Source organism: Cohnella sp. (genome assembly GCF_041640265.1).
GTDB lineage: Bacteria > Bacillota > Bacilli > Paenibacillales > Paenibacillaceae > Cohnella.
The window spans coordinates 57,672-115,342 of sequence record NZ_JBEQAP010000010.1; the positions used below are offsets into that span (position 1 = coordinate 57,672).

General features: G+C 46.0%; 50 protein-coding genes and 3 pseudogenes (2 of these 53 cut by a window edge). 6 read left to right on the forward strand and 47 right to left on the reverse strand.

Annotation, left to right across the window (positions count from 1 at the left end; all coding sequences use genetic code 11):
* From ACESLK_RS10045 to ACESLK_RS10130, 18 genes and pseudogenes are all read right to left on the reverse strand, one after another.
* Window positions 1-384: the 5' portion of a heparinase II/III domain-containing protein gene (locus ACESLK_RS10045; protein ID WP_373229291.1), read on the reverse strand. The gene continues 1,740 nt to the left of window position 1, outside the view; 384 of the gene's 2,124 nt are visible here — the first part of the coding sequence; the start codon lies at window positions 382-384; its stop codon lies beyond the left edge, outside the window.
* A gap of 17 nt (window positions 385-401) precedes the next feature.
* Entirely contained in the window at window positions 402-1,289 is an 888-nt protein-coding gene (locus ACESLK_RS10050) for a carbohydrate ABC transporter permease (protein ID WP_373229292.1), read from the reverse strand.
* A gap of 13 nt (window positions 1,290-1,302) precedes the next feature.
* The gene (locus ACESLK_RS10055) at window positions 1,303-2,199 is read right to left on the reverse strand and encodes a carbohydrate ABC transporter permease (protein ID WP_373229294.1); all 897 of its coding nucleotides are present in this window, start codon (window positions 2,197-2,199) and stop codon (window positions 1,303-1,305) included.
* Window positions 2,200-2,304: 105 nt separating this feature from the next.
* A complete protein-coding gene (locus ACESLK_RS10060; RefSeq protein ID WP_373229295.1) occupies window positions 2,305-3,708 on the reverse strand; it encodes an ABC transporter substrate-binding protein in 1,404 nt (467 codons plus the stop codon).
* A 134-nt stretch (window positions 3,709-3,842) separates the two neighbouring features.
* Window positions 3,843-5,468, reverse strand: a complete 1,626-nt coding sequence (locus ACESLK_RS10065) for a response regulator transcription factor (protein ID WP_373229296.1) — start codon at window positions 5,466-5,468, stop codon at window positions 3,843-3,845.
* Complete coding sequence (locus tag ACESLK_RS10070) at window positions 5,452-7,266, reverse strand: cache domain-containing sensor histidine kinase (RefSeq protein ID WP_373229298.1); 1,815 nt, start codon at window positions 7,264-7,266, stop codon at window positions 5,452-5,454. The genes ACESLK_RS10065 and ACESLK_RS10070 overlap by 17 nt, the downstream gene beginning before the upstream one ends.
* Window positions 7,267-7,458: 192 nt before the next feature.
* Complete coding sequence (locus tag ACESLK_RS10075; RefSeq protein ID WP_373229300.1) at window positions 7,459-7,671, reverse strand: CLC_0170 family protein; 213 nt, start codon at window positions 7,669-7,671, stop codon at window positions 7,459-7,461.
* A gap of 17 nt (window positions 7,672-7,688) precedes the next feature.
* Window positions 7,689-8,924: a Ger(x)C family spore germination protein gene (locus ACESLK_RS10080; RefSeq protein ID WP_373229301.1), complete on the reverse strand. Its 1,236-nt coding sequence runs from the start codon at window positions 8,922-8,924 to the stop codon at window positions 7,689-7,691.
* On the reverse strand, window positions 8,914-10,014 hold the full coding sequence (locus ACESLK_RS10085; protein WP_373229302.1) for a GerAB/ArcD/ProY family transporter: 1,101 nt from the start codon (window positions 10,012-10,014) through the stop codon (window positions 8,914-8,916). Before ACESLK_RS10085 ends, ACESLK_RS10080 begins: the two co-directional genes overlap by 11 nt.
* 3 nt (window positions 10,015-10,017) lie before the next feature.
* Entirely contained in the window at window positions 10,018-11,646 is a 1,629-nt protein-coding gene (locus ACESLK_RS10090) for a spore germination protein (RefSeq protein ID WP_373229303.1), read from the reverse strand.
* A gap of 503 nt (window positions 11,647-12,149) precedes the next feature.
* Window positions 12,150-12,320, reverse strand: a complete 171-nt coding sequence (locus ACESLK_RS10095) for a hypothetical protein (protein ID WP_373229304.1) — start codon at window positions 12,318-12,320, stop codon at window positions 12,150-12,152.
* Window positions 12,321-12,384: 64 nt separating this feature from the next.
* Window positions 12,385-12,870, reverse strand: coding sequence for an SMI1/KNR4 family protein (locus ACESLK_RS10100; RefSeq protein ID WP_373229306.1), 486 nt, complete (start codon window positions 12,868-12,870; stop codon window positions 12,385-12,387).
* 2 nt (window positions 12,871-12,872) lie between these two features.
* Window positions 12,873-13,106: pseudogene (locus tag ACESLK_RS10105) on the reverse strand (sugar-binding protein); the annotation flags it as partial.
* 393 nt (window positions 13,107-13,499) lie between these two features.
* On the reverse strand, window positions 13,500-13,814 hold the full coding sequence (locus ACESLK_RS10110) for a hypothetical protein (protein ID WP_373229308.1): 315 nt from the start codon (window positions 13,812-13,814) through the stop codon (window positions 13,500-13,502).
* 7 nt (window positions 13,815-13,821) lie between these two features.
* Window positions 13,822-17,442, reverse strand: a complete 3,621-nt coding sequence (locus ACESLK_RS10115) for an RHS repeat domain-containing protein (RefSeq protein WP_373229309.1) — start codon at window positions 17,440-17,442, stop codon at window positions 13,822-13,824.
* 68 nt (window positions 17,443-17,510) lie between these two features.
* Window positions 17,511-19,799: a S8 family peptidase gene (locus tag ACESLK_RS10120; protein WP_373229310.1), complete on the reverse strand. Its 2,289-nt coding sequence runs from the start codon at window positions 19,797-19,799 to the stop codon at window positions 17,511-17,513.
* 482 nt (window positions 19,800-20,281) lie between these two features.
* Window positions 20,282-21,205 (reverse strand): carbohydrate binding domain-containing protein, encoded by a 924-nt coding sequence (locus ACESLK_RS10125; protein ID WP_373229311.1) that lies wholly within the window; start codon window positions 21,203-21,205, stop codon window positions 20,282-20,284.
* 360 nt (window positions 21,206-21,565) lie between these two features.
* Window positions 21,566-22,411 carry an AraC family transcriptional regulator gene (locus ACESLK_RS10130; protein WP_373229312.1) on the reverse strand — a complete coding sequence of 282 codons (846 nt, stop codon included), beginning with the start codon at window positions 22,409-22,411 and terminating at the stop codon, window positions 21,566-21,568.
* Between the two features lie 119 nt (window positions 22,412-22,530).
* Between ACESLK_RS10130 and ACESLK_RS10135 the strand changes: the two genes are divergently transcribed.
* Window positions 22,531-23,529 (forward strand): Gfo/Idh/MocA family protein, encoded by a 999-nt coding sequence (locus tag ACESLK_RS10135; protein WP_373229313.1) that lies wholly within the window; start codon window positions 22,531-22,533, stop codon window positions 23,527-23,529.
* On the forward strand, window positions 23,529-24,299 hold the full coding sequence (locus ACESLK_RS10140) for a TIM barrel protein (protein ID WP_373229314.1): 771 nt from the start codon (window positions 23,529-23,531) through the stop codon (window positions 24,297-24,299). Before ACESLK_RS10135 ends, ACESLK_RS10140 begins: the two co-directional genes overlap by 1 nt.
* Before the next feature lie 65 nt (window positions 24,300-24,364).
* On the opposite strand, the gene ACESLK_RS10145 is transcribed toward ACESLK_RS10140, so the two are convergent.
* Both ACESLK_RS10145 and ACESLK_RS10150 read right to left on the reverse strand, forming a co-directional pair.
* A complete protein-coding gene (locus ACESLK_RS10145) occupies window positions 24,365-24,886 on the reverse strand; it encodes an NUDIX domain-containing protein (protein WP_483862616.1) in 522 nt (173 codons plus the stop codon).
* Between the two features lie 438 nt (window positions 24,887-25,324).
* Window positions 25,325-25,708, reverse strand: a complete 384-nt coding sequence (locus tag ACESLK_RS10150) for a VOC family protein (RefSeq protein ID WP_373229316.1) — start codon at window positions 25,706-25,708, stop codon at window positions 25,325-25,327.
* A gap of 168 nt (window positions 25,709-25,876) precedes the next feature.
* On the opposite strand from ACESLK_RS10150, the gene ACESLK_RS10155 reads away from it, so the two are divergent.
* Window positions 25,877-26,077 (forward strand): hypothetical protein, encoded by a 201-nt coding sequence (locus ACESLK_RS10155; RefSeq protein ID WP_373229317.1) that lies wholly within the window; start codon window positions 25,877-25,879, stop codon window positions 26,075-26,077.
* Between the two features lie 226 nt (window positions 26,078-26,303).
* On the opposite strand, the gene ACESLK_RS10160 is transcribed toward ACESLK_RS10155, so the two are convergent.
* Window positions 26,304-27,113 (reverse strand): phytanoyl-CoA dioxygenase family protein, encoded by an 810-nt coding sequence (locus ACESLK_RS10160; RefSeq protein ID WP_373229318.1) that lies wholly within the window; start codon window positions 27,111-27,113, stop codon window positions 26,304-26,306.
* A 138-nt stretch (window positions 27,114-27,251) separates the two neighbouring features.
* Between ACESLK_RS10160 and ACESLK_RS10165 the strand changes: the two genes are divergently transcribed.
* Window positions 27,252-28,064 carry a helix-turn-helix domain-containing protein gene (locus ACESLK_RS10165; protein WP_373229319.1) on the forward strand — a complete coding sequence of 271 codons (813 nt, stop codon included), beginning with the start codon at window positions 27,252-27,254 and terminating at the stop codon, window positions 28,062-28,064.
* Between the two features lie 4 nt (window positions 28,065-28,068).
* Here ACESLK_RS10165 and ACESLK_RS10170 read toward each other — a convergent pair whose 3' ends face one another.
* Both ACESLK_RS10170 and ACESLK_RS10175 read right to left on the reverse strand, forming a co-directional pair.
* Entirely contained in the window at window positions 28,069-29,103 is a 1,035-nt protein-coding gene (locus ACESLK_RS10170; RefSeq protein WP_373229320.1) for a Gfo/Idh/MocA family protein, read from the reverse strand.
* A gap of 3 nt (window positions 29,104-29,106) precedes the next feature.
* A complete protein-coding gene (locus ACESLK_RS10175) occupies window positions 29,107-29,838 on the reverse strand; it encodes a ThuA domain-containing protein (protein WP_373229321.1) in 732 nt (243 codons plus the stop codon).
* 182 nt (window positions 29,839-30,020) lie between these two features.
* On the opposite strand from ACESLK_RS10175, the gene ACESLK_RS10180 reads away from it, so the two are divergent.
* Window positions 30,021-30,932, forward strand: a complete 912-nt coding sequence (locus ACESLK_RS10180; protein WP_373229322.1) for a helix-turn-helix domain-containing protein — start codon at window positions 30,021-30,023, stop codon at window positions 30,930-30,932.
* A gap of 104 nt (window positions 30,933-31,036) precedes the next feature.
* On the opposite strand, the gene ACESLK_RS10185 is transcribed toward ACESLK_RS10180, so the two are convergent.
* The 17 genes and pseudogenes from ACESLK_RS10185 to ACESLK_RS10265 form a co-directional block, all read right to left on the reverse strand.
* Window positions 31,037-32,053, reverse strand: coding sequence for an SDR family oxidoreductase (locus ACESLK_RS10185; RefSeq protein ID WP_373229323.1), 1,017 nt, complete (start codon window positions 32,051-32,053; stop codon window positions 31,037-31,039).
* A 12-nt stretch (window positions 32,054-32,065) separates the two neighbouring features.
* Window positions 32,066-32,917, reverse strand: a complete 852-nt coding sequence (locus tag ACESLK_RS10190) for an NAD-dependent epimerase/dehydratase family protein (protein WP_373229324.1) — start codon at window positions 32,915-32,917, stop codon at window positions 32,066-32,068.
* A 43-nt stretch (window positions 32,918-32,960) separates the two neighbouring features.
* On the reverse strand, window positions 32,961-33,899 hold the full coding sequence (locus tag ACESLK_RS10195; protein WP_373229325.1) for an aldo/keto reductase family protein: 939 nt from the start codon (window positions 33,897-33,899) through the stop codon (window positions 32,961-32,963).
* Window positions 33,900-34,095: 196 nt separating this feature from the next.
* Window positions 34,096-34,785 carry a response regulator transcription factor gene (locus ACESLK_RS10200; RefSeq protein ID WP_373229326.1) on the reverse strand — a complete coding sequence of 230 codons (690 nt, stop codon included), beginning with the start codon at window positions 34,783-34,785 and terminating at the stop codon, window positions 34,096-34,098.
* 2 nt (window positions 34,786-34,787) lie between these two features.
* Window positions 34,788-36,227: a sensor histidine kinase gene (locus ACESLK_RS10205; protein ID WP_373229327.1), complete on the reverse strand. Its 1,440-nt coding sequence runs from the start codon at window positions 36,225-36,227 to the stop codon at window positions 34,788-34,790.
* Between the two features lie 2 nt (window positions 36,228-36,229).
* Window positions 36,230-36,979 (reverse strand): ABC transporter permease, encoded by a 750-nt coding sequence (locus ACESLK_RS10210; protein WP_373229328.1) that lies wholly within the window; start codon window positions 36,977-36,979, stop codon window positions 36,230-36,232.
* Window positions 36,972-37,712, reverse strand: coding sequence for an ABC transporter ATP-binding protein (locus ACESLK_RS10215; RefSeq protein ID WP_373229329.1), 741 nt, complete (start codon window positions 37,710-37,712; stop codon window positions 36,972-36,974). Before ACESLK_RS10215 ends, ACESLK_RS10210 begins: the two co-directional genes overlap by 8 nt.
* Window positions 37,713-37,800: 88 nt before the next feature.
* The gene (locus ACESLK_RS10220; protein WP_373229330.1) at window positions 37,801-38,736 is read right to left on the reverse strand and encodes a hypothetical protein; all 936 of its coding nucleotides are present in this window, start codon (window positions 38,734-38,736) and stop codon (window positions 37,801-37,803) included.
* A 195-nt stretch (window positions 38,737-38,931) separates the two neighbouring features.
* On the reverse strand, window positions 38,932-40,575 hold the full coding sequence (locus ACESLK_RS10225; protein WP_373229331.1) for a glycoside hydrolase family 140 protein: 1,644 nt from the start codon (window positions 40,573-40,575) through the stop codon (window positions 38,932-38,934).
* Window positions 40,576-40,598: 23 nt separating this feature from the next.
* A complete protein-coding gene (locus ACESLK_RS10230) occupies window positions 40,599-42,323 on the reverse strand; it encodes a cache domain-containing sensor histidine kinase (protein WP_373229332.1) in 1,725 nt (574 codons plus the stop codon).
* Entirely contained in the window at window positions 42,320-43,885 is a 1,566-nt protein-coding gene (locus ACESLK_RS10235; protein ID WP_373229333.1) for a response regulator, read from the reverse strand. Before ACESLK_RS10235 ends, ACESLK_RS10230 begins: the two co-directional genes overlap by 4 nt.
* A gap of 107 nt (window positions 43,886-43,992) precedes the next feature.
* Window positions 43,993-45,651 (reverse strand): extracellular solute-binding protein, encoded by a 1,659-nt coding sequence (locus tag ACESLK_RS10240; protein WP_373229367.1) that lies wholly within the window; start codon window positions 45,649-45,651, stop codon window positions 43,993-43,995.
* Window positions 45,652-45,688: 37 nt separating this feature from the next.
* Entirely contained in the window at window positions 45,689-46,591 is a 903-nt protein-coding gene (locus ACESLK_RS10245; protein ID WP_373229334.1) for a carbohydrate ABC transporter permease, read from the reverse strand.
* A gap of 35 nt (window positions 46,592-46,626) precedes the next feature.
* Entirely contained in the window at window positions 46,627-47,577 is a 951-nt protein-coding gene (locus tag ACESLK_RS10250) for an ABC transporter permease (RefSeq protein WP_373229335.1), read from the reverse strand.
* An 85-nt stretch (window positions 47,578-47,662) separates the two neighbouring features.
* On the reverse strand, window positions 47,663-48,991 hold the full coding sequence (locus ACESLK_RS10255; protein ID WP_373229336.1) for an amidohydrolase family protein: 1,329 nt from the start codon (window positions 48,989-48,991) through the stop codon (window positions 47,663-47,665).
* 173 nt (window positions 48,992-49,164) lie between these two features.
* Window positions 49,165-49,470 (reverse strand): annotated as a pseudogene (locus ACESLK_RS10260) (Gfo/Idh/MocA family protein); the annotation flags it as partial.
* A gap of 28 nt (window positions 49,471-49,498) precedes the next feature.
* Complete coding sequence (locus ACESLK_RS10265) at window positions 49,499-50,356, reverse strand: phosphogluconate dehydrogenase C-terminal domain-containing protein (protein WP_373229337.1); 858 nt, start codon at window positions 50,354-50,356, stop codon at window positions 49,499-49,501.
* Between the two features lie 110 nt (window positions 50,357-50,466).
* Between ACESLK_RS10265 and ACESLK_RS10270 the strand changes: the two genes are divergently transcribed.
* Window positions 50,467-51,267 carry a sugar phosphate isomerase/epimerase family protein gene (locus ACESLK_RS10270; RefSeq protein ID WP_373229339.1) on the forward strand — a complete coding sequence of 267 codons (801 nt, stop codon included), beginning with the start codon at window positions 50,467-50,469 and terminating at the stop codon, window positions 51,265-51,267.
* On the opposite strand, the gene ACESLK_RS10275 is transcribed toward ACESLK_RS10270, so the two are convergent.
* From ACESLK_RS10275 to ACESLK_RS10305, 7 genes and pseudogenes are all read right to left on the reverse strand, one after another.
* Complete coding sequence (locus ACESLK_RS10275) at window positions 51,264-52,496, reverse strand: MFS transporter (RefSeq protein ID WP_373229340.1); 1,233 nt, start codon at window positions 52,494-52,496, stop codon at window positions 51,264-51,266. The two genes, ACESLK_RS10270 and ACESLK_RS10275, sit on opposite strands and share 4 nt — an antisense overlap.
* Window positions 52,489-53,823: an NAD(P)-binding domain-containing protein gene (locus tag ACESLK_RS10280; RefSeq protein WP_373229341.1), complete on the reverse strand. Its 1,335-nt coding sequence runs from the start codon at window positions 53,821-53,823 to the stop codon at window positions 52,489-52,491. The genes ACESLK_RS10275 and ACESLK_RS10280 overlap by 8 nt, the downstream gene beginning before the upstream one ends.
* Window positions 53,824-53,883: 60 nt before the next feature.
* Window positions 53,884-54,231, reverse strand: a complete 348-nt coding sequence (locus tag ACESLK_RS10285; protein WP_373229368.1) for an ArsR/SmtB family transcription factor — start codon at window positions 54,229-54,231, stop codon at window positions 53,884-53,886.
* A gap of 133 nt (window positions 54,232-54,364) precedes the next feature.
* Window positions 54,365-55,634: pseudogene (locus tag ACESLK_RS10290) on the reverse strand (flavin monoamine oxidase family protein).
* Between the two features lie 205 nt (window positions 55,635-55,839).
* Window positions 55,840-56,427, reverse strand: a complete 588-nt coding sequence (locus tag ACESLK_RS10295; protein ID WP_373229342.1) for a Uma2 family endonuclease — start codon at window positions 56,425-56,427, stop codon at window positions 55,840-55,842.
* A gap of 14 nt (window positions 56,428-56,441) precedes the next feature.
* Window positions 56,442-57,026 (reverse strand): Uma2 family endonuclease, encoded by a 585-nt coding sequence (locus ACESLK_RS10300; protein ID WP_373229343.1) that lies wholly within the window; start codon window positions 57,024-57,026, stop codon window positions 56,442-56,444.
* A gap of 126 nt (window positions 57,027-57,152) precedes the next feature.
* Window positions 57,153-57,671, reverse strand: partial view of a pyruvate, water dikinase regulatory protein gene (locus ACESLK_RS10305; protein ID WP_373229344.1) — the 3' portion only. The gene runs 300 nt beyond the window's last position; only the last 519 of its 819 coding nucleotides appear in the window; its start codon lies beyond the right edge, outside the window — the gene reads right to left on this strand; its stop codon occupies window positions 57,153-57,155.

The following is a 57,671-nucleotide window of genomic DNA, read 5'->3' on the forward strand; positions in this document are numbered from 1 at the left end:
GCTGGCGTAGGAGAGCAGAAACGACTTAGCCTGCTTCAAGAGCCTAACATCCGATTCAATCGTGTAAAGCAGGGACGAATGATATACCGCTCTACCGATCTGAACGTGTACGATCGATGTCCAAGCCGAATCGAAAGGCTCGCCTGACCAAGCTGCCGAGCACGTCGGACAGAAATGGGATTTAGGCTGGCTCCAATCGAATTGCAGCCTAGATCCGTCATCCTTGCAATAATATTGATGCATCCATTCTCCGTACTCGTTCGCGCCGATCCGGTGGACGATACGGGAAGCTTCTTCCGCTTCCCTTCTAAGCAGCACCATTGCCTCATTGAACTCTGGCTTATACGCGTTTGCTCTAAGCTGAGCTAACCTCTTTTTGTCCATATCGCAAGCCTCATTCCTTACCCTTTAAGTGACCCCGCCGTCATCTGCATGAATTGTTTGTTAGCAATCATATAGACGATGAGCAATGGAAGAATCGATAAGACGGCACCTGCGAGCATGTAGTGAGTCTGAACGGCAGCAGATGCCCCGTAACGCAGATAGGATAATCCAACCGTTAAGGTCTGAAGATCCGGAGTGTTCATGGTGAATACCAATGGCCTTAAATATTCATTCCAAGCGCCGCAGAAAGTGAATAGCGCCCCGACTCCTAGACCCGGCCGCAGCAGAGGCAAGATGATCTTAAAGAAAATACCCGAATTCGAGCAGCCGTCAATACGCGCCGCTTCATCCAATTCCCGAGAAATCCCCGATAAGAAGCTGAGTAGAATAAAGAAAATATAAGCATGACCGCTAATGAGAATTAAGATTACACCCCATAAGCTCGTGTGCAAATCCAATTTAATCATCAACTCAAATTGCGGCCGGATAACGACAGCTCCAATGGATATGAACATCGTCGAGGCCTGTATGGCCACAAAGAGCGATTTACCTGGGAAAGTCATTCTTTCACACACATAGGCAGCCATGGACGCTACTATTAGAGTACCAATTGTGGTAACACCGCTTAACATAAGGCTGTTCCATGTAAAACGTGAGAAGTTCGCCTGAACCCAGGCTTCCCTGAAATTCTCGAAGTGCCAGACTGAAGGCAGCAGCCTGCCGCCGGTCGAAAGCTCCGCATTAGACATGAACGCGCCTGCGAACGTAACAAATATAGGAAACACAATCAGGATTGCCGTGGCCAGCAAGAAGATCCAGAGCAGCACTTGTCCGCCTAATCTCCCCGTCCGAAGAGGTTTAGGTTTATTTATCGCAGCATTGTAGGGTATAACTTCCGTCTTCATAGCGGCCTCCTTATTACATTTTGTTTAGTCGTTTAGACATCATGTGGTACAGAAGTGTAATCATCCCGACGATAACAGCCGTTGTGAACCCTACCGCGCTCCCATATCCGAATTGCTGATCCACAACCAAACCAGATGAAGGCGTTGGGAAAAACAGCTTATACACATAGAGGTACATAACTTCCGTCTTGCCAATCGGACCACCCTCGGTTAGGACCATTATGCTCTCATAGCCTTTAAGGGAGTTAATGATCGCAAGCATGATAACAATCTGCAGTACCGGTCCCAGCATCGGGATGGTTAAATACCAGAATTGCTGCCTCTTATTCGCGCCGTCTAAGGCAGAGCTCTCGTATACATCGTTCGGAATATTTTGAAGACCGGCAAGGAACAGCAGCATGTAGTTACCTACGGCGCCCCACACCGCGATGAGTATAGCCGTCAGCATCGCGTTCTTGGGTCCCAGCCAATCAATTCTTTCAGAAATGATATTAAGCTTCATCAAATATTGATTAATAATTCCGTTATACGAGTTGAAAATAATGAAGAAAACAACGCCCATAACCGCAGAACTAATAATCGTAGGCATGAAATAGATCGCCCTAAGCCAATTGCGTCCTCTGAGCTTCTGATTGAGTATGACTGCAAGCAATAAGCAAAGCGGAATGGTGATGATTAGCTTCCCGCCCGCATAGATAAAGGTGTTAACAACAGAATCCCAATATAAAGTGTCGTTCATCAGTCTTTTGAAGTTGTAAAGACCCGTAAATTTCGCTTCCCCATAGCCCTTATAATCATAAAACATGAATCTGATCGCCCAGCCAAGCGGATAGATACCAAGCACTATCGTGAGCAACAAGCTGGGAAAAAGGAAAACGTAAGAAAATCCAATCTGACGTGTTTTGTTCATCGTTTCCACTCCCGTGCAATCTGTCTTTAGGCAAAATTCCTTCTGCTCGATAAGCAAAGGGCGGAGTCTTCACTCCACCCCTTGCAATCAAGATCTCGCTAATTCTTATTTCATCATCAGCTTCATTGGATCGAAGTCAGGATTCGGCGTTCCTTTGTATCCGCCGCTGGCAATCAATTTATCCAGCGCCGTGTTGTACCTTGTGTTCAGATCCTGGATAATTGCATCCAAATCTCCGCCGGTCAACATATATTTGAAGAACGCGTCGTTGTTTTTGATTCCTTCAACAGTAACCGTAGGCTGAAGCGGCCAAGTGCCGTCCATACCGACTGGCAGGAATCCGTCAATACCATTGATGTCTGGTTTCTGAGCAACAGCTGCAACCGATGGAACCATCGAGATGCCAAACCCTTTTTCATGGTACGTTTTCAACACTTGCTCGTCATACATATATTGCATGAACTTCCAAGCAGCCTCTTTGTTTTTGGTGGTGCCGCTAAGTGCCAACCATTGCCCGCCGAGGAAGGATGTTGCGCCCTTCACAGTTCCATCAATCGTAGGAACCGGAGCCGCAGCCCATTCAATCTTAGCTGGGAATTGGTTTTTGTAAACGCCAGGCTCAGATGAGAAGGACATGTACATACCGATTTTGCCTTCCGCGAATTGTGCGCGAAGCGGGTCAATATCGAGAGCTTCCATACCCGGCAACGTGCTGCCGTCATCAACCATTTGTTTAAATGCTTGGATGATATCCTTGAAACCGGAGAAATCGTATCTCGCCGTCTTGAAATCATATCCGAAGCCGCCAAAACCGCTTGCTTCAGCGATAACGCGGGCGGAACGGCCTAGCGAGCTGTCAGCGCTCTTGAAGTTCTGCGCAAAGCCATATGCTCCATCCGCTTTACCCACTTTAGTGATTTCCTTAGCCGCATAAATCATTTCCTCAAGCGTCTTCGGAGGAGCGGCAATGCCAGCCTTCGCGAACAAGTCTTTATTGTAAACAAGTCTTATTGTTGAACCATAATTCGGTAAGCTATATCTCTTACCTTCGATTTGGTTAAAATCGGCAATAACCGGAAACTTCTGTTTCATATCGTCGGTTAATAACTCATCAATCGGTGCAAGGTAACCTTTGGCGACATAGGTCTGGATCGTATTTTCCTTAACGCGGAGAACATCAGGCGCTTGTCCGGACACGAAAGCTAAGTCGACAGCTTGGTCGTAATCATCCGTCTTAACAACCATTTCTACTTCAATGTTGTCCGTGTTCGTGTCGTTAAAGCTCTGTACAACCTCTTTGATATAATCCATATCATGACGATCGCCAGTCCAATACTGGATCTTGGTCTTTTCTCCACTTTTTGCAGGAGCTGAACTTGCAGCTGATTCCGCTGGCTTACTGGCACTCGCCGATTCTGTGCTTACTGCATTGTTGTTGCCGTTGCCGCACGCCGCTAAGGTAAATGCTAGAACAGCACTTAGCACAACCGACCCGAATTTCCTATTCATTTGTAATCCTCCCTTTGTATGTGCATACCTTTTGCTTACACCCTTACTATAGAAGATCGGATTCATTCCCGTAATGAGGCCATTTTACGAATGAGGGCAGGTTTTTCTATTAATTAAAAAAGCATGGCAAGCCCTCATGATTTAGAGGACTTGCCTAATGACACTTCCTTGAACTCCGTTGGCGTTAATCCGGTATGTTTCTTGAATACCTCGCTGAAGTAACGTCGATGCTCATATCCAAGCTGTTGCGCGATATCCTGCACTTGGCGGTCATCGATCAGCATGGATTTGGCGCGCTCTATTTTCGCTTGGGTTACGAATTGCTGAAAGGTTTTACCCATGACCTTCTTGAACAAATTCGAATAATAACCCCAGCTCAGATTAGCCTGCCTTGCGCAGTGCTCCAAGGTCAAATCCATATGAAGATTCGAATGGATATATTCTACGGAACGGTAAATGATTTTCTGAGATTCACTAGCTCGCTCCTGATCGATATTCCGGCATCCAATCTCGCATAGATCATTAAGCCACTTCCGGTATTCGTGAAGTGCAGAACGGTTGGCGCCGCGTGCTTCCTGAACTTTGGTTTCAAACTCTGTTAAGCTTGTATGAGGAAACTTTTCAAGTAGAATTCGGAGCATCCGGAGCGCAAGCCCATGAAACAAATGCTCCACGTCGCTCGGCTCTGGGAGCACTTGCGCGCTTTGCATCTCTTCGAAGATCTTACTTAGCCACGCTGTGGTCTTCTCCCGGTTACCCGAGCGAAACGCGAAGAGGAATTCATTCTCGCTTTCCACTGTGTAGATCCATCCTGCAGGACTATCTTGCTCGCTGAGGTCGTAGCTGAATGCTCCGTTACCCCCGGTATAGAAGTGGTAGGATAATGCGCTTAGCGCTTGTTGATAGCTTCTGGGCAACTCACTAACACGGCTAACCTCCTGCCCGATTCCGATGGAGATCGTGAATTTAGTATAGCTCGCAATATTCGCGCAGCAAGCATCTGCGATTGTCATTAGGCGCTCGTTCAGCGGTACATTCAGAATGCATACATAGCGGTTGAAGGCTTCTCTGAAGATAACGGCGGGGGCATAGGTTCTGATGGTTTCCTCGACGATATTCTGCAGCGAGAAGCGCGCAAGCTCCAGCTCCTTCACGGCTAATTCGGCATATTTGTCCGAGAATTGATCGATCTGAATAACCATAACAGCAAGCGGAGGCTGCAATGGAGGAATATCTAGAAATCCCCACCACTGTGCACTGTCTGCTTCACCAGTCTGATGATGAACGAGTAGGGACAGATATTCCTGCCTTAGCGCAGGCAGACTCTCCTTCATCTTTTTTTCCAGCTCCAGCACATGGCCTCGATTGTGATTTTCCAATTCCCATGCTTCCTTTGCTTTCAAAACCACCTTAACGATATCATCTATGGAAAAAGGTTTTTTGACATAATCGAGCGCGCCGTACTGCATCGCTTTCTGAGCGTATTCAAAGTCTGTATAGGCGCTTAAAATAATAATTTTACTATGCGGCAACAGCTCCACAATGCGGCGCGTCATCTCAAGTCCATCCATCTTCGGCATCCGAATATCCGTCAGTATAATATCCGGCTGACTTTGCTCGATTACCTTGAGTCCTTCCTCGCCGTTCATGGCGCTCCCAACGACTTCGATTCCGCAATCAGACCAAGGAATCTTATTGCTGATCATATCCACTACGCTCCGTATATCGTCAACAATACACAGCTTAACTAATCGGTTCATGCGTTTCCTTCCCTTCTGGCCAGCGAGGCAGCCAAAGCTCGATCCGTGCCCCGCCCCATTCATTAATCCCCACTTCCATCCGTTGCCGCTCCCCATAGTACAACTGCAGACGATGATAGATATTACGCAGGGCATAACCTTTATTAAGGGTCGTCGGCTGCACGATATCTGCCAACAGCTTGTCCGGCAAGAGACCTGTTCCGTTATCCTCTACTTTTAATAGCAGCCATTCCTTGTCGATCCGAGCGCTGATGTGGATTTCACCACCGGACATTCGATCTTGAAAGCCATGCAGGATGCTGTTCTCGACGAGCGGTTGAACAATAATTTTCGGCACAGTACATTCAAGCGAATCCGATTCTATGTCATAATAACAAACGAATAAATTCTCGTAAGATTTTTGCTGAATGGCCAGGTATTGACGAACATGATCCAATTCGTCTTTAAGCGAGATCACATCCCGTCCACCGCTTAAGCTCAACTGAAACATCTGGGACAAGGCCAGAATCATTTCATTCACGTCATCATTTTCCCCGAGCACCGATTTGCAGTAAATCGTATTTAGCGTATTGTAGAAAAAATGCGGATCCATTTGGGCTGACAGTGCTTTAATCTCCGCTTTGCGTTTATCCCGTTCCCGAAGCTTTACGTCTTCGATGAGCTGCTTGATCTCGTCTAACATCCGGTTAAAGCGGAATCCCACCTGTGAAATTTCATCCTTGAATTCACTCTCGAATCTCACCGTTAAATCATTCTCCTCCACCCGCTTCATGAGCTTCTGCAGCCTGAAGAGAGGTTTGAGGAGCAAATAGGTTAATTTGTTCGTAATGAATAAGGATAAAATGATGAATCCAAGAATCACAAAGGATGTCGCATTCTTAATGCCGTTCAATTTGGCTAGTAAATCCGTCTTCGATTGGATCCCAACGATTATCCAGTCATCCTTCACATCAAGACGCGAATAGTTGACTAGATACTCTTTGCTGTCATGGCTATAGAAAAAGGAACCCGTCATCTCTTCGGTTAATTGCTGAATAAATTCCGAATGCATCGTTAATTGTCCATCGCTTGTAAGAGTCGGTCCGTTCACGGCTTCCCCAAGCGAATCAATGAAATAATATTGCTTGTCAGCCGTAGAGAGATTCTCCATGAATAAATCCTGTAAGTCATCTGCTTTGACATTAATAACAACGTATACGCCTGTATGCATATCATGAACGAATTCACTAACTCCTTCGACGAAGAGAGAGATGACCTGCCTATGATCCGTGAAATAAGGGTCGACATGCCCCTTTGACCAGAATCCCCGGTTTTGTTCCATGAAGTGCATATAAAGCTCGGAGTCGAAGAAAGACTGCGATTTGTCCCGAACGCTGGACGTCTCATAGAAATCACCGATGGGCGAGGCGATCAGAATGCTGTCTATCATCGGATCATTGAATTTCACTTGCGAGAATACGTACTGCAAGGATGACCATGTCTCGTAATAATGGCTGGCATCCTTCCTTTGCGTATCCGCAACAACCTGCTTGAAGGGTTGGCTAAACATCAGCGCCCTAACGGCGATCCCAATGTTCTTCAGCCTCTCATTCACAATCTGGGCAGACTGGTTCACCGTATCCTGACTAGACTGAAAGGCGTTACGTTGGATTTCCTTCGAGGCAATCAAATACGCGATGCTTCCCGTAGCCGTAAGGCCGATCGTAATGAGGATAACGAAGGTTAGCCACACTCTTTGTTTAAGGGAAATGGAATGGAACAGCTTCTGTACGAACGACCACCGATCTCTCTTTTTCATATCCCATTAGCACCTCTCTTGGTGTAGCAGAGTATCAGATATATCTTAATTTTATTATAGAGCATGGACCTGAGGTTATATATGCTGTAAAGATCAGGTGGAGGGCAACTTTCTACAGATGAAGTCTAACAATAAAAGTGCTTATCCATAAAAAAAGCCCTCACCCCTTAGGGTGAAAGCGATATGCGGTGTTTACCGACCCATGATCCATACCCCTATATACAACAGAACTCCGAGAGAAATATTAGCCCACCCAAGGAAGTTGGCTACTTTCCTCTCCTTGTTCATCCTAGAGGTCTTGTATCCTTTGACGTCCTTTCGTAAAATAATAATCCCCGTCAAAAAGCATAAGGGTATAATATAACCTAAGGAACCCGAATAATCGTTACCTCCAATCAGCTCCATGTTCATCCTCCTCGATTTTATTTGGCTTTCATACCTACTCGTCTAATTTTCGAATTCACGATTACTTCGACCTCAATATCTCGAAACATGACTTGCCATCTCTCCTTCGTTCTGACATTCTGATTCCAATAAAACGGCTTATTCGCCCGAACATATTCTCCGAAGCCGAATATATCGGTCCCTTTTTCCTGCATCTTTTTAATCAGCTCTTCATTTGTCTTTTTTAATGCTGCCTTGTTAGAATCTTCAATCTGGCGCAATACCTGAGAATTGTTGACGAGAAACTGCTCACTGATTTTCTCCTCGAGATTCACCTCTGTAAATACCGATACAGTGATATATGGCCTGTTGTTCTTGATCTGAGCCTCGATCTTGGATTTACGGGAGGTCGCAAAAATGGTAACGGTATTCTCTGTACCTGCTAGCTTAACAATCCCACGGTACCCTGCAGGATTCATCCCTTTTATCCCCATATAGGCTGCTATTTCAAACGCTTTGGTCGTACCCAGCATTTCATCACCCCTGAAATACGCCATCCCTTTGAGCTCTACATTTTGTTCCGTCATGAGCTCCACGTAAGGAAGGAGACCTTCCTTTCCTTTCATCGCGGAATTATTCCAGTAGATGCCCACATAATTCTCCGGAAATTTCCCGAGCCTTACAGCGTTATCCATCGTTGACATGAGATACAACGCCGGAACGCGCTCTAGCTCCGGTGCGGCTTTCATTAAGCTTTCGGCATTTCCCTTAGCAATCATCATCCAGGCCATTCTGCGTACTTCTGGATTTCGGCGGAAATAGTCATTCAAATTTTGCAGTCCTTTTTTGGCAATCGCTTCAGAGACGACGATCACGCGCAGATGACCGAAAAACAATCTTCCCGAAACCTGCTGCTGTAAATTCATCAATGCATCATCCAACGTATGGCCCACCACATCGATGACCCAGACCGTTTGTCTCGCCTGGCCTTTACCCCCTCCGCCTTCACCAGGACCAAGCGGTATTTTCCCAGGAAGGGCGATTTGTACGGCGACACGAATCAAATCTTTTTCCGGTGCGGGGAAAGCCTCGGCTAGATGGGAAATCTCGCTCTCCTCCTTCTCTTCTGACTGATCTGCCGTATCCACCGAAATTCCCAGAACGACCGCTCGTTCTTCGATTTCCAGACGGTCCCAACACCCTGTTAATAGCGGAACCATGAAAAGAAAGACACAGAGAAGCTTAGTTATTCTTAGCCATCGGTTATTTCTCAACAGGATCCCCTCTTTTTTTTCGAATCATAGCGATCAGGAGCAGAAGACCTGGATAGGCAATCGTGATGCATAGTCCAATGCGTCCGACGTTCTGAATGATTTCATACATTTGCAAAATATTTTGCGGAATCATGGCCATGAAAAAAACAACGGGCAAGAGAAAGAAGGAAAACATCTTGTGATCGCGCAAACGAAATAACTTGCTCACCTCTTTAATCGCTATAAAGTAGCTGGAGAACAAGGTGGTAAATACAGCGGTTACCCATACGGCCAGAAATGCCGCATCCAATCGCTCCAATATATTTGCGGGTAACGACGTCGCCTTGGCCAGCTCCAAAGTAGGCCAGAGTAAATTCTTGATTTCTTCGGCGCCAAACACACTTACCGTTGCGGCAACAATCGTGACATACAGCCCCCCCGCGATCAAGAACCCCCACAATGATGCTTTCAGCGCCTTATCGGGACGACGCATCGCAGGAATGACGGTCGTTAGAATAAAGGATCCTTGAAATAACGCGGCTATGGTTAATACCCCTCCTAAAATTTCTTTATGCTCATTTCCCCAGATCGGTTGCAGATTGATTGGTTCGGCACTTTTTAAGGACAGAGCAACAATCAACAAGACGGGAAACAATAGTAATGGGAAATAAAAATGATGGATGTAAGCAAACGTAGTGATGTCATTACGTGTGGAGATCGCCGCTAACAATAGCATGACGATAACCGTTACTTCCAATGGGGTCTTGGTGAGGACAGCCGTAATGACAACTTCCCCGAATTCTCTTGCTGTAAGCGACGTCAAGACAGCGAAAAAACCGATCACGCATACGCTCCCGATCCATGAAGGCCACTTGCCGATAATATCCTCGCTGTATTGAACGATTGATTTTTTCGGAAAACGCATGCCCAGCAGGGCGACCAGAACAAGTCCGACAAAGGCTAGCATGGCACCGAGCAGCGTGACAAGTGGCGCTCCCGAATCTGCTGCCTCAACGGCAAATAGAGGGATCGGGAGTACCCCGACGCCAATAATCGTACTGACGAGAATGGCTGCTGCCTGAATCATCGTAATTTGCCGGGGCTCCTCCATCGTTCATTCCTCCTCCAGGTCTTTTTTAAATTTCATTGGATCCAACACATTAATTGGCGGCTTCTTCATCTCTTCCGCTGTCTCTTTGCTCAATCTGGTACTATCGCCCGGAAACAGGAACGCGGGTCTAGTCTTCATCCACCATAAAGGTCCGCGTATGATCAGATCCTTCATCCCTTTGAAATTGCCGGGGACAAGCGGACTTAAGTAAGGAACGCCGAAGGATTTCAACGAAAGAAGGTGGTTAGCGATGAGAATGAGCCCGATCATTACACCGTATAGGCCAAAGATTCCAGCCAGAATGATAAGCGGGAAACGCAGGAGCCTCAAAGCCAGCGCAGCATTATACGCTGGTGTTGCGAATGAACCGATCGTCGTAAGCGCGATAATAACAACAGTAATCGGGCTGGCAAAACCAGCTGCAACGGCGGCCTGTCCAACGACGAGTACGCCGACGATCGATAGAGCGCCGCCGACCTGCTGGGGCAGACGGATCGTTGCTTCACGCAGAACCTCCATGGATACCTCGATGACCAGCACTTCAATAACTGCCGGGAAAGGCACACCTGCTCTCGCTCCAGCAACCGCTACGGCAAATTCCGTCGGGATAAGCTCCGGATTAAATGAAATAATCGCTACGTAAAGTGAAGGAAACACCAGTGAGAACATAAGAGCGACAAGCCGTGCTAAACGAATTGCGCTCATCAAGAGAAAACGCTCCGTATAGTCCTCGACGGTTTGATAGAACTGACTGAAGACCGTCGGGACAACCAGCGCCAGCGGGGAACCATCGACCAGAATGGTTACCCTTCCTTCGAGCAGATTTGCCGCTACTTTATCCGGACGTTCCGTGTACTGAACTTGCGGGAAGGGTGATATATGATCGTCCTCAATGAATTGCTCCAGATATCCAGAGTCCAGCACAGCATCGATTTCAATGATGGAAAGGCGTCTATCCACCTCCTTCACCAGGTCCGGGTTTGTAATGCCCTCTATATAACAGATAGCGACTTTGGACTTTGTCCTGCGCCCGATTTCCACCGTCTTAATTCTAAGATCCGGGGTTTGCAGCCGGTAACGGAGCAAAGAGATATTGGTTCCGAGCAGCTCGATAAAGCCTTCGCGCGGTCCTCTTATGACCTGCTCTGTGGCTGGCTGATCGACACTTCGTTTCTCGATATTTCGGGTGTTAATAAGAAAAACTTCATCTAAACCCTCCACCGCTACAACCGTATTCCCTTGCACCAAGCCCTCGATTGCTTTGGCAAGCTGGCTTTCCAGCTTACCATCGCTGTGGTACAAAGTTTCGTTCAGAAGAACGTCTTTCAGCTGACTAATTTCGATTGTTTTTCCTTCTAAGTGGGGAGGTCCATACATGAGCGGCTTTAATATTTCGGTATTAACCACTGACTTATCGATCATATTGGAGTAATAAAACATCACCGCAGGATACTGCCCGAAAACGTGGAAGCGTCGCATCGTAAAGTCGAAATTCATTCCCAAGATGCCATTAACTACGGCAATCGTATCTTCAATACTCTCGCTGACTTCTTCGTCGCACAGCTCTGCGAACACACGATCGGGAGCCTTTGCGATGATTTCTGTTTTGGGTTTGTTCCTTTTCCTGAACATATGTATCCCACCACCCCGATCAAACTGGTTACTGTTGGGATAGTATTTGTTATTCTTTGGCATTTCACGCATGTAATGAGAACTTTCTGTTAAACAACATGAGAAACATAGTAATGGATGGTTGCATCGTTGAAAAACTTATGTAGCACCTTGGTGAAACTTTCCCTTGGTCGGTCATGTATCCTTCCATGATAGGCACGCAGGGTAAAGAAAAACCTTGATAGAGCGACGAGCACTCCATCAAGGTTTATTACGATTTCAAACCCGTAGTAATCACCAACCTGATTATCTGATATAGCCAAAAAATGATGTGAATTTATTAATCCTATGTGGCTGTTGTTACTTACATGGAGTGCTTGTACGAAAATGTTAATTTTTAATAGACCTCAGTTAATGCAAAAAACCTTGAGAGGCATGGAGTCATCAAGGTTTAATATACTAAGACTATATCTTCAGATATTCTTTCTCGACTAACGCTAAGTCATGAAATAGCTTTAGTTCATTCACTTCAATTTTATATCCGACAATTGAATAACATTGCCTTCCGCATCGAAATACTGTTTATTCCCTGAAATAGACTTAAGTACATAAGCGGAAACAACGCCGTTGACCGTAACGGTAGTATCGGCAGCAAAGGTAAGATCTTTCCAAGGATAACCTTTAAGAGATCCCACCACCTCCAAGAAAGAAAACCTTGAAAGGCACGAAGCCAATCAAGGTTTTCAATGTTAGTATTCGTTAAATATCATAAGCATCGCCCAATGAAACAAAATCCTCTTTTAACCAGTACCAATACTGTCCTTTATTTTGTATAAGTCTTTTTAACAATTCTACAAAGGACAAAGCAATAACTTGAGATTCCCCAACAACACCATGCCTATCAAAAAAACTATCGTAGCATTTCCCTAATCGGCTAGAATCAAGGTCAATAGTAAGGTACTCTCCTCTACCATCGCTTGCGACAATATACCAATTAGAAGAAATATCTTCATCACATCTCTCCCCCACTATTACTGGATTAGCCAAAACAAAATCTTCAGGGGATACAATATTTACTTGATAATCAGCATGTTGAAATAGAGTGATACCTCCACAAGTTTCATAAAATTCTCGCAAGTCATTCGATAATTTTAAATTATCTTCCGTCTGCGGAATGCCTTTAGGTGGTAAAACCACACAATTAGGTGTAGACCTAACCGTTTCGATTATTTCACGAATTTCCATACCTACTCCCTGTAATTATACTGGTTGAAAGCACTGTAATATTCTTGTCTTGCCGATTGTGGGACTTTTGCCGCATCAAGCATTTTTCTGCTTAATGCCTGCATTTCCTGTGGAGATACTTTAGTCCAATCCACGCTTCCCCCAACCTTTTTTCCAGTCTTCCCAAACAGCCAATCCCGATATACTGCTTTTGTAGCATTATGTTGTGCTTGTGTCAACGCTATCGTAGGAGCTGAATCTTCTTCAATATATCATTCTTGTAATACTGGTAGCTAGCGACAAGTGACACGTCAGCTTTTACACTCTCTATCTGGCTCAGCCTTATGCTCATAAGGTACCTGAATTTATAACCAAACAACTTGCATGAGCTACTGGTATTCAAATATAACTTGTTTCTTGTCCTATTGATTGAGAATGCCTTTTTAGCGCACGAGTTTCGATTCTAGGACGTTCTAATGTTCAAGGAATAGGAGAATATAGGTGATAAAAAAGAAACCTTGAAGGGCATATAGCCGATTGGTATTATCCCCTCATGGTTGACAACGAAAAAAGATTTATTCGGTACTGGGTAGCCCCCTCCTAAAAAAGAACCTTGAAAGGTATAAAGCCATTCAAGGTTCCCTACATAATTAAATAACAATAGTTTCACCTGTATTGAATTTAATTTGTACGGCTTCCGGCCCTGAATAGTCATCATCAGCTAAAGAAATACAAATTATTATATTATCTTCCAGTTCCAACAACAGGGCTTCTGTATCAATAATTTTAACAGTCTTTATTACCTTCCCCAATAACATTTCATGGTTGTTTAATATTATATTGTTGCACTTTACATGGAATGAATTGTAAATATTAAGCAAAAAATTTGTAGAAGTTAACTGAAAATAATCGTGAACTTCTTTAACATTTGTAATTACGGCTTTTTCAATTTTTGTTATATCCATACTACCATCATTCCTTTAGTGGAATATGAGATTGAGAATTAGGAATTGTCTTACCAGTGATTGGGTCTACACCTTGCAGACCTTTATTTTCGTATTTAATGTATCCCCCTGGATATCCGGGAGAATTTCCTCTAGGTGGAGTTGGATCCATAATTCGTACCGAATCTACCTGTTTATTTGCACCTCCCTGTCCTCCATTATAAGACTGCCCAGTTACTTTTCCATTTGGGTTAACAACAGGATTAGGTCCAGTGGCTCCTTTCGGGATTGGTATAACATCTCCTTTTGGTGTAACAACAAAGTCAGGGGAATTCCCACCTTTACCCGATACCTTAGCACGTGCAGAAAGCTGCTCACTTTTTAATGCCTCAGCATTATTAGTAACCTTTGGTGCCGCTGGGGCTGGTTTAGTTGTTTTTACAGCTCGCGAAGTACTCGGAGTACTCGAGGGTTTTACAACAAATCCTCCACCACCACCTCCACCACCACCACCACCACCACCTCCACCACCACTACCAGAAAATCTAAAGCCCCCTGACCCAAATCCTGGCGTAGGCATGTTCTTGTTTCCACTTGGATCAGTGTAGATTAGTGTATTGTTTAGAACATAGGTGTAAAGATTCAAAGTCAGGGGATCATCAATCTCTCCCTCATAACTATCCTCATTGATAAACCGCGCAATACTCGGATCGTACCAACGAGCGCGCAAATACTGGAGTGAAGTGGACTTGTCCCAATACTCTCCCGAATACCAGAAAGGATTGTTCACTTGTTCCTGAACAGTAAGCGGTCTGCCCCAAATGTCGTAGCTATACTGGTTCAGGAGCGCACCCATTTGATCACGCAGTTCAACAACATCATTGTGGCCGTTCATCAGATAGGCCGCTTGACTTGAGTTGCTCGCATCGATTCTTGCTAACAGCCCATTTCCATATACGTACGATGCTTTCGGGGTTACAATGCTCCCGGCTACTATTCCTTCCGAAACAATGACTTCCCCATCCCAGTAATAGCGTGTTGTAACTCCATTCTCTGTACGCTCGTACAACCGATTGTCGCCATTGTACTTATATGCGACTTGCCCTGTCGAAGATGTTGCTTTGGACAAACGATCCCAGATATCGTACTCATAAGTAGATGTATCGATTACTGGTTCTGCTTCCGATACAAGGGAGCTCCGGTTTCCTCGTGCATCGTAATCGTAGGTCTCGTTAAACTGGGAATTCGTCTGGACTCTTCCAAGTTTATCATAGCTGTAGGTATAAGTTGTTCCGTTGTCGCTGCGGTTCAGAACATTTCCTCTGATGTCGTAGTTATAATCATACTGGTTCAGTACAGTTCCGCTTGCTTGCTTATGGAAGATCGTCTTCAGATTATGGTCCTCGTAAACATAGTCCGTCGAGATTCCGTTGCCGTGCTGAATCTTCTTTAACATATCATTCTTGTAATACTGGTAGCTGGCGACAAGTGATGCGTCAGCTTTTACACTTTCTATCTGGCTCAAATTGTTGTAACCATACGTGATGACGCGGCCGAAAGGATTCGTGACGTTCTCCCGGTTCCCTCTTTGATCATAAGTATAGCTGATTGTCTTGCCGTCGGGATACGTTTTTTGGGTCAGAAGGCCAGTGCCCGAGTCGTATCCATAGTGTGTTGTCCCTGTAGAATCAGACATCGTCTTGCGTCTGCCGTCAAGTTCATACGTATACCCCACGGTGTCATTCGGGCCCGTACGCTGCTGCAGCCGGTTCCTGCTATCGTAGTTGTAAGTAAAAGACTGATTCTTCCGGTCAATGGCTTTTACCATGTTGCCTTCAGCGTCGTAATACATTTTCTTCGTGTTGCCTAACCCATCCGTCTGTGATATCAACTGGCCGCGTTCATCAAATATCCTCGTAATCTGTTTATTGTCTGGATAGGTAACGGAAAGGTTGTTTCCGAGCATATCATATTGATAAGCGTAAAGTTCCAACTTAGAGGTCAACACCGTTCTAAGCTGCCCCAATGCATCATAGCTGTACTGGGTTATATAATTGAGTGCATCCTGCGTTTGCGAAACATTTCCAGCCTTATCATATGCAGTCGTCTTTTTCGTAACAAATACGCCACGTTCCTTTACTTTCAAAACTGTTTCTCGGCCGAGCTTGTCATATTGCTTGAAGATAGAATTGCTCTCGCCATCCGTTTCAATAACGGTATTGGCGACGTTATCATAGGATACGATACTGAAGCTAGTATCAGGTTGTGTAGCCTTTATTTGACGATCCCAGTTGTCGTAAGTGAAAGCAACACGATTGCCCGAAGCATCTTCGTCCCACATTTTACGGCTGAGCGCATCATACCCGGACTTCGATTTGGCTTTATAAACGCCGCTCTCATAGATTCCCGTCTCTATCTGACGGCCAATCGAATCCCACTGTGTTTGGGTTTTCAGATTTGATTCATTGGTCGTGATAATAAGGTTGTTGAGATCATCATAGGCTGCCGTAGAGCTGGAATTGTCCGGATTCGTAATTCCGGTTACCCGATCGAGCTTATCATATGAGTAAGTCGTCGTATAATTACGTCCATCCGTATAGGAAACCATAGCTCCAGTTAATTTATTATAAGTAGCGTTCGAACTGGAAGTTTGACTGACACCATCGATATCTTTATAAGTTGAAGTTGCACGTGTTACAAAAGCGGAGCCATAGACAGGATCGTACTCAAATGAGGTGATCGCTTGCCGAGCGGTGTCGTATTTGCGTACTTCGATGATATTACCGTACACGTCATATGCATACGTTGAATGGGAAAGCAGTTCTCCCGTATCATTGTTGTTCTTCAGCTTGTAATCCGTTATATCGCCTTGTGCGTTACGAATCCATTCGGCATACAAGGATAAAGTATCGTGAACCGGCCACTTTCCCGAACGGAGCAAATGTGTCACAGGATCGTATGTGTACGTTACTGTATTGTTTAATGCGTCGGTGGTTGATGTTATATTTCCATAGTCATCGTATTGCGTGGCGTTGGTGATCCTTTCTGATTCCACTGAGGCGGATATATAGTACTGAGTGGTAGAGATAGGATTGGGTATGCGCCGGACTTCATCATAAACATTTTCCGTGAACCGTTTCGTTATAAGATCGGACTCTTCTAATTTCATAAGATAGATCATAGGTGCAGTTTGGTTGTCGACAAAGTTCTTCTTATACGTATAGACAGACTCAAGCTGACCCTTCATTATCTTGGTTGTAAAATTCATATTGACATTGTAAGAGCTGCCCATGTCAGATGGGTAAATCAAAGACGACTTATTGGTGTCCAATGTAGTATTGTCCGTATACGTTATTACTTCTTTACGGGATGCGATTCGATACGCTTCGTTTACCGAGTTCGCGGCTGTGTATCTAACGATAGGCGCAACTTCATATTCATAAACCGTTTTGGAGCCGGTAGGATGCGTAACGCCCGTTAATAAGGCATACGGGTTTTCGGTAATTGGTGATGTCCCTAATAAATTGAACTTGGCCGATTTAATCTCATAATCATAGGTCGTTTTCCTTTGCAGGGGATCAATGACCTGAGAAAGCAGTTCTTTACCGTTCTGTGTGACTTTGTTATATATGACCTGTCGGTCACCCATCGTTAAAGTAACCTGCGTTGTGGTGTAGCTTATTGTGATTTTGTTGCCGATGGCATCAACGATCTCCGTCAGGACCTTTCCATAGGCGCTGACCGCCGCATACTTGAACTGTGTAGGGTTTCCATAAGCATCCGATAATTGAATAACATTGCCTTCCGCATCGAAATACTGTTTATTCCCTGAAATAGAAGTACATAGGCGGAAACAACGCCGTTAACCGTAACGGTAGTATCGGCAGCAAAGGTGAGATCTTTCCAAGGATACCCTTTAAGAGATCCACTCTCTACTTTATAGGTTCCGCCGCCTGCCAAATGAACATATGTCCCGTTGTTCGTCAGATAAGGAATATTCCAGCTCCATCCTTTACCGATCGGGAATCGCTTATCATCCTTAGCATCCACTAACTTATTCGTATAATAACCGCTTGAGCCTATATACTGGCTTGCGGTAGACGAACCCGTAACTACTTCGTTATACGTTCCGCCGCTATACGTTCCGGAACCATAGTTTTGGCCGACGCTATATTGGTTGGCAACGCTTTGCGCTTGCGTCTGTGTAGAATAAGGCCCATAATAGTCCGTCCCCGTGCTGCTGCCAGCGGGTGAGGAAGTTGTCGATGTTGAATAGCTAAGATATTTCTTAGTTAAATATTTTCTGTCGTATTGTGCGCAGTAGCCTGTGTCCCAAGACTCAGTATAGGAAGGCAAATTGTTAATAAATTGCGCCCTTTCGGATTCTGTACTAAATGATTTTGTCGTATAAGCCTCCCAATAATCGGCTTCTGTCAGTAAAAAAGCGCCGGTACTACAAATGTATTTGTTTTTTATGACATGATAACTATAGCTCACATTATAGGTTATTGAAGTATAATCGGTTCGATAGTCTATTGCAGCATAATATTCATAATAATCGTATGAATTATATTGGACATCCATGTCGTACAGCTGGGAAGAACCTGAATCGTAGGATCTCGTCAGGGTGAAGGATTGCCCGTTACGTCCCGGCAATGTAAGATCAGATTCGGTTAAAGACAATGCCCCGGATATGGTAGACACGTTCTCCGTTTCCAAACTTACACGATAAGGCGCTTCATCTAATTTGATCTTAAGCATATCCAGTTGTGGTTCCTCTGGCTGCGGAGGAACCGCGGAAGCTCGAAAGACATTAGCTTCGGTCAGATCTACTTCGGGAATTTCCGATTTAATGCTGCTTTTAACTTTATTGGAGTTGTTTGCAATCTTCTTCTTTACCTGTTCAGTTGCATCCTTAAAGTTTATCTTTAAACTCTTTACTAACCCCAGCGCTTTATTCGTTTCTTCAAGTGTTAGGCCGTTATCTAGCTGCGCCTGCAAATAGTCCTCAGAGACGCTATATTCCTGAGCTAGATTATGAATGTTGCGACCAACATTCTCCTCATTGAGCTGGGTCAATGCTTGCTCTAATTCTCTTGTTTTCTTCCGATCGATGCGTTCCAACAATTCCCTGTTTGCTGTGTCGGGTTTAAGCTTCTCTTTCGATTTATTTTCTTTGCTCCGTTTGAGCTGGTCTTGTTCCTTCTTGATCTGTTTAGGCAATTGCTGTTCGATCCATGCATTCTCCTCATCTTCAAGCATAACCTCTGACTTTGACGTGGAGGGAGCCGTTTGATACTGTACAAGCCCGTATCCGTATTCCTGAGAACCTCCTAACCGGAGTGCCGATGCTTGAAGCAATTGGCGGATTTCTTTATTGGTGAGTGAAGGAAAGCTTTGCATGTACAGCGCCGAAATGCCAGCCGTATGGGAAGCGGCAGAAGATGTTCCGCCCCTTCGTATCACTTCTCCATTTCTGTCAAGTCCGGGTACCTGAACTCCTCTGGCCATTAACTCAAGTTCCGTTCCCGTATTGGAGAATGGAGCCCGAACCAATTGGTCGTCTACGGCACCGACGGCAATGACCGAATGGAATCGGGCCGCAAAATCGATCTGATTCATACCGCCGTTGCCAGCCGAAGCGACTAATAAGAGACCGTTATCTTCCGCGTAAGCCAAGGTATCCGCCAAGGCTGCTGAATAGATATCCGTACCAAAGCTCATAACCGCTATATCCATTTTATTCTGGACAGCCCATTCAATGGCTTCAATGACCGCGCTGAATGACCCTTCCGCATTCTGATCAAGCACTTTTATACTGTAAAGCGAAGCCTTGGGCGCAACCCCTTGTACAAGATCTCCTGAGGCTGCAAGGACACTTGCTACATAGGTTCCATGGCCATTATCGTCACTATAATCCGTCGACTTGCCAACAAACGACACGCCCCCTGCGACAGGGAGTGAACGAAGTTTGGCTATTCCCGTGTCAAAGACAGCAATTTTCACACCCTGGCCGTCAGCCGTTGTTTGTTTCGGGCTCTTAGGAGGAATTGCCAAACTGTCTTGTTCTATCGGCTCAACGGGCTGTTTGACCTTGATTTTCCCGTCCTCTTCAACATATGCGATGCCCCCGGATTGAATTAATTCCGATAGCTCTGTCTCGGTCAGATCGGCCAGGACGGTTTGGTTTCTAAATTTCTTTACCAGCTTATTCTTTTTAATCTTGGTGTCGATGGATTGCTCATTAGCAAATTTGATTAAGTATTCTGTGTCGATGCCGCTTTCGCAGTTGGAATATAGAACATCGGAAATAAAAGGGAAACGATTATAAGAATGGTTAGCTGGAAGCGGAATTTAAATAACATACTATTGTATATCATAGGTACCTCCCATTTATTGAACTAGTTTGTGAGAAAGTAATATGTGAATAACGGTGATCATTGTCATGGCTTATCCCTTCCAAAAGGGTATACTGGGCATGGATAAATCTATAAATTGACTTTGAGTACTCTTGCATCATCCAGATAGAAATCGGAGGATCCTCCGTTCCAGAATAATACGGCTACCCAGCTCGCATCAGCTGGAGTGGTAAATTGAATCGACTTATATTCATATACTGTGCTCGTAAATTGGATGATTTGTTTTAAGCCCGCGTTGCCTTTTATTTCTAAATTAGCAGCTTGTCCACTTGTTCCCACGCGTCCCCAGCCGCTTAGTTCATAAGTTTGGTTCGGTTCAAATCCAGAGAAGAAATCTTGTTGACCGCCTACTTGCGTTCCAATTCGCAAGGCATGTTGACCACTATATGCACCTGTACTGATGACACTCCAATTGGTTGCATTATTCCAGATCGTCCATGGCGTTAGATTGCCTGTCTCAAAACCAGCATTCACAACGAGGTTAGGGGTAGTTGGGATACTTGATAGTGTTGAGACTGCTAAAGGTGTACTATCAGGAGATTCATTACTAGAAGCGTCAATGGCTTTAACGGTAAACGAATAGCTCGTATGAGGAGATAAATTCTGGACTGTGAAATATGTATTTGTTGTAGCTGCGAAGTAAACGCCATTAAGGTTAATTTTGTAGCTTATTGATTGGCTATCGGTTGAAGGAGACCAAGTTAAATCAATTGTAGTCGTGGATTGAGTTGGAGACATTAAGTTCTGAGGGGTAGTTGGTGGTTTTAAGTCCATAATGATGTTTTTGGAAGTTGATAGTCGATTTCCATTATCGTCATGTGAATATACAATCTCATATGTCCCTTGATTATCAGTTACAACTACTTTTTCCAGTCTGTTATTATTGTCGTAAGTATAGACATACTGAGCAGCTGAACTTACATTGGAAAATAGAAAAACGGTTAATAGACTGACAGTAATAAGAAATCGTTTCAATGCTTGCTTTGATTTCATTTTGTCATACTCCTTCAACTTTTATTAATAACGTCTGCTCCTTAAATATTCCTTATCTAAGTTGCAAACAAAGTTGAAAAAAGCAAGCAATTTTTGTAGAAAATAGAAGAACAGGATTTGTTTATATCATAGTATGTGGAATAAAAAATAAAAAGAGGTGTAAATTGTAATAAAATAGCAATTTATAGTGAACTTTGTCGTTTAATTGCTCTAAATGTAAGTCTCCCCTAATGCCTCATGTAGCGATGGTAAAAAGAAACCCACATGGAGTTTTTACACTCTCATGTGGCAATGACCTAGTCTCATAGCTTCTTGTAACAGGAAGACGAACAATATAATGCCTTAGCCTTCTGTCTTTCCTTATTCACTATATTGCTGACGGAACTGGACCGGAGTCATCCCCGTAAGCTTGTGGAAGGTATGGACGAAATGGCTGTCATCCTGAAAACCGACAGCTGTTGCTATATCCCTAACGGTACGAGTCTGATCCTCTACAAGCAGCTCCTTGGATTTCTGAATGCGGAATTGCAGCAGATATTGATAGGGACTTACTCCCCAGCTCTTGCTGAACAGTGTGCTCAGATATTGGGAGCTAATCCCCAGCGTCTCCGCCATCCGCGGAAGCCCTAGATCCGGATTACCGAATTCCTCCTCAATCAATAAGTAAATGGGGGTTAGTCTTTCATGTCCCTTCGACAGGGAGGACTGTCCGCTGAGCTGACCGAATTGCTTGATTTGAGATAACAAAGCATACACTTCGAGTGAACCGTTAATACCGGCGAAGTCAAAGCTATAGCGGCATTTCTCCTCGTAATGCTTATACAGGCCGACAAGTGGGGACTCCGCATCCCAGCTAAGAGGCTGCATATGCTGCAGGTCCAACGACGCGGTGATCGGATTGGCGAGCGCTCCGTCGAAGGTCAGAAACCAAGTGGACCAATTCCGCGTTTCCGGGGTATAGCTATGAGGCACACCGGGTTTAAGCAGAATACCTTGGTTCGCTGACAATTTCATGGTGTTGCCATTGACCGTAAATTCACCGCAGCCTTCTACCGTATGCAGCCAATGAAAGCAATAAAAGCCATTCTCTCTACTAATCGGTGACTGATGCTCGGCATAACCCATGCTGGTTAGATGCAACGGCAGTCGACGATCTCGCTCCGTCGTTAGGAAGTGACGGCTATAGGTAGGAATCAACTTGATCAACTACTTTCATTTTTTTATATGAAATGCGAGATATATTATATTTTATTCCATAAATCCTTGGATTAAAATAGGGTCATAAGTTGAACTTTCTTATACCTTATCCTTGGAGCGTGAAGATCATGACCATTAAGCTTGGATTTATTGGAACAGGCGGAATTGCCAACCATCATCTGAAAAACCTAGTACAAATGGAGGGTGTAGAGATCGCAGCCTTCTACGATCTAGACCCGCAGCGCGCACAGAAAGCAGCTTCCGAGCACACTGGAGCGAAAGCGTTTTCGAACGTGGATGAGATGCTCGACGGCACTAAGCTTGACGGGGTATACGTTTGCGTGCCGCCTCTCGCTCATGGGGATATTGAACATAAGTTAATCGATCGAGGAATTCCGTTCCTCGTCGAGAAGCCGCTCGGAATTAATCGGGAGGTGCCCGCTCTTATCGGCGAGAAGATCAAGACCAAGAAACTTATTAACTCCGTCGGCTTTCATTGGAGATATAATGAATCTGCGGCGATTGCTAAGCAATTGCTCCAAAATAGTAAAGCCGGAATGGCACTCGGGTACTGGATGGGCGGCATGCCGATGGTTCCATGGTGGAGAGTACAGGCTGGCTCCGGCGGGCAATTCGTCGAACAGACGACGCATATTGTGGACTTATTACGCTACTTGTGCGGTGAGGTTCGCGAGGTGTATGCTGCTTATGCATTACAGGTAATGGGCGAGAAGGTTGAAGGCACCGATGTACCCGATGTTGGTTCCGTCACTATGAAGCTTGCCAACGGTATGATCGCTACGATATCGAATACTTGTCTCCTGCCTATCGGGCATCATGTCGGATTGGACGTTTACACAAGCAATGGTGTGCTAGAACTCCGCGGCAATTCATTAAAAGAGCTTACGGCAACGGAAGAACGTACGTATAAGAATATTGCAAATCCTTATTTTGTAGAAGACGAAGCTTTCATTTATGCTTTGCGTACCGGCGATACTTCCCGTATTCTATCCGATTACGCCGATGCGCTTCGGACTCATGAGGTTACGATCGCCGCCAACGAATCCGCCGCTTCCGGCAAACCCGTAACAATCGCTATCGAAAGCGCAAAGGAGACAGTCTACTGATGAAATACTCGCTGTGTATCGGAGCTTATTCCGGGAAAGACGAAATCTATCATTTGGAGAAAATCAAAGAGCATGATTTCCACGGCCTTGAATATTACGCATGGTGGAATCTTGAGGATTTAAAGCGGACGGCCAAGGAGCAAGAGAGGATTGGCGTTGGTATCAGCGCGACCTGCACCAAGTTTATTAGCTTGGTAGACGAATCTTTGCGAGAGTCTTATCTCGAGGGGATCCGCCAGACCATTGAAGCTTGCAAAATTCTTAACATTAAGTCCGTCATCTCTCAGACAGGCAACGTTCTGGATGGTATTCCGCGGGATGTTCAACGGCAGGTTATGGTCGAGACGTTAAAGCGGTGCGCACCTTTGTTCGAGGAAGCCGGCATCGTACTCGAGGTCGAACCCTTGAATGGGCTTGTTGATCATATAGGGCATTTCCTCCAACGCTCGGATGAGTCAGTCGATGTTATCGACCAAGTCGGCAGCCCTAATGTTAAGCTAGTCTTCGATGTTTATCATCAACAGATCACCGAAGGCAACGTCATTCGCAATGCTGTAGGCTACTTGGATAGAATCAATCACTATCATATTGCGGATAATCCAGGACGGAAGCAGCCAGGCACAGGCGAGCTGAATTACGTTAATATTTTGAAAGCCATCAAGGAAACGGGCTTTAACGGCTTCGTCGGCCTCGAGTGCGGCTATACCATCGATACCGACACGGCTATCGAGCAGTTTAAGAAAGAAATCCTCGTACCGGCCTTAGCATAACAATTAAGCGGCTATCCACGGTTGAAGAAGCCTTGGGATAGCCGCTTTGTTTCTGCCGCAAAAATTCACACCCTAAACAACCCATAACCTTCAAGTGGAACAATAGGCTTTTCATCCAGCAGTAATCCTTCCGACTTGCCTCGAAGCGCCACATCAACCAGCCATTTGGTGAAGGGCGCGATATTCATTGTCTCCATCTCCTCTAGACTATAAAAACCGGCTTCATCAACCTCAACATGATCCGGAGTTGGCTCTCCGCTTACATATTCCATCGAGAAAGCGACGTAAAGATTATGTATGCTTCTCGGCTGGTCGCGCACGGCAACGATACCGCTGACAACAGCCGCGACCCCGCTCTCCTCAAGCACTTCTCTGATAATGGTCTCCTCTATCGGCTCAAGCTGTTCAATATACCCGCCCGGATTCGTCCAATAACCTTTCCCGGGCTCCTGCGCTCTGCGAACAAGCAGCATTTTGCCATCCTTTATTACAAGAGCGCCAACGCCGATGCTATAGTGGCCCCAATGAACAAAGCTGCAATTCGTGCAAGCTCTTCTAATCGTGCCCTCAATATCGCGATTTTCCATTTCATGACCGCAAGACGAACAGAATTTCACTATCAATGATGTCACCTGCTCCAATTGTGATTTAATAGGTACTCTCCTATTATTTCAGAAATTGGCTAAAACGGAAGAGCTATTTTCAGGAAGAAAACGGGTTGCATTCACACAAAAAAAAGCAACTCCTAGACCCCGCAAACAATGAGGATAGATAGAGTTGCTTTTTATCATCTTTATCGCAGATTTCCAAAAATAATCGCACTGCTGCATCTAATTATTTATTTCTGGGCTTTATACGAGGAATAAATGCATAACTACAACTAAAAGATGAAAACCACGAATAATTGCAACAATTCTGGTTAAATAGATGCACTATGTTGATATTTCCACCAAACACCCCACTTTGAGATAAAATAACTGCATATATGCGCTATTTTTCATCACTTGAACAACTCACGCTTACACTCACTCACGTACCGCATTCAGCTCAATCACATTCCGATCGGGATCAAGCAAGAAAATCTGCGCAAAACCCGTTATGCTGTTCCTATTCGCCTTATGTTCTATATTGTGCTGGCGCAACCATTCCACTGACTCGTCGAAATCACGGACGCGAATGGCGAAATGACCATCACGGGTATCTATTCCACGGCTGCGCAAAGTCTCTCCGTCATGCACGATGAGATGGAGTTGCTGGCCGCCGGCACCAATCGCAAACCATGTGCCAGGGAAATCGAAGGGCGGCCTTTGAATTACTTTTAACCCCACAATATCCCTGTAGAACGCGACAGCTCTCTCTAAATTCGTTACGATTAAACTAACATGATGAATTCCATCATGACGTATCATGTCTACTCCTCCTTTTCCCTCCGGAGATCGGATCGACATCCTATAATAGACGGATATCTCGTGATAAGTATAAACGAGAATCTTCTTCGATGAAATGGTGGACTTAGCCTCTAAATGGACTTAACCTTTAGCTTATTCGTGGACAGCTCGCGAGGTAAAAGGTAGTTAATGAGGTACGATAAAGAGCAATGGTTGAGCGATAATAGATATTGCAGGATAAGAGCCTCCAATCCCACTTATTGTGGTTTTGAAGGCTCCTTTGTCACCTACTTAGATGAAGTCGAGCTTGTCTACCTGCAGAAACTACAGGTGTTTGAGCTCCATTCCGTGTTTTCCGACATTCTACCTGCAGAAACTACAGGTGTTTAAGTGCAATCGGAGTCAATGAGGTTGATTATGTCTGAACACCTGTACTAAATACAGTTAGAACTGCAACCATCCGCCTTTGGGGTGAAAATACCTGTAATAAATGCAGTTACTCATTATGCAGGTTATTTCTTTCAACGCTAACCATTCCGTATAATGCCTTCCTGATCGTTTGTTGCGTTATTCGTGCTTTTCGCTATAGCTACACGAGCAGGCTATCTCCTCTTCATTAATGAGGATAAGCCATGTCGAACTCCAAACCGCACGGACCGCCATCGGGATTGGCCTCCAAATCAACCTCGGAGCCAGCTGCGCGGAAAAGCGGACGATAGTGATTGTTGATATGAGTAGCTGACGAATTGGCATAATGGCAGATGAAGGCCCGGCGGAACTGATCCTTCGTCTTATTCCGATAGGAACCGTGAATCAGGTTGCCGTTGAAGAAGAGCACGTCGCCCTTATCCATCAGCGCCGGAATCGCCTTCTCATTCTTCGGCGGCTTAACATAATGGGTTGTGAACGATTCATTGGAATCTGCTGTATCCGGGCAGGAGAGCGCGTAATCACCCGTCTTCGGTACCACGAGTAACCCGCCGTTCTCTTCCGTCGCCGTGTCGACTGCCGTCCATGCCGCAATGCAATTCCCCGGCTCAACCTGCAAGTAGAAATTATCCTGATGGAGCGCCTGACCCCGTGAGCCCGGAGGTTTAAAGTAGAACATGCTCTGCGCAGCTAACGCTTCTTCACCGTATAAGTCCGCGAGAACATTCAGAACCGGCTTATGAAGCATATATTTCTTGGCCGTTTCGTTGAAACGGTGGGGATGCATCACACGGGGATATCGCTTCAAGGGATCATCTACAGCACCGCTAAGCTCCGGTTCGAACAAGCCAGGAACTGTTGTATGGCTAATTTCCTCGAAAGTCTGCTCGATCGATTGCAAGTCTTCCTCTGTGAACAACCCTTTTACTATTAAGTACCCTTCCACATCAAAACGAGCTAATTGTTCTTCCGTCAATGTTTTCAGTTGTCTGCTCATCGTATATTGCAGCTCCTCTACAGCGATATCGAACTTCTTGACATAAGAATATAACTTTCCGTATGTTAGATGAAGTAAGATTGCTGCTGAAAAGTATTGGGATTCTGCTATTTGTCGACTTTTAACCGGAGGTGCCTCATGCCTATTATTAGCAGTCCCCATGACCGTCCGGAATTACCCTATGCCACCATATTCGGAGCCCACTTCGATGAAGACGATACTTACCGAACGCGCAGACAGAACGGCATGAATGATTGGCTCATCGTCTATACGCTTGGAGGAGAGGGCTACTTTCAAACTCCTGCCGGAGAGAAGCGTTGCAAAGCCGGACAAATCGCGCTTCTTCGTGCCGGTGTACCGCATGAATACGGAACGGTAAAGGGACAAAGATGGAATTTCCTCTGGGCTCACTTCCAGAAACTATCGGAAAACGATTATTTGCCCGATGACGAGGTGCTCATTCACACCTTGCCGGACGGGTCTATACGGAAGAGAATATACCGTACCTTTCTAAACCTTCTCCACGATTCAAGGGACCGTTCAGGTTTCTGGAACTCGCTATGCGAGAACTCTCTTCGGGAGATTATTCTTCTGATCGCTCAGCGGCTTACGAAAAAGCTCGACGCAAGAATCGAGCATACTCTTCAGCTTCTTTCCCAATCCATGAAAGAGGAAGTCCGTATCGAAGAGCTCGCCAAGGCCGCAGGCTTGTCTTCTTCGAGGCTGTCTCATCTATTCAAGCAGGAGATGGGGCACTCCATTGTGATGCATCTCAACAAAATGAGGCTCCGGCAAGCCGCTCTGCTCATGGAGTACATGGGCAGGACGGCCACTGAAGCCTCGCTCGATGTCGGGTTCAACAACTACAATCATTTCGCTGCTTTATTCCGTAGATTATACGGAGTCAGTCCGAGAGAGTATATCGACCTCACTTCGTCGAAACGCGACTAGCCTCTTACAGTCGAACCTCGCGCCCGGTGTCCGCCGATTCGTAGATGGCAGACAGGATCTTGATCATATCAACGCCTTGGTCCGGCGTGATAATCGGCGTCTCCCTGCCAAGCACGCATTCGATAAAATGCTGAATGTTGGCCGTGTGCTGCGGAATGTTCGCCCCCGGGAACTGCGGCTGCTGGTCAACCAAGGTGCCATCGGATTCCGTAAAGACCCGCAGCTTGTCGTTGATGAGACTGAATCCGCCTTCCGTGCCTCTCCACTCCAGAAACTTCTGTTCCTCCGCCACATTGGACGCCCAGCTGAATTCGATCTGCAGCGAAGCCCCGTTATCGAAACGAATAAATCCCGCAGCCAAGTCTTCCACATCGAACGTGCCCTTAGGGATTTGGCCGGATGCATCCGGACGATCGGCGAACTTCCGATATGTTGTTCCCGTTACCGATACCGGCTTCGGATTGCCGCTCAGCCACATAGCCATGTCGATCATATGCACGCCAAGGTCGATCAAGGGTCCTCCTCCGGATAACTCCTTCGTGGTGAACCAGCCGCCGCGTCCGGGAATTCCCCGCCGACGAATCCAACCGCAGCGCCCCATGTATAAGTCGCCAAGCTTTCCTTGGTCGATGATGCGCTTTATGAACTTCGCTTCCTCCGTAAATCGGTTGTTGCGCATCGTCATAAGCAGCTTGCCGGAAGCCTTGGCGACATCCGCCATTTTCTGTGCTTCAACGGGATTAACTGCGTCCGGTTTCTCGCAGAACACATGCTTGCCCTTCTGCAGCGCAGCTATCGCAATTTCCGAATGGTACAGGTTCGGCGTACTGATCCCGACGATATCAATCGACGGATCAGCGATCAGTTCACGGTAATCATCGTATACCTTCGCTCCCGGGAAATCCTTGGCCGCAGCTTCCGCCGAAGCTCGAAAGGCGTCGCAGAACGCGACGACCTCTACTTCCTTATGCGACAGCCATCCTGGCAGATGCGCTCCCTTAAAGATACCTCCCGTGCCGATAACTCCTACTTTAAGCATAGTTTAGTTTTTCTCCTTAATGATCTCCAAAGGTTGGGCATTACCGTAATTCGGATAATCCCGCTTAACGGGATCCGCCCATTTCACTGCGTTGGAAATAACTCTGCGAACTTGCGGGTTATAGTATGTCGGATAAGTCTCGTGGCCCGGGCGGAAGTAGAAGATCTTACCCGCTCCGCGAGTATAACAGCAGCCGCTGCGGAACACTTCTCCGCCCTCGAACCAGCTGACCATGACGAGTTCATCCGGTTGCGGGATGTCGAAGTGCTCTCCGTACATCTCTTCCTGCGGCAGCTCGATATATTCACCAATGCCTTCTGCGATGGGATGTCCCGGGTTAACTACCCAGATGCGTTCCTTCTCGTCCGCTTCGCGCCATTTCAGTTCGCAGGAGGTTCCCATGAGCTTCTTGAATATTTTCGAGAAATGACCGGAATGAAGCACGATCAACCCCATCCCCTTCAGTACACGCTGATACACTCTCTCTACGATGTCATTGTGAACTTCGTCGTGCGCCATATGCCCCCACCAAATAAGAACATCCGTGCCATCCAGCACTTCTTCGGATAAACCATGCTCCGGATCATCTAATGTGGCTACTCTAATAGTACCTATAACATCTAGACCTTCAGCAATAGCCGCATGCATACCTTGCGGATAGACAGAGGCTACCTTCTCGTTCTTCTTCTCATGACGGTATTCGTTCCAGACTGTAACGTTGATTGCTCGGCTCACGGCTTAACTCTCCCTTGTGTTGATTTCTTTCTCCATTCTAATGGAGGAGCTTCAGCGAATCGATTCCGTATTCGACCAATTTCTTACGGTATTCTGTCATCGCATACGTAGAATGAAACGATTGTGGTAAAATATCATTACGCGATCCTGTCGCACACTCTATTCAGGCTAGGAGCATGATCATGTATCCCGAAATGCGCCACGAGCAAGTCGTTTACCAGAATCCTTTTCTCGCTATGCGCATCTGGCAGATCGATGCTATCGATCCCGCTCCCGAAGAGCTTAGGCTGAGAACGGAGCAGGATTGGAAACAAAAGAGGTATTATGAGTGGCACTACCATGAGGAGATAGAATTCCTTCTTATTCTGAAGGGGGAGCTGACAGTATACTGCACTGAGGAGCCATTGGTGCTGCGCAAAGGGGACATCGCTTTATTCGGTTCCTCCGAGCCGCATAAGACGATTCAGACAAAGGATGGCAACTTGAGTTACCTCGTGTTCCAGGTTAATCTTCGTAAATACTGGGATGCAAGCACGCTAACCAGCATGAGGCATTTCTCGGAGGTCATCCGACCGCTCAGTGCCTTGAATTATATCTATCGGGACAGCCGCGATGCTAGAACCCAAACCGCTGCGTATATCCGGGAAATCTATCGGGAGATGAACACCAATCAAGTCGGATACGAGCTCGCCGTCTCCTCCATGTTTAAGAACATCCTATTGCTGCTGCTGCGTCACGACAGCAAGCAACTGCTCAATTATAACGACAATCCTCAGCTCGAACGCTTCCAGTCTGCCGTTGATTATGTCGAAGAGCACTTAAGCGAGAAGCTGTCTGTGACGGAGCTCAGCAGCCTTACTAACATGAGCTATACCCACTTTATTAAGACATTCAAGAAGGCAATAGGCATGTCGTTCACCGACTTCGTAGTCTACAAGCGGATCAAGAAAGCCGAACAGCAATTACTGACGAGTGAACTCAGCATCGCCCAAGTCGCTGAATCGGTTGGCATCTCCAACCTTGGTCACTTCTACGACCTGTTCCGGCGGCACAATGACTGTTCTCCTAAGCAGTTCAAGGATCGGCTGCGATAGCTATGAAGTTAAATAAAAAACCGGAAAAACTATTGGGTATTCCCATAGTCTTTCCGGTTTTCCAGCAGATATTGGAATTCTATTTATTATATATTTTGCTGAAACTAAGGAGTTGAGATCATTTTCGCATGGGTGCCATGAGCCTGAATGAGGGTATCCATAAGCGTATTCCATTCCGTGTCGATAGTGCATCGCTCCGGATGCGCTTCAAACCATGCAACCGTCCTTTTGATTCCTTCTGCAAAAGGAACAACGGCATCAAAGTCCGGGACAAGACTTTTAATTTTACCATTGTCGAATACGCTGCTAACGGCTTTATCACCGTACAGACCGTCTGCTTGATCTGGCAAAATTGTCGCGATGAAGTCCGAGGAAATATGAACGACATTCGGTTCCACTCCCGCCGCTTGACCAATCGCATGATAGATCTGATTCCAACTCAATACCTCGTCAGAGGTGATATGGAAAGCTTCTCCGATTGCCTCTGGATGGCCCAACAATCCGACAAAGCCCTTGGCAAAGTCGGTGTTATGGGTCATTGTCCACAAGGAAGTCCCGTCTCCATGGACGACGATGGGAAGACCCTTGCGAATGCGGTCTACCAGAGACCACGGATGCTGCCAGCTGTTTAGGCTCGCAGGTATCATCGTATCTCCGTAGGTGTAGGATGGTCGGACAATCGTTACCGGAAAACCGCTGCTGCGGTAAGCTTCCATCAATAGCTCTTCGCAGGCGATCTTATCGCGAGAATACTGCCAATAGGGATTTGAGAGCGGAGTCTCCTCCGTTATGATATAATGCTGCGGCGGCTTCTGATAAGCAGAAGCCGAGCTGATATACACGTACTGCTTTGTCTTTCCGGCAAAAAGCTCAATATCCGTTTTTACATGATCTTGCGTGAAAGCTATCCAATCAACTATAACGTCGAATTCATAATCCTTCAGTATTTCAGCAGCTTTCTTCTGATGGCGAATATCACCAATGATAACCTTAACGCCTTCTGGTATGAATTCCTCTCGTTGCCCCCTGTTAAACAGGTACAGTTCTATCCCGCTCTGGGCGGCCAACTTGGATACCGCTTGACTGATTAGTCCCGTGCCTCCAATAAATAACACTTTCATCTTACCCGCTCCTTATTGGCCTTTAATATAATTCCGCCAAGCGTGCTTTGGCTGCCAATTCAGCAGCTTTTTGGCTTTCTCATTGCTAAGCAGCGTTTCATGTCCACTCAGCGGTTCACGGAAATCCGTCACTTCCGGATATCGCGCCGCCATCAATTCCCGGCTTGGAACCGCCATGCTGGAATCGTCAGCGGCAATATTCAGCGCCACGGACCCCAGCCCTTCGGCTTCGACCGCCAATTGACATACCTGTGCAGCGTCCCGCGTATCAATATAACTCCACAATATCCGTTCGCGCTGCTCAGGATCGTGTATGAAAGAAGGAAAACGCTCGTATGCTGATGGTTCAATGACATTGCCAAGTCTCAGGGAGACAACTTGCATGCCCGTCCGGCGATGGAACATGTCGGCTGTCAGCTCATTGACGACTTTAGACAAACCATAGCTATCCTGAGGCAATTGCGGATGCGATTCATCCATTGGAACGTACTGCGGGCCGAAACGGTCAACTGCAAAACAGATGCCATAGGATGATTCGCTCGAGGCGATCACCACTTTGCGAATGCCAAGTCCGGCAGCCGCTTCTAAAATATTGTAGGTCGACATTACATTATTCTGAAAAGTGACTTCGCTCGTCTTGATGTGCATGGCCGGTATGGCCGCCAAATGAACCACCGCGTCAGCGCCCGCCAGTATGCCATACACTTCGCCTAAATTGTTCAAATCCACAATCAGCGTATGACATATGGCATTGGCAGACTTGTGCGTATCTGCGTTAATGACCTCGTATCCCTGCTCGACAAAATGCTTAACAACCCATTTGCCGAGCATACCGCTTCCTCCGGTAATAACGACCTTTGCCATCTTAATCGCTCCTTAAATTCTATTTACAATCCCGACACTCGTACTAGGCAATAATGGCTTCAATTTGCTGAAGAACCTCTTTGGAAAGCTCGATACCCGATGCTTTGACGTTCTCCACGACTTGCTCCGGCCGGCTCGCGCCAACAAGAGCGCTGGCTACGTTCGGTTGCCGAAGTATCCAGGCAAGTGCCAGTTGTCCCACGGTGATGCCTTGCTCTGATGCGATCTTACCGAGCTCCCGCACCTTAACGATTTTCTCATCGGTAATCCCTTTACGCATCCAATCCAGCTTAGCCGCACGACTTTCAGTTGGAATGTCGGCAACCGAGTTGTATTTGCCGGTCAATAGTCCCTGAGCGAGAGGAGAGAATACGACTTGCCCTATACCTTTACGCTCTCCGAGCGGAATAATCTCTTTCTCAATATAACGCTCAAACATATTATAGATAGGTTGATTAACGATAATACGATCCAACAAAAAGCGATCTGCCACGGCCAGCGCCTCCGCCATTTGAGCGGCTGTCCATTCACTGATGCCAACATAATAGACTTTGCCTTGACGAACCAGATCGTCAAGCGCACGCAAAGTCTCATCAAGCGGAGTCTCAGGGTCGTAACGGTGACAATAAAGAATATCCACATATTCGACTCCGAGCCGCTGCAAGCTGGCATGGCACTGCTCTGTAATATGCTTGCGGGAAAGTCCCCGATCGTTAGGCCCTTCGCCCATCTCGCCAAACACTTTCGTCGCCAGCACATAAGACTCGCGAGGATAGGCCCTTAACGTTTCGCCCAGCACCTTTTCCGCTGCACCCTTCTCATACACATTCGCCGTATCAAAGAAATTGACACCTAAACCGTAAGCGGTCTCAATAGCCTTTACCGCATTTTCTTTTTCCACGTAACCGCCGTATGTCAACCAGCTGCCGAGACTAATTTCACTTACCTTAAGTCCGCTGCGACCTAATCTTCTAAAATTCATTTTTCCAACCTCCTCTAGAATAGCCTGCCTATCCTATTCTAACGAAGATCTATATTATTGGAAGTAGTGAATAAATTTTCACTATATTATACGAGATATACTCACTATACTTTTTATACTTATATTTCTCGCATAGCGATCACTCTAACCGACTTCGAATGATATGAGCAACTTGATAGCTAGTAATATATTTACGTTAAATCCGAAACCGGTAACCCGCTCCCCATATCGTCTCGATGTACTGAGGATCGGACGGGTCAAGCTCCACTTTCTCGCGAAGCTTGCGGATATGTACGGTCACGGTAGCGATTTCGCCCATGGCATCCATACCCCACAGTTGATCGAACAGCTGCTCTTTACTGAATACCCGGTTTGGGTTCATGGCCAGGTAGAACAGCAGGTCGAATTCCTTCGTTGTAAAAGCAACCTCTTTATCGTTCACGAAAACCCGGCGGGCTGTCTTATCCATCATTAAACCGCGAATGCGGATTTCATTATTACGCGATTCCTTTCGTCCGCTGAGCCTTTCGTAGCGTGACAAATGAGCCTTCACACGAGCAACAAGCTCTCCGGGACTGAAGGGCTTGATGATATAATCGTCCGCACCAAGACCAAGGCCGCGGATCTTGTCGATGTCTTCCTTCTTGGCAGAGACCATGAGAATCGGAATATCCTTCTCGCTGCGGATTCGGCGGCAAATCTCGAAGCCATCCACCTTCGGCAGCATAAGATCGAGAATAATCAGATTGTAATCTGTGCTCAGGGCACGCTGCAGCCCTAAATCTCCGCTATTCTCGATATCAACGGAATAACCGTTTATTTCCAAATAGTCCCGCTCCAGCTCTGCTATGCTCTGCTCATCTTCAATAATGAGAATGCTGCTCATGCTTATGCCCCCTCGCGATCATGCTTATTCCATGCTGGCAGTGAAATATAGACTGTTGTGCCTTTACCGGTCTCGCTTTCTGCCCAAATCAGTCCATCGTGTTCCTCTATAATTTGTTTTGCTATCGCTAGTCCAAGACCGCTGCCGCCGGTAGATGTGTTTCGCGAAGGATCCACCCGGTAGAATCGGTCAAAAATGTGCGGAAGAGCATCCTTCGAGATGCCCTGACCGTTATCCTTTACACTGACAACAGCTTTGCCGTCCTGCACAATAACCCTCAAGCTGATTTTCCCATCCGATTTGTCCATATATTTCATCGCATTTTCTAATATATTTACGAGCACGCGCTTCAGCTTCTCGCGATCAGCCTTGATGAGCACTGCTTCCTCCGGAAGCGCAGTCAGCTCGAGCTTAATGCCCCTTTTTTCCATATCAAAGGTTATCTCTTGGGCACAGTCCTGTATATAAGCACCGATATCCACCTTCTCGAAATGAAAAGGCAGCTTGCCCAGATCAAGCTTGGAAATGAGAAATAGCTCATCGATCATCCTATCCATATCAACCGTTTTGGAATAGATCGTCTTCACATAACGATCAAGCTTGTCGGGAGAATCCGTTACTCCGTCCATAATGCCTTCCACATAACCTTTTATCGCCGTAACAGGCGTTTTCAAATCATGAGAAATGTTCGAGATCAGCTCCTTGCGGTTCTCTTCATACTGAAGCTGCAGCTCCACCGATTCCTTAAGCTTCACACGCATCTCTTCAAAAGCGACGCTAAGCTTACCGATCTCGTCCTTAGATTTGGGATTGACCTGATAATCTAGATTTCCTTCTTTAATTTCCTCGGCAGCCCTCTGCAAGGCCTTCAATGGCCGAATAATGCTGCGGGAAACCAAATAAGTAAGCACCCCGTTAGTCAATGCGAGTATGATCAGAAGAATGGTAAACAACCATGCGAAATAACCCTGAATATACTTTGGAAAAGGGTTATCATCCGAAACGACAAACACAGAGCCTTCTCGCTGGTCCGGCAATAGAAAATCCTCGTGACGAGTTATCAAATGTTGACCTCGGAAATCACTATCATAATCCGAGACTGCTCCGAATTCAGGCAATCTCCCGAGATGCACAGTCGAGCTTATATCCGGCGATGTATATACAATGTCATTATTAACACGAACGATAAGGTTCATATTGATCATGTTCAAACGTTCATCGATTCCATCGGCTACTGACCGCTGAAGGAAGGACTCAGGCTCCCGTATACTCATCAGCTTGATATCGGCATAGACGTCCGCTTCCTGGTTTATGATATTTTTGATCGGATTGCCGCGACTTCCATCTAATTTAAAAACCACGATAACAGCTAAGATCGACAGCACCAACGGAACGATAAGCATAGCCAGATAAGAGAGTACGAGCCTTAGCCGAATAGACACATTTAAAGCTCCTTTTTATCGAATAAATAATAACCCGCCGTAAAAAACAATATACTACACGCAAGTAAAAACATAAACACGCTCCACACCTGACCGGCGGCCATAGAGTTGCCTAACCAGAGCATGTGCCAATCCAGGTAGGCAGTCGGGGAATACGTAGATACTTGCGGGAAGAAGAACGAACTCGCCTTTACAGCGATATAGAGTAAAATACTGACGGTTAGCGCACCGCTGCTGCTCGTAAAAAATTGTGCTAATAAAACAGCCGTAACACTTAATGCAGCAAGCGGAAGAAACGCTGCCCCATAAGCGATCACCCAGTCGAGGACTGCAAAATTCGAGAGGCTGCCGCCTAAGAAAAAGGATGAAATCACTGATCCGATCATCGCGATGAATAAATAAGCTGCAATATAGATGCCTAGTGAGATTTGTTTGGATGTGAACACTTTGAATCGTGATATCGGCCTCATCAGCACGATCTTCAGCGTTCTGTCACCGAGTTCCCCTGAGAACTGATCCGCAGCACCCATGAATACGAAGAGAGGCAGGAATATTCCTGTGAATAAACTAAGCATGACAATAGGAAAATCGCCGGCAGAAACAGCCCCGATACCAAAGCCGCTCTGAAAATTGGCGAGCAGCAGTCCGGCACCAATCGGAATAATCAAGGTCATAACCATGAAGAACAGCGTTTTCTTCTTAAAAGCCATTTTCAAGGTTTCGTTCCAGACATTAGCATATAAGCTATGCATGAATAATTTCCCTCCTTTTTTCTTTCACCTCATGGAGGAAAAGCTCCTCCAGCGTAGTGAAGCGACCTTCCAGCAACTGAGTCTTGGATCCTTCACGAATTAGCTTGCCATCGTATAAGATCCCAATGCGGTTGCACATCAGCTCCATCTCCTGAATGAGATGGCTAGATAGGAAGAATGTTATTCGCTCCTCGCGGGCTAGCTGCAGGATGATCTCGCGAACCTGCACCATTCCTTCAATATCGAGCCCATTCGTCGGCTCATCGAGAATGAGTAGCTCGGGTTTCGACAGAATGGCTGCAGCTAGACCCAGCCGCTGCTTCATCCCTAGAGAATAATGTCCCACCTTCTCATGCCGATAATTGCTCAATCCGACTAGCTCGAGCACTTCGTCCACACGCTTGCTCGATAGCCCTGGATACATTCGCGCCGCAAGCTCCAAATTTCTTCTGCCGCTCATGTAATTGTAAGCTTCAGCAGTTTCGATCAATACTCCGACCTTAGCCATTGCCTGCTCATAATTCATCGCTATGTCATGTCCGAACATTCGCACCTTTCCCTTGTCTGCTCTGCTTAAGCCAGCCATTATCTTCATTACGGTCGTCTTGCCAGCGCCATTAGGTCCGAAAAAACCGTAAATATCGCCCTTCTGCACGTTCAGACTAATCTCACGAATTCCTCGCTGATTGCGGAAGATCTTCGTTAATCCTTCAATTTCAACGATTGTTTCCATCGAATTGGTCCCCTTTCGTTATGGAAAAGAGGAGAACGCCTGCGTCTTATGGCGATGAGACGCTCTCCACTCTCACTTCTCTGATTTACTATTTATGCCAACGCGTCATTGCTTCTTTGTTAAACGGCTTCACATTCTCCACTTGCTTGCCGGTTAAATCAACCGTATCCGGGATTGTGTTATTGAAATCGGATGAGTCTACGGTGAGTTTTACAACTACTTGATGTTGAATGCCTTCGCTATCTTTACCGCTAATCTGAATTTCAGCGGTGTGGCTCGCGATCAGGTTGTCGGCATTCACATCAGCATCCATGCTAACCGTCTGGATCTTGATATCTTCAGCCAGCTTTGGAAGACTATCTTTAATTGATTGTACGTTTACACCGAAGGTATTTGCAGGGTTCAACTCAAGCTCATCGCCGTGCTCGCGTCCGCCTTCTCGAATAAGCAACGAACCGGCGGTATTAACTAAGGCCGGAATTTGGCTTCCCGTTAGATGCAGCGCAACTTCCTTGGATGCTCCTTCTTCCTTTAAGGTCACATAGTTTTTAAGATTACCTACGAGCGTATCAATGACATTTTCCACTTCTTGGGCGAATGCCGGGTCGTGCTGTTTCAGGTCCTTATGGTCTCTAAATTTCTTGAACCCGCTGTCTTCCTCTATGTCCATATCCACGATTCGGTACACATCAGATTGGCTTGTCTTGATGATCTTCTGATTGTCTTGATTAAAAATATGGATGTTCTGCTCCGTCTCACCGCTCTTCAGAGTAAATTCAGCACTACCCATAGCGCCCGTTTTGCTGGTCTTAAGGGTAGAGTTCACTTGGAACAGTACTTTCCCATTATCCTCGACGGATAGGTTTACCTTGCGGGTAACATTATCTACTGTTGCTGTATTCTTGATGGCTGACTTGAGAGTATCGTAGCCTTGCGCATCACCTATGCCCGCGTATACCGATGACATCAGCAGCACACTGCCTGCCACTACTCCCGCTCCGATCATTGCTAATTTCTTATTCATTCTCTTTTCTCCTTCATGTTCCTCTTATTTGGAATTTCCTCTCGGCTTCCATAGATTCATCATAACCACCCGTTCTAAACTCCCAATAAAACAGTTATAAACTGCTTATAAAACAATTGTTAAATATTTATAAATAAAAAAAGACCGATGCCGCTAAACAATTAGCGATCTCAGTCTTTGACTTTAGTCCACTGTTCATCCAGTCTTTGCAGCAAAGACACCCAGAAGAAGAACCCAGTCATCACCGCCAGACGATTCCTCGGCAGAAACCGGGGAGGCAAAGGCACTGCTTTCAAACGGGAGGCTGTCCGTCAACTCCCCATTACGAGGATTGAACCAGCGGTATGAGCCGCCATCAGCCGGATTTGCAGCCAGTTCGCATGAGCCGGCGGCGGGAAAATAAACGATGATCACGACACCGGCTTCATCCGATAAACATAACGGCATTGTCCCTTCTTCTTCGGTTCCGCTGGCTGAGACAAGCTTCTCGGGTGCCGGAGACAAGGTATCAAACCTCACGATTTCCGTCATAAACCGGAAATAGTGAGTCAGATAGGCAGTCCCCGGCGAATCCTTATCTACTCTCATATGAGCGCCCCATGTATTGTTGAAGCCATGTACAACAGTATGTCCGCTGAACCCGGCTCTCCACTGTCCCCTTCGGGTATGGTGCTGATCCATCCGTTGATGCCAAGGTGCGGTGAATAATCCTTCCGTTCGTTCGTAACCAAATTCAGCGCATACAGCTACTTTCACGGAATGTCCGGAATGGATACGCATATCCTTCTCCAACCCCTTGCAAAGCGGCGCGTCCAGCTTGCCGTCTTGCGTCTCGTCTCCCCAATTCGTCTGTACAAGATACACGTCTATCGTATCGCAATCACCTAACCGTTCATGGAGAGGAATGCTTTTCTCCCAATTGTGCGCTCCGATTGGATGAGCGTAAGGGTCCATGCTGCGGATTTGCTTGGATAACCGCTTCAGCCAGCGGTTGGACTCCTTGTGATATTTACCGGCGGCCCCAGTCGGATAAAATTCATACTCATTAGCCGGACACCAGAGGAATACGGAATCGAAAGCCGCGTACCTCGCTACGATATACTGATGCCAGAACTCTTCGTATTCTGCTATGAACTTCCCCCTGTCGTTAAACGGGAATTCAAACATCCAGCCCTGCAGAATCAATTCGAGTCCGATCCCAAGCTCCGAAGCCAATGTAACAACTTCGTCAACTGCCTTGAAATAATCAAGGTTAAACCGCATAAAGTCCGGCAGCTGCGAGCTCCCGCCCCAAGGCCAGCAGTCTCTATTCTGCCACTGGTTAGGCACATCCGGGTGATAAGGACTGACTTGCAGCCGGGCCCGGATATAGTTGATACCCTGGGATTTTCGGTGCTTCATAATACTTCCAACGTCAACTCCACAGTAATGAGCTCCGAACAGGTTATAGATCGTATCTCCGAATAGAAAGAACGGTTCTCCGTTATCGAACCTGAACCCGAACGGCCGTGCCGGATCAGCCCGCAGAAACCCTTTGCTCTCCCTCTCGGCCGGCCCAATCATCAACTGAAATTCGCTCTTTAGTTCCCCGTCCTCGGGAATAGAGAAGATCCGGCAAGACCATTCCCCTTCGTGCATCGGTGTCCACCGGATCCTCCATATAAGACGTTCCGCCTCATCCGCCCCATCCGCCCCATCATAATAACCGCTGGCTTTCTGTGTAATCCCGCTGTCTTCATGGATAAATTCAGCTCGGAGTTCTACATCCCAATAGGGATTGGAATAACGCTTGGATGTAACGGCTGCAAATTCACAAACCTTCCACTTCCGAGCTTCCAACAAAATCATCTCCTTTCGCCTTATTATTTATTTTTCTCTGCCGGAACCCGAATGGTAACGCATGTACCAATACCTAGTCGGCTATATATTTCAACACCGTATCGATTTCCATATTGAAGCTTGATGCGTTCATCGACATTTCGGATACCATAGCCGATATTTACGCCATTTTGCACAAAAATCTGGTCAATCGTCTCTTGCCTCATCCCAATTCCATCGTCGATGATCCTAAATATAATCATTCCCTGATCTAAGTGTGCGGTAACCTTAATGTTTATGGATTTGCCGAATAACGCATGCTCTAATGCATTCTCGACGAACGGCTGCAGGATCAGCTTAACTGTCTCATACCCAAGAACCTCTATCTGTATGTCATACCAAACTTGAAGCCTGTTCCGAAACTTGATATTCTGAATAGCGATATAGGCCCCTGCCTGCTCAAGCTCCTTCTGAACTGAGATGAGCATTCGTCCTTTGTTTAGCGTCAACCGATAAAATTTCGCAAGTCCCAAGACCATCTCATGCAGCTTATCGATCTCTCCGAACTTGGCCAAGCGGCTTATGGAAGAGAGGGTGTTGTATAGGAAGTGAGGATTTATCTGAGCCTGCAAGGACTCAAGCTCTGCTTCTTTCTTCTGTATATTGGCTAAATAAACTTCCTTTATAAGCTCTTCAACGTTATCCCCCATCTTGTTAAAGGCGTCGGCAATTTGGGCGAATTCGTCATTCCACTTAAATCGAATCCTCTTCTGGAAATCTCCCTCCTTGAAAGCGTGGAGAGAATAGACGATTTTGCGGACCCGCTTGGAATAATAGTTCGACACTAGCAAACCAATGACCAATACAATAATAATGCTTGCTGCCCCGAGTAGAATCGTAATGCGGAGCACATTCTTAGCGTCCTTCTCCAATAGGGAATTAGGTACCATCGCAACTATTTTCCAATCTACTCCATGCACAGACTCTTCAATCCTAAGATTCGTGTTTCCGCTCGTTTCGGTTTCAAGCGAATCTCCGTTTAACATCCCTGAGGCTTTAAGAGTTGACCCCGATTTATTAAGCACGAATAAACTGCTTTTCTCACCGATTTTCAAATAGTCGACAGACTCAAGCAAATCCTCAAGACCGATAACGGTTCGGGTTATCCCAAGATATTTCTGACGATCAAAGTCCATTAATCTGCGTATCACGGAAATATTGGAAAAGGTTTTGTCATTCTCCACCTGCAGCCACGAGATTCCTTTGTCATTTTCCGCAGGCAACTCAAGCGTTTTGAACCATTCCTGCTCTTCCAGCCGTTTCAAATACAGAATTTCATAACCTGGTACCTTTAATGGATTACGATTCGGGTCCTGGTCGCTATATACCTCCGGTATGGAAGTGTTGTTAATATACACCTTAAGCAAAGCAGGCTGGCTGAACACGTTTATGGCATTGGAGAACATCGGCATCAGGTACTTTTTCGTCGTTTCTAAGCTGTCCCAGCCGTCTTCATAATTTCTTAAGAAGCTTTGAAGCTGCTCATCGAAATATAGCTGCTCCGAAACCCGTTCTGCTTCTTTCATTTTGTACATAATATTATCCCGGATTTGCGAGAGCGTTCCTTGCAGGTTCTGTCTCGTTTGTTCACGAGCCGAATTTATTGATGATTGGTAGGAGAAGCTGCCTACAATGATTACGGGGATCAGCACGAATAAGAAATAAGTCAGCATGAGCTTATAACCAAAAGGAATAAATGATCGTTTCATCTTTTTTTCCGGTAGTCACCGGGAGTCGCCCCAAACTTTTCCCTGAACTGCCTGCTGAAGTAGGTTAGGCTCTTATACCCGACACGGTCAGCAACCTCATAGATTTTAAGCTTGGGATCTTCCAGCAGCTCAGATGCTTTCTCCAATCTCTTGCGGATGACGAAATCGCTGAAGTTCTCGTCTTTCTCTTCTTTGAACAGATGCCCCAAATAGTTGGGAGAGAAGGAGAAATAGTTGGCAACGTCTCTAAGGGTCAAATTGCGATCCAGATGTTTATTGACATATTCCTCTATTCCCTCTATAAGCTTGTGGTTTTTGCGGAGCTTCTTGAGCTGGAGCATTTCGGATATTTCAAACAGCTTGCGGCGCAGCCAAGACTTAATATCATTGACCGTTTCGAAATCATATAAGACATCCAGATGGTTAACATCGATACCTAGAATCGTTCTTAAATTTTCGTTCATGTTGAAGAGGAAAGAATCCAGCTTCGCAATCAGATGTATGGTTACATTGTAGACGGACATTCGCTTGCCGAGCTGCTTCACGTTTCCATAAAGCTGTTCCAGGCTGTCGTCTACTTTAACTAATTCATAATTGGCGATTGCTGCGAACAGCTTTTGCAGTATCTCATCGATATCAAGAACGTCTATCAACTGAAAGGATTCGATATCCTCCCAAACAATGACACGGTTTTTCCCGCAAAAGATTTTGTAGGACAGCATCTCTTTGGCTGAGCGGAAGGAGACAGGCAGCTCCTGTATATTATCCGTAATCTGACCCAATCCTGCCGTTACCGTAAGAGGAGAATGATTCTCTACGTATTCCAGAATACGCCTTAGCTTCTCCAACCTAGAATCGCCGTATAGGACAAGAACAAACCGATGCCCTTCCGCTCTGCAGAAAATGGCTATACCTTCTATTTCACAGCATGTATTCAAGGCATTGTAGGTTTCGGAAATATGGGATTGTTTCTTGTTGTCAGGCAGGCGCTCCAGCTTTAGGGAAACATCGTCCAGCTCTAATAATCCTATCTGGTAAGGACCATGACTATTTAATTCCTTTAATGTATTCTTTAGCAAGGGGAGCTCTTCTCCACCATCGCCTGATAACCAATGGATCAGCCTTTCATCGTTCACTTGATGAACGGAGTTATTAAATCCACGCTCCAGCTTCTCCATCTGCGCTTCCCGCTTTAATTCATTCTTAACCTCCGTCAATACTCTAATTACTTCATGATCATCCACGGGCTTCAATATATAACCGGCTGCATTTAATTGAATAGCCTTTTTCGCATATTGAAAGTCTTCATATCCGCTTATAAATACCATTTTTAATCTGGGAATTAATTCCAGGGCTCTACCCGCGAGCTCCAATCCGGACATGATCGGCATCTTGATGTCGGATACCAGCACATCCACCGGATTGCTCTGCAAATAATCCAAAGCCTCAAACCCGCTGTTCACCGCAGACACGACGTGCATTCCCAATGACTCCCAGGGAATCAATCGTTCCAATCCCTCTAAGTCCAGCATTTCATCATCCACTAACAGAACCTTGTACAAGTATCGCTTCTCCTCCTCTCCAGGGGTTTCCCGCGAAACGAAAGCAGAAGGGCATACTTAGTTAAATGTAAGTATACCCTTCTGCTAATGACCTATCTTTTGCTATTCTATTGTCCTGACGCCTTTTTGATGTTCTCCTGCCATTTGTCTGTTTTGAACTTCAACAGCTTTTCATAACCTTGTGCCATAGCGGAATCATTCGCTTCCTTCAGCAGGGCATCGACCCCCGCATCACTCTTGGCGAAGAGAATTTTGGCTACATATTCTTCCATTATAGCAGTAACCGTCGTTTCTGCGATTCCCTCTTCAGAATTCGGCGAAGGCTTCAGGTTGGTGAATACCGTCATGTTTTGCGAGGTTTTCCAGGTGACGTTCACCTGCTGCTCCGTTGACCAGTTGCGCTTTCCTTCGGGAAGCGCCATTTCGATTTTAGCTTTCACTCCATCGACGAAGGATGTGTTTCCAGCCCAGTTGAATGTGCCCATCTTATCTTTGTCTTTATCGGCTTGCGGAGTCGAAGTCCACTTGTCATTAGGAATCGGAGCGCCGTCCGCATCTCTATCATCCCAATAACGTCCTTGCGGCCCGAAAGTCATAATAGACTGACCTTCTGTACCTGTTAGCCAATCCAAGTAAGCAAAGATTGCTTCCGGATTTTTCGCTTTCGTTGTAATGCCTATCATATTCCATCCTTGGGAAACGTAGCTGTTCGGGAATACCTTGTCTGCGGCTACGTTATCGCTATGAAGCGGCCAGATTGCCTTATAACCTGCATCGGGATCCTTCTGCTGCAGCAAATTGTTGGCCTCCGCAATATCCCTATTTATGGCAAGCAATCCTGCGAATACGCCGACGCGGCCGTTCTTCATTTTCTCGTATACTTGGTCTCTCTTCTGGGTGAAAGCATCCTGTGTCATTAATTTATCCCGAAAGAGCTTGCTGGAGAACTTCATTGTCGCAGTAAAGGTCGGATCAGTGAACATGGATGTCAGCTGATCTCCACGAGGAACCGCCATCTCGCTAATATAGTTTATAGCGAAATTCTCTTCCAATCCTGTATTAAATATATGAATGCCCTCTGCCTTTACATCTGTCTCTAGTGGAATGACATCCGGATATTTCTCTTTAATCAGCCTCAGGTAGCTCTCCAGATCAGCGAACGTTTCCAGCTTGGGAGAACCCAGCTCTTTATAAATTTTCTTATTGATCAGGTAACCCGAGTTTCCATTCGGGCTTGAGGTATACCAGTTCGGAAAGCCGTACAGCTTGCCGTCATCGGCCCGAAGCATGTTTAGTGTCTGGTCGCCCGCAAACTTCTTCAAGTTCGGATATTTGTCCACATACTCATCAAGCGCAACCAGCTTCCCGGCTTCACGCAGCTTATCGAAGTCTCCTCCGCGATCTGTCATAATGACATCCGGCAATGCATCGGATACGACCATTGTGTTAAATTTCTGTTTGGCCGCACCTCCGGACTGGATAGCCGTTATATTGATCTTGAAGTTTTCCTTGACCCACCCGGAGGAAGGATCTGCGCCCCAGGGTTCGGTGACCATCCAGTCATAATTGCCGTAGAAGCTGAACTCTAAGGGCTCGCTTCCCAATTGAAAGGCTGAGGTTGACTGTGTTTCTTCCGATGCGGTAGGACTTGCTTGCGTCGAGCTGCTAGGACTGGCAGAAGAAGCAGGTGGGTCTGATTTCCCTTTCTGACTGCATGCCGAGAGAAACATACTTGTTACGAGGAGCAACAGAAGTCCTTTTCTCATCTTCACGTGCCTAACCCCTTTCAATAGTCATTTTTATTTAACCCTTGAGTGAACCTACCATTACACCTTTGACGAAATACTTCTGAAGGAAGGGATAGATCATGATAATCGGAAGTGTCGTGACGATCATTATGGCCATGCTGAGCGACTTGGTCGAGATGGTTTGCGCTCTATCGAAAGCATCCATAGCGGAAGCATTTCCGCCAGTAGCTTCAAGTAATAATTCGCTTGCCAGATTGGAATTCAAGATTTGCTGCAACAAGCTCTGCACAGGCATAAGCTGTTGGTTATTCATATAGATCGTCGCGGTAAACCAATCATTCCAGTGAAAGATCGCTGTGAACAATGACAATGTGGCGATAACGGGGCCGGATACCGGGACCATGATTCGGAACAATATACCGAATTGATTGCACCCGTCCAGCTTGGCTGATTCCTCTAAGCCTTCTGGCAGTTCTCTGAAGAACGTGCGAAAGATGATCATATTCCAGACATTGATCAGAAACGGAACGACAAGCACTAGGAAGTTATCCATCAAGCCCAAGGAGCGGTTAATCAGGAAAGAAGGAATTAACCCTCCCTGAAAAAACATAGTAAATAGGAAGAAAAGCATGTAATACTTGTGAAAGAGGACACCCTTTCGCGACAAGCCATATCCAAGCATCATCGTCAGCGTGACAGATAAGGCTGTGCCAGCAACCGTTCGAAGGATGGAGATCATGAACGCATCCAGCAGGCGTCTATCCGAGAATACAACCTTGTAATTATCCAACGTAAATTCCCTGGGCCAGAAGGTAATACCCCCGAGTGAAGTATCCAATCCGGAATTAAACGAGATGACCGTGGAATTCCAGAAGGGATACAAGGTGATAAACCCAAGAAAAGTTAGAAGAACATATATAACGGCATGGAACACTTTATCTCCGAAGGTTAATTTCAAGCTGCTTCACCCCAACCTCCATTCGGCATTAAAAATTACCACAGGCTGTTTCCGGAGCGGCGGGCTATAGCGTTGGCCGCCGTCAACAACACAATACTGATAATCCCCTTAAACAATCCGACAGCAGTCGCATAAGAGTAACGGGAGGATAAGATTCCGACACGGTATACGTGGGTATCGATAACCTCTGCCACATCCAAGAGGATTGGATTGCGGGCCAACAGCAGCAGGTCATCGAAACCTGCATTTAACGTATTTCCAACCGCCAGAATCAAGAAAATAATGACCACCGGAAGAATAGACGGCAACGTGATGAGGTAAAGCTGTTTGAATCGGCTTGCCCCATCCATCCCTGCCGCTTCATAGAGATGGGGATCGATTCCGGCAATGGCTGCCAGGTACACAATCGAGGCAAACCCGATTTCTTTCCATAAATTCGAACTGATCAGAATCGCCCAGAAGTATTCTGGAATCGACAACCAGTTAACGGGTTCCCGAATCATATTCGTGCTTAGAAGAAATAGGTTCAGGCTGCCGCTGTCGATGGACAACATCGATCCGACAAAACCCGCGACGATAACCCAGGATAGAAAGTGCGGCAAGTAGCTGATCGTTTGTATAAATCTCTTAAACAGCATGTGTCTGATCTCGTTAAGCATAAGCGCGAGAATAATAGGTGCCGGAAAGATGATAATCAGCTTCAATAGGCTGATGCTAATCGTATTGCGCATAATTTCCCGGAATTGCGGAGAGCCCACGAACATTTCAAAATGCTTTGTTCCAACCCAGGGACTAGCCCAAAAGCCCTTGAATAAATTGTATTCCTGGAATGCAGTAAGAGAGCCGTACATGGGCAAGTATGAAAAGATGAATACGAGTATAACGCCGGGTATGATCATGAGCTGAATATCCCACTGTGCTAATAATTTCTGCGAGAGCGTTTTCTTTTTTATTCGCTGTTCTTTTGACACAATGGGCGAATCCATCTGTCTCCTCCTCCCATTTATCTGTTCCTTTATCTTATAAATCCAACGACTTTAAGAACACTTAGCCAAGCAACGATATGTGTAATTATTCAACGATATTTCGAAAATAGACATCTAGAGCCGTTTTATAAAGCATCCACTCTTGATCTGCATCGCTAAGCCCGCACGTCCGCAGCTTGGCCAGTTCTGTTCCTGCGTTGTCCGCATGGTCGGTACCAAACATGAAGCGATGAGCTCCCAGCTCCTCTGCCCAATGCCGCAGCAAAAAACCTCCGGTCCAAGTAATATCCGCATATAGATTGGGGCAACGTTTCATAGCCATACCCGTCTCTCCCGCCATTATCATCATCCCGCAATGGGCAATAATGATTTTGACATCGGGATATTGTTCAGCTGCAGGAATCAAGTTGCTGGGATTGGCGAAAGGAATACCAGACCCGGTATGAACCATAACGGGAACTTGGAGCTTCCGCGCCAAGTCGAATACCTTTCTGCCATCGTGCCCGGAAGGATGAACGGCATGTGCGAAGGTATGTATTTTGATGCCGACAAAACCAAGCTCCTCGATGCATCTCCTAATCTCTTGCTCATAAAGGGCAGCTTTGAGATGAGGATTGGGGTTAGCCATACCATAGAAGACACCGGGAAATTCTTGGGTCAACGCAGCGATTGTATTATGCTGATCGACAACCGACTCTAGATCATGGCATGAAGCAGGCTGCAGGATTGTACGATCCACCTGAAAGATCTTATGTTTATTAAGCTGATCCTCCCGCGTAAAATGCTCATCGAAAACATAATCCCACCCTAAATGAGCGTGAACGTCGATTATCAAAGGAATGGCCCCCTGTTCAAAATTCGATTGGGCGGTGCGGTGCTGCACTGCACTCTCATATACTCCGAAAGCTAAACGCAATGTTTGCAAATTATCATGGCCGCTTGTTTGGAATTCCTCGCCTGCTTCCAGGCAAGCTACAAAATGAGATTGCAGACGGTAATGGCTCTCTTCATGGTCCAAACAGGTTTTCGGTTCAATTGTACGTTCCATCTGTCCATCTCGTGAAAGGATCGTTATTTTCCCGTCTGTATACAGCTTTAAGGTACCGTTCTGTCCATCTATCACAAGCTGCTCCAAATGAACAGGGCCTACTTGATCGCCAAGCGGCTGATCAAGCTTCTGCCGCGTCGCCCAGCTCATATCCAGAAAACCATAAAAGTCATCATAACCAAGCACAACGATTCCACTGTCTTCGCCAACAATATAAGGACTGACTCGCGTAATTTCCGCGTATAACCGTTTAGGCATGCCGAAAAGATACCTCCAGGTATCAAACCAATGTACACCCATTTCGTAAAATAAGAGCTTAGGCATATCGCGAAAAAATGGCTGCGGAAGCCGGGCACCCGGTGCCATTCGGGGCGTGTAATAATCCGTATGGACAATCGGATCAGATTCACCTTCCCTAGCTCTCCGCTGTTCAACACTCTCTTAATCACCTGGAACGGCTGAAGCCACCGCCAATTTTCAGTGACCATCAGGCGTACCCCTGCAGCATCCGATATTTTAACGATTTCCTCCGCTTCAGCTATAGAAGGTGCAAAAGGCTTCTGGCACATGATATGTTTACCGGCTGCCGCCGCTTTACGCACAAAATCCAAGTGTGTATCGGCTCCCGTAACGATGTCGACGACATGGATATCCGCATCGGCCAGCATTCGTTCGATCGAGTCATATAATTGATCTTCCGGAACTCCATATTTAGCCGCTTTAGCCAGCAGCTTATCGCGTGATCTATTGCATAACGCGGTGATATGAACATTCGGAATACGGCTCCAGGCTTGCAAGTGCTTCTCCGACCAGAAGCCGGTGCCAACCAAACCTACCTTCCACATCTATGTCCCTTCCTTTCCCGCAGTGGTTTTACGCCTGCTCCAAATGCAGCATTTTCCGCAGCACCTCATCTAAAGACTCTTTGGTAAATACCTTTTTCCAGTCCGGCTTAAAGATATGCTCATACCCGTATTCAATCGCGATTTGGGCCGCATCAGAGAAGGGATTTACATGATTAAAAGCAATCGCCAATGGAATTTGGATATGTCCCAGCATAAAGGATCGAGCCGCCTCAGGAGGAACTCCCAGCTTGATGACCTCGTCCATCGCTTCCTTCATTAAACAAGCCGCCGCAGCAGCAACGACTTCTGCCGCCGCCGGTTCCAACAATGCCATCTGCTCTACTGTGATCCGATGGCATTTCACCACGGGCGCAAACATATCCATGCAAATGCGTTCCGCAGCATCGTAAAGTTCTTCCTTCCCTTGATGAAGAGCCATTACGATGTCTTGCTTGGCCGCAATTCCACCGAATATATCTTTCCTCGCCTCAGGAGTATCCTGATAATCGAACAAAGCGGGATGGCAAGGATGAGTTACGACATAGGTGCAATCTGTTCTCATCACAACTTGCTGCGCATAGGCTGCTGCCGGATCAAGCAGGATTACAGTTGAATCTATTCTCAGCAGATCGTAAATAGATTTAGATACCATTCCGATTTGGGCGTCCGGAACAGCCAAGATTACAAAGTCTGCCTGCGAAAGAGCCTCTTCGGCAGGTGTCGCTTGCAGACCGTTAGCTGCAAGTCTCTCCTTGCCTGCATCGGCTTGTTCACATAGAAACAAAAGGTACTGCTGTATTTTTCTTAAATTGTCGGTAATCCGGAAGCCCATTTTACCGCCTGCTCCGATAACCGCGATGTTGAGATTTCTTGACTGAATATCCACTATAGCTTCGCTCCTTTGAATGAAGTTGCCATAATGATGAATATTGGAGTTTTGTATTCAATATGTGCACATATACATCTATTGCATGGATTGGTAGCAGGAGGGATTTAATGGTGCTCGGCTTAAGCAGCTATACGTTGACATGGTCTGTGGGAGTTCCCGGATATGCAGCTCCTACAAAACGACTCACCGCTCTGGATTTAATCGAGTTAACTCATCAATTAGGTTATAAGCTTATACAACTCGCTGATAATATACCCTTGCACAATAAGTCTAAGGAAGAGTTGCGTCAGCTGCGCGAAACTGCGGAGAGGCTAGGGGTAATCATTGAGGTCGGCACACGGGGAAGCTTGCCGAAGCATCTGCTGAAGTATTTAGCTATTGCTAAATACTTCAAAGCAGATCTGGTTAGAACATTAATTACTATCGCCGATATAGCTGAGGCTGAGGAACAGCTGCAATCTGTTCTGCCTTCATATGAGGCCGCAGGTGTAACATTAGCTGTAGAAAATCACGGCTTGCACACAACGAAGCAATTGATACAATTGTTTGAGAACCTAAATAGTCCATTCATTGGGTGCTGCTTGGATACAGTTAATTCCTTCGGCGCATTGGAATCACCTGATTTTGTAATCGATCAATTGCTTCCGTATATGGTTAATCTGCATGTTAAAGATTTCGATATCCAGCGCATCGATCACCAAATGGGATATATGGTTCTAGGAACGGCTGCAGGCTCAGGGCGATTGGATATACCGAGGCTGGCCGATAAATTACGCAGTCAGCAAAAGAAAGCCCATGCTATCTTGGAGCTATGGACCCCTTTTACCGAAACAGTGGATAAAACAGTAGAGCTTGAGCTTAAATGGATGAAGCAAAGTCTAGAATACTTAAAAAAATTCGGTTTTTAATTGTGAGAAATAGCTGGAATACCAGCATCTAGTTTTAGTTTTGCGGAGAAAACCCATCCCATACTTAGTAAAAACAAGATAAATGCTGAGATCCAAAATGTTAATGTCAATCCAATAAATCTTTCGGATAAATAACCAAGGACTGGTCCAAAAGATGCCCCTACATCAACCACAATAACGTATAAAGTCATGGTTGCCGCTCTGGATGTACCTGATGTGATATCCGAAGCATAGGCACCCAGGACTGTGGCTAATATCGAGGAAACCAGCAGTATAACGAATATATTTAATAACCATAGACCAAAGGGAAGATCGAAATTTATACTCGCCATAAACACAGAAGAAAGGAGCAGAGACCCAACCAAGAAGGGCCTGCGGCCCCATTTCCCATCCGACTGCTTGCCAACCCAGGGTGATAGAAACGGGCCGACTGCCCAGCGTGAAGCCTGCAATCCGCCCGCCAATGTCGCGGCCCCCACTACCATTCCAAGAACATGAATGCCGGTTTGCAGCCGAGTATCGATCAGGTGACTTAGAATAGCCGTAAACATGCCTTCCAGGCATAACATAACCAGAAACGCAGATGTTAACGTCCACAGGAGTATGGGTTGTTTCTTAACTTTCACTTCATCCATTTTTTGGGATTCAAAAGCCTTACTCTTAGAGTTTGGTACATGATAAAAAACGACAGGGAGAACAAGGAAGGCAAGAATACCAAACACCACGGCGACTTCCCGCATCCCAAACAAATCAACAAATGCTCCCCCAGCGAGCATTCCGATGAGACTTCCCAATCGATACAGCCCATTATATGTTCCCATAAAATGCCCTCGATTCTGATTCGAGGACAAATCAAGAATCATAAAATAAGCACCCAGTCGAAAAAATGACCACGCTATTCCCCAAATACACCGCAGAATGAGCCATACAAAAAAGCCATTTGCGAATCCATAGGATAATGTCGTTATCCCGGAGATAAACACAGCAAACAACAAGCCGCTTCTAACGCTGACTTTACGATACAACCATGAAATAAGAGGATTAAAAGGCAATCGAATAAAACGGTTCGCGGATAATAATATACCGACCTCTAATAAAGAGGCCAACCCCGCATCTTCCCAATGGATTGGCAAGGCCACATAAAGCATTGAATCGCCGAATAATGATACAGCCGTAATAAGCGCAACAATGACTACAGGCTTAAGGTTGTTATTACTTATGCTAACCACAGCAAGAGGTTTTTGTAGTCACGCTCCCAGTACTGCAAACGCCCGTTTCCGGAAGCTCCAACTCCACCTTCTGAGCCGCTTCCCAATCTCCCGTCATTGCAGCAACAATGGATCTAACTTGTTCGTACCCTGTCGCCATTAGAAATGTCGGGGCCCTGCCATAGCTTTTTGCGCCAACAATATAAAAGTTGGGCTCAGGCTGACGCAATTCCTTCTCCCCATGCGGCCTTACAGTTCCACAGCTGTGAACGTTCGGATCAATAAGGGGAGCTAATGTATTCACGCTTTCAAGAGCTGAGTCCATATCGGTTCTGACCTCCCGCAAAAAGCTCATATCTGGACGCGATCCCGTATTGCTGATCACTTCATTAATTCCTTCAATAAAAATCGTCTCTTCGTTCCTTCTTCCGGTTACTGTAACCAGTTCTCCATCTTCCTTGAAATTCTCAATATTAAAAGATGACAGAACTTGAATTGTTCCTGTGTCCACTAGCCTTTGAAGACGTGTTCCCAAACTTCCGCGCTCAGGGAGACTATCGTTGTCCTGTCCTCCATATACGTCTTTCACATTAGATTTGCGTATAATCCACACGATTTCCGTCTCAGGCGCATGTTCTTTAACACTAGCTAAATCTAGCAAGGCATTCATAGCGGAGTGCCCGCTGCCTACAACTAGAACCTTTTTCCCACTGTATCGTTCCTTGTGCTTTCCTAGAACATCTGGAATTCCGTAAAAGATCTTCTTGTTAATAGACAGTTCATCTTCAGTCCAAATCCCCTCGGAATTCGCTGGATTAGGGCTGGACCAAGTTCCTGAAGCATCAATGACAGCCTTGGCTTCGAATACAATTCGTTTATCGTCCTCCATGACATGCAGCACGAAGGGCAGTATACCGCGTCCAGCCGTTTTAACTAAGCTCAGACCTTTACGGCTGATCGCGATGACCTTCGCGTTATAGTGAACATAGGGTTGGATCACCGGCAATTTAGTGAGAGGATTTAAATATTGTTCAACTAACTCTCCTCCGGTAGGAAGCTCATCATCATTAGGAGCCTTCCAATTATGCAGCTCGAGTAAATTTCTTGCTGCCTTATCGATGTTATATTTCCATGGGGAAAAGAGCCGAACGTGACTCCATTGTTTGATATTCCCGGCTGCTTCGCTTGCCGACTCGAACAAGACAAAGGATTCTCCCTTAGAAACAAGGTGCGCGGCAGCAGCCAGACCCACCGGACCCCCGCCGATAATGGCAACGGGTAAATGTCCGATATTACTTAGCTGTGTATTGGAAGCCTGATCAACCTTACTCGAGCAACATTCACTCATCTTTTGGTACCTCCATTTTATTAATCAATTTTTCTTGATATATTATACGAGCAAAAGCCACTAACAGCAGTCGCCCAGCGTAACTTCGTCTTTACGGAAAATGCAACAAAGCTCCGGTGAAAGAAGCTTATTAACTTCGGAAGGGTTCAGCTCATAGTAGCTCCATGTCCCCTTGGTCTCGCGAAGAATTAAACCGGCATCCAGTAATATCTTAAGGTGGTAGGACAGCTTGGATTGAGGCATATCTAAAACCTCCGTGAGATCGCATACGCAGGTATTCCCTCTCTGGGTGAGCTCATACATGATCTGCAGCCGTTTTTGATCGGCTAGCGCCTTAAACTTAGCTTCATACTTCGAGAAATCCACTGCTGCTTCCGGAGTTTGAACGATTAACGGTAATGGTTTAATCACGTTTGTACCCCCTTATTGGACATAAATCAATTATTTTTGATGAACTCATCTTAACATGCTTCTTTTGCCAATTCAATACTTAATCAATTTTTTTTGATTTATTTTCTTCCCCGGTTATTATTTCGTTTTATTACGCTTTCGGCAAATCATTCACTTCAACAGCAACCCGTATGCCGGACTCAATTGCCCCTTGCATCCAACCGTGGGTAAGCGTGGTATGTTCCCCGGCGAAGTGAACGCGTCCTTCAGGAGAAGCAATAAAGGGAAACAGCTCCGATTGCTGTCCTGGCTTAAAGATCACCCAATCTCCGCAAGAGTAGGGGTTTTGGGACCAACTGAAGGAAGTGCCCCTGACAAATTCGCGATAAACTTGATCACCGTGAATGACAGCCAGATTCTTTAAGACATACCGAATGCGTTCTTCGTTCGGCAACCCGTCCCACGGCATCGCATCGTCGCCCAATGTATAACTTGCCAATATAACGGCTGGACCCGGTGTGCCGATCCCATGACTTGGATAATAAGTGAACCGTATCGGCAGGTCTGTAATCGTCCTTGCGTATCGCTTTCCATTTGTTGTGAGAAAAAGAATCGTGCGGCTCCACCTCAACAAACTTCAGAACTGTAAAAGGAATGGTCACGATCGCAAGATCGCCTGTTATGTTGCAAGTATTCGAAGTTCCTTCCTGATTCGATTGGATGGTTACTCCGTCTTGGTGCTGAATAATCTTGGTCATCCGTTGTTGGAAACAAATGTCTCCCTGTAATTTGGGAAGAAAGGCTCGAGGCAGCAAATCGTTCCCCCCTGCAATCTGATAAAAGCGAGGGGATCGAAGAGGCATCAAAAATCGCAAAATATCGAGAAAGGACTCCTCCATGAATCCTTCAATCCCAAGAAGCACGCCAATCATTTCAATGGCCCCTTGGGAATAAGCAGGACCGTATTTCAAAAAAATATACATCGAATAGTCGTCGTAAGCTTTTACAACCTGAGGCCAATTTCGGATCGGATCTTGTTTGATAAAGTCAAGGATGGGATCTACCGCCATATTCAGCAGTTGCTGAGCGGTCTTCCCCTTTTCATGCTGAAATACCGGATAGCTAAGGATATCCGGCTGCTGCAGGTAGCTTTTCAATTGGGTTTTGATTCCGTTAACATAAATGATGTCTTCTGGAGTTTCGTTGATAAACGGTTGAATCGGCAAACCGAACTTTTGAGCGTACTCTAGAACCAAATGATGAGATTCAGGAATACGCATAGCACCCACGTCCAAATACAATCCATCACTAAATGGGGCTCGAAGCGTATAGACGCGTCCTCCCACCCGATTGTTGGCCTCTATGATTGTCACGCTGTGCCCCGCATCCTTCAGTAAAGAACCAGCGATCAGCCCGGCCAAGCCTGCACCTATAATCACAATTTTTTTCGGAAATCTCGATTTATGAAGCCCGAGTCTGATGATTCGAATCATTTCGCTGGGGTGCAACGAAGTTGGAATTAAAGGATCCAACGAACATCACGCTCCTACACAGCTTAAGACGTACCTTCATCATATTCAATCGGGCATTGTCCTATACCTGTAGTTAAACGACTGCACATTCCCTTCAGTCAGTCGCTTTCTCTTTGAAACGCATCGCGTTATGAAACAGCTGACGCAAATCAATAGAAATACACGATAGTTTCGGAGAAGTGAACGTTTCTTCGTCTCCATAGGTGGCCGCTAGTTGATATTTGCCATCCACCAGCACCAACTGATCGATCGTGGAGTATCCCGGATCGACAATCCAGTATTCCTGGACTCCGAAACGCTCGTAGATTGCTTTCTTGCGTACTTTATCTTTAGATCCGGTACTCGGTGACAGAATTTCCACAAGCAGATCCGGAACACCCTTGACCCATCCGTCCTTGATGATAGGAAGGTTCTCGTTGGCAATAAAAATGAGGTCAGGCTGCACGATATTATTCTCGTCAAAATGAACGTCCATCGGTGCCACAAGTACGATCCCAACAGTATGACATGAAGCACGGATTGAGGCGTTCAGCTCAGTGACCAGCATTTGATGAGTTACTTTCGGTGAAGAAAGGAAGTCGTAACGCACTCCTTCAATAATCTCATACCTTTCCTCAATCCAATAGCCGCTCTGCCCTTCCTTCACGCCAGCTTTCCGCTTGTCCGCCTTTTCTTCACTCATGATCCTCTCCTCCTTCAAAATACCGGAATTTCCCTAAAAATGTCGCTGATAACAAAAGAAACGCATGGCAGCTTATCCGAGACCGTATCGTCACCTTCAAATAGATTGCAGAGCTCATAGTGATCACTGTCTATAAGCTGAAATTGCTCCAGTATTCGCGTTGCCGAATCCACAATCCAATACTCCTGAACCCCATGTTTAGCATAAGTCCTCATCTTGATCACCTTATCCCTTTTGCGAGAACTGGGAGAGAGAATTTCAACAACGAGATCAGGCGGTCCTTCAATGCCCCGGTCTGTCACGATATGCTGCCGACTGCGGTGAATCATCAGAATATCGGGTTGAAGTACATTCGTCTCGCTTAAAATCACATCAAGAGGCGCATCATAGATCAAATAATCCGATTTACAGCTTTGCTTTAATACAAATTCCAGTTCCCCGCTTACGGCTTGGTGTGTCGTTGACGGACTAGGTGTCATCATTTCCATGCTTCCGTCGACAATCTCGTAGCGCTGTCCATCATCCGGCATCGCTGCATAAGTCTCATAGGTCACTTGCTGCTCCTTGATTTGGTCCTTCGCTTTGTTCTTTTTTTCCATCCAAATTACACTCCTCTCGAAAAAAATAGCACCCCAGCAAAGCAACACTCCGTGTGTTTAGCTTTGTGAGGTGCTTCCCCGATTGAATATCTCTTAATTATCGTCAAATGAAGCTTTATTGTCAATTTACGATCTAATTTCCAAAGCCTCCAAGATTGCCCCTGCGGTCTCTTCAATCGCCCGGTCCGTCACATCCACAACTATGCAACCCAGCTGTCGGAAGATGGTTTGGGCAAATTCCATCTCTTCCGCCACTCGTTCCAGCGAAGCATAGCTGACTCCGAAGGGCAACCCCATCGCCTTCAGCCGTTCCGTTCGAATATTGACCAAGTTTTCAGGCCTCATAGTCAATCCAATAAATCTGCTTTGCGGAAGCTTAAATAAATCCTTCGGGGGTTTAACCTCAGGGACAAGCGGATAATTAGCTACCTTATACCCTTTATGGGCCAAAAAGATGCTCAGCGGTGTCTTAGATGTTCTTGATACGCCAAGCAGAAACAGATCGGCTTGCCCCCAAGAAGCAGCATGCTGCCCATCATCGCATTTCACCGAATACTCAATCGCTTCTACTCTTTTGAAGTATTCCCTATCCATGATGTGAAGAAGACCTGGCTTTTGTTTGGGAGAAGAGGAGTTAAAAGTATG

Coding starts and splice junctions, on each gene's coding strand:
- ACESLK_RS10115 (WP_373229309.1), bottom strand. CDS start 17,442: ATGGGTGACCGACAGGTCATATATAACAAAGTCACACAGAACGGTAAA.
- ACESLK_RS10215 (WP_373229329.1), bottom strand. CDS start 37,712: ATGGAAACAATCGTTGAAATTGAAGGATTAACGAAGATCTTCCGCAAT.
- ACESLK_RS10240 (WP_373229367.1), bottom strand. CDS start 45,651: ATGAGAAAAGGACTTCTGTTGCTCCTCGTAACAAGTATGTTTCTCTCG.
- ACESLK_RS10180 (WP_373229322.1), top strand. CDS start 30,021: ATGTATCCCGAAATGCGCCACGAGCAAGTCGTTTACCAGAATCCTTTT.
- ACESLK_RS10070 (WP_373229298.1), bottom strand. CDS start 7,266: ATGAAAAAGAGAGATCGGTGGTCGTTCGTACAGAAGCTGTTCCATTCC.
- ACESLK_RS10155 (WP_373229317.1), top strand. CDS start 25,877: ATGAGGTACGATAAAGAGCAATGGTTGAGCGATAATAGATATTGCAGG.
- ACESLK_RS10195 (WP_373229325.1), bottom strand. CDS start 33,899: ATGAATTTTAGAAGATTAGGTCGCAGCGGACTTAAGGTAAGTGAAATT.
- ACESLK_RS10085 (WP_373229302.1), bottom strand. CDS start 10,014: ATGGAGGAGCCCCGGCAAATTACGATGATTCAGGCAGCAGCCATTCTC.
- ACESLK_RS10220 (WP_373229330.1), bottom strand. CDS start 38,736: ATGAATAAGAAATTAGCAATGATCGGAGCGGGAGTAGTGGCAGGCAGT.
- ACESLK_RS10250 (WP_373229335.1), bottom strand. CDS start 47,577: ATGGATTCGCCCATTGTGTCAAAAGAACAGCGAATAAAAAAGAAAACG.
- ACESLK_RS10280 (WP_373229341.1), bottom strand. CDS start 53,823: ATGAGTGAATGTTGCTCGAGTAAGGTTGATCAGGCTTCCAATACACAG.
- ACESLK_RS10090 (WP_373229303.1), bottom strand. CDS start 11,646: ATGTTCAGGAAAAGGAACAAACCCAAAACAGAAATCATCGCAAAGGCT.
- ACESLK_RS10100 (WP_373229306.1), bottom strand. CDS start 12,870: ATGGAAATTCGTGAAATAATCGAAACGGTTAGGTCTACACCTAATTGT.
- ACESLK_RS10190 (WP_373229324.1), bottom strand. CDS start 32,917: ATGGCAAAGGTCGTTATTACCGGAGGAAGCGGTATGCTCGGCAAATGG.
- ACESLK_RS10110 (WP_373229308.1), bottom strand. CDS start 13,814: ATGGATATAACAAAAATTGAAAAAGCCGTAATTACAAATGTTAAAGAA.
- ACESLK_RS10185 (WP_373229323.1), bottom strand. CDS start 32,053: ATGAAAGTGTTATTTATTGGAGGCACGGGACTAATCAGTCAAGCGGTA.
- ACESLK_RS10075 (WP_373229300.1), bottom strand. CDS start 7,671: ATGGAGCTGATTGGAGGTAACGATTATTCGGGTTCCTTAGGTTATATT.
- ACESLK_RS10230 (WP_373229332.1), bottom strand. CDS start 42,323: ATGAAACGATCATTTATTCCTTTTGGTTATAAGCTCATGCTGACTTAT.
- ACESLK_RS10210 (WP_373229328.1), bottom strand. CDS start 36,979: ATGCATAGCTTATATGCTAATGTCTGGAACGAAACCTTGAAAATGGCT.
- ACESLK_RS10300 (WP_373229343.1), bottom strand. CDS start 57,026: ATGGAAAAAAAGAACAAAGCGAAGGACCAAATCAAGGAGCAGCAAGTG.
- ACESLK_RS10055 (WP_373229294.1), bottom strand. CDS start 2,199: ATGAACAAAACACGTCAGATTGGATTTTCTTACGTTTTCCTTTTTCCC.
- ACESLK_RS10145 (WP_483862616.1), bottom strand. CDS start 24,886: ATGGAAAATCGCGATATTGAGGGCACGATTAGAAGAGCTTGCACGAAT.
- ACESLK_RS10125 (WP_373229311.1), bottom strand. CDS start 21,205: ATGAAATCAAAGCAAGCATTGAAACGATTTCTTATTACTGTCAGTCTA.
- ACESLK_RS10295 (WP_373229342.1), bottom strand. CDS start 56,427: ATGAGTGAAGAAAAGGCGGACAAGCGGAAAGCTGGCGTGAAGGAAGGG.
- ACESLK_RS10200 (WP_373229326.1), bottom strand. CDS start 34,785: ATGAGCAGCATTCTCATTATTGAAGATGAGCAGAGCATAGCAGAGCTG.
- ACESLK_RS10140 (WP_373229314.1), top strand. CDS start 23,529: ATGAAATACTCGCTGTGTATCGGAGCTTATTCCGGGAAAGACGAAATC.
- ACESLK_RS10270 (WP_373229339.1), top strand. CDS start 50,467: ATGGTGCTCGGCTTAAGCAGCTATACGTTGACATGGTCTGTGGGAGTT.
- ACESLK_RS10135 (WP_373229313.1), top strand. CDS start 22,531: ATGACCATTAAGCTTGGATTTATTGGAACAGGCGGAATTGCCAACCAT.
- ACESLK_RS10060 (WP_373229295.1), bottom strand. CDS start 3,708: ATGAATAGGAAATTCGGGTCGGTTGTGCTAAGTGCTGTTCTAGCATTT.
- ACESLK_RS10065 (WP_373229296.1), bottom strand. CDS start 5,468: ATGAACCGATTAGTTAAGCTGTGTATTGTTGACGATATACGGAGCGTA.
- ACESLK_RS10255 (WP_373229336.1), bottom strand. CDS start 48,991: ATGGCACCGGGTGCCCGGCTTCCGCAGCCATTTTTTCGCGATATGCCT.
- ACESLK_RS10165 (WP_373229319.1), top strand. CDS start 27,252: ATGCCTATTATTAGCAGTCCCCATGACCGTCCGGAATTACCCTATGCC.
- ACESLK_RS10160 (WP_373229318.1), bottom strand. CDS start 27,113: ATGAGCAGACAACTGAAAACATTGACGGAAGAACAATTAGCTCGTTTT.
- ACESLK_RS10150 (WP_373229316.1), bottom strand. CDS start 25,708: ATGATACGTCATGATGGAATTCATCATGTTAGTTTAATCGTAACGAAT.
- ACESLK_RS10050 (WP_373229292.1), bottom strand. CDS start 1,289: ATGAAGACGGAAGTTATACCCTACAATGCTGCGATAAATAAACCTAAA.
- ACESLK_RS10170 (WP_373229320.1), bottom strand. CDS start 29,103: ATGCTTAAAGTAGGAGTTATCGGCACGGGAGGTATCTTTAAGGGAGCG.